Annotated in this window: 51 protein-coding genes (2 of these 51 cut by a window edge); 30 read left to right on the forward strand and 21 right to left on the reverse strand. The window is 60.2% G+C overall.

What is annotated here, in order from left to right:
* The 7 genes from pssA to mrcB form a co-directional block, all read right to left on the reverse strand.
* On the reverse strand, positions 1–777 hold the 5' portion of the coding sequence (gene pssA, locus P7C00_RS27450) for a CDP-diacylglycerol--serine O-phosphatidyltransferase (protein WP_047306129.1). The gene continues 81 nt to the left of window position 1, outside the view; only the first 777 of its 858 coding nucleotides appear in the window; its start codon is at positions 775–777; its stop codon lies beyond the left edge, outside the window.
* A 147-nt stretch (positions 778–924) separates the two neighbouring features.
* Complete coding sequence (gene ilvC / locus P7C00_RS27455) at positions 925–1,941, reverse strand: ketol-acid reductoisomerase (protein WP_404937679.1); 1,017 nt, start codon at positions 1,939–1,941, stop codon at positions 925–927.
* Between the two features lie 45 nt (positions 1,942–1,986).
* Entirely contained in the window at positions 1,987–2,478 is a 492-nt protein-coding gene (gene ilvN, locus P7C00_RS27460; protein ID WP_404937680.1) for an acetolactate synthase small subunit, read from the reverse strand.
* A gap of 2 nt (positions 2,479–2,480) precedes the next feature.
* Positions 2,481–4,205, reverse strand: coding sequence for an acetolactate synthase 3 large subunit (locus P7C00_RS27465; protein WP_123725053.1), 1,725 nt, complete (start codon positions 4,203–4,205; stop codon positions 2,481–2,483).
* A gap of 570 nt (positions 4,206–4,775) precedes the next feature.
* Positions 4,776–5,111 carry a YqcC family protein gene (locus P7C00_RS27470; RefSeq protein ID WP_346636377.1) on the reverse strand — a complete coding sequence of 112 codons (336 nt, stop codon included), beginning with the start codon at positions 5,109–5,111 and terminating at the stop codon, positions 4,776–4,778.
* Positions 5,111–5,842, reverse strand: coding sequence for a tetratricopeptide repeat protein (locus P7C00_RS27475; protein ID WP_346636378.1), 732 nt, complete (start codon positions 5,840–5,842; stop codon positions 5,111–5,113). The genes P7C00_RS27470 and P7C00_RS27475 overlap by 1 nt, the downstream gene beginning before the upstream one ends.
* A 16-nt stretch (positions 5,843–5,858) precedes the next feature.
* Positions 5,859–8,180, reverse strand: a complete 2,322-nt coding sequence (gene mrcB / locus P7C00_RS27480; protein ID WP_346636379.1) for a penicillin-binding protein 1B — start codon at positions 8,178–8,180, stop codon at positions 5,859–5,861.
* A 115-nt stretch (positions 8,181–8,295) separates the two neighbouring features.
* On the opposite strand from mrcB, the gene P7C00_RS27485 reads away from it, so the two are divergent.
* The 4 genes from P7C00_RS27485 (at position 8,296) to P7C00_RS27500 (ending at position 11,611) form a co-directional block, all read left to right on the forward strand.
* The gene (locus P7C00_RS27485; protein ID WP_404937681.1) at positions 8,296–9,852 is read left to right on the forward strand and encodes an AAA family ATPase; all 1,557 of its coding nucleotides are present in this window, start codon (positions 8,296–8,298) and stop codon (positions 9,850–9,852) included.
* A 92-nt stretch (positions 9,853–9,944) separates the two neighbouring features.
* Positions 9,945–10,289 carry a pentapeptide repeat-containing protein gene (locus tag P7C00_RS27490; RefSeq protein ID WP_123725046.1) on the forward strand — a complete coding sequence of 115 codons (345 nt, stop codon included), beginning with the start codon at positions 9,945–9,947 and terminating at the stop codon, positions 10,287–10,289.
* Between the two features lie 229 nt (positions 10,290–10,518).
* Positions 10,519–10,791 carry a TfoX/Sxy family protein gene (locus tag P7C00_RS27495; protein WP_011063495.1) on the forward strand — a complete coding sequence of 91 codons (273 nt, stop codon included), beginning with the start codon at positions 10,519–10,521 and terminating at the stop codon, positions 10,789–10,791.
* Between the two features lie 13 nt (positions 10,792–10,804).
* On the forward strand, positions 10,805–11,611 hold the full coding sequence (locus P7C00_RS27500; protein WP_404937682.1) for a Crp/Fnr family transcriptional regulator: 807 nt from the start codon (positions 10,805–10,807) through the stop codon (positions 11,609–11,611).
* A gap of 227 nt (positions 11,612–11,838) precedes the next feature.
* On the opposite strand, the gene P7C00_RS27505 is transcribed toward P7C00_RS27500, so the two are convergent.
* Genes P7C00_RS27505 through P7C00_RS27520 form a run of 4 tightly spaced genes read right to left on the reverse strand, consistent with a single transcriptional unit; the run spans position 11,839 to position 15,400 of the window.
* Positions 11,839–12,702 (reverse strand): ChaN family lipoprotein, encoded by an 864-nt coding sequence (locus P7C00_RS27505; RefSeq protein ID WP_346636382.1) that lies wholly within the window; start codon positions 12,700–12,702, stop codon positions 11,839–11,841.
* A 21-nt stretch (positions 12,703–12,723) separates the two neighbouring features.
* Positions 12,724–13,491, reverse strand: a complete 768-nt coding sequence (locus P7C00_RS27510) for a heme ABC transporter ATP-binding protein (protein ID WP_346636383.1) — start codon at positions 13,489–13,491, stop codon at positions 12,724–12,726.
* Entirely contained in the window at positions 13,491–14,474 is a 984-nt protein-coding gene (locus P7C00_RS27515) for an iron ABC transporter permease (protein WP_346636398.1), read from the reverse strand. Before P7C00_RS27515 ends, P7C00_RS27510 begins: the two co-directional genes overlap by 1 nt.
* A 50-nt stretch (positions 14,475–14,524) precedes the next feature.
* Positions 14,525–15,400: a hemin ABC transporter substrate-binding protein gene (locus P7C00_RS27520; RefSeq protein WP_404937683.1), complete on the reverse strand. Its 876-nt coding sequence runs from the start codon at positions 15,398–15,400 to the stop codon at positions 14,525–14,527.
* 218 nt (positions 15,401–15,618) lie between these two features.
* Here P7C00_RS27520 and P7C00_RS27525 point away from each other — a divergent pair, with 218 nt between their 5' ends.
* Positions 15,619–15,936 carry a Rieske (2Fe-2S) protein gene (locus P7C00_RS27525; RefSeq protein WP_346636385.1) on the forward strand — a complete coding sequence of 106 codons (318 nt, stop codon included), beginning with the start codon at positions 15,619–15,621 and terminating at the stop codon, positions 15,934–15,936.
* Here P7C00_RS27525 and sfsA read toward each other — a convergent pair.
* Positions 15,933–16,646, reverse strand: a complete 714-nt coding sequence (gene sfsA, locus P7C00_RS27530; protein WP_346636386.1) for a DNA/RNA nuclease SfsA — start codon at positions 16,644–16,646, stop codon at positions 15,933–15,935. The genes P7C00_RS27525 and sfsA overlap by 4 nt on opposite strands.
* Positions 16,646–17,818: a pyridoxal phosphate-dependent aminotransferase gene (locus P7C00_RS27535; RefSeq protein WP_346636387.1), complete on the reverse strand. Its 1,173-nt coding sequence runs from the start codon at positions 17,816–17,818 to the stop codon at positions 16,646–16,648. Before P7C00_RS27535 ends, sfsA begins: the two co-directional genes overlap by 1 nt.
* A 340-nt stretch (positions 17,819–18,158) precedes the next feature.
* On the opposite strand from P7C00_RS27535, the gene dksA reads away from it, so the two are divergent.
* The 15 genes from dksA (at position 18,159) to P7C00_RS27610 (ending at position 39,595) form a co-directional block, all read left to right on the forward strand.
* On the forward strand, positions 18,159–18,599 hold the full coding sequence (gene dksA / locus P7C00_RS27540; protein ID WP_011063504.1) for an RNA polymerase-binding protein DksA: 441 nt from the start codon (positions 18,159–18,161) through the stop codon (positions 18,597–18,599).
* Between the two features lie 138 nt (positions 18,600–18,737).
* On the forward strand, positions 18,738–19,634 hold the full coding sequence (gene gluQRS / locus P7C00_RS27545; RefSeq protein WP_404937684.1) for a tRNA glutamyl-Q(34) synthetase GluQRS: 897 nt from the start codon (positions 18,738–18,740) through the stop codon (positions 19,632–19,634).
* A gap of 77 nt (positions 19,635–19,711) precedes the next feature.
* Positions 19,712–19,888, forward strand: a complete 177-nt coding sequence (locus tag P7C00_RS27550; RefSeq protein WP_003176118.1) for a hypothetical protein — start codon at positions 19,712–19,714, stop codon at positions 19,886–19,888.
* Complete coding sequence (locus P7C00_RS27555) at positions 19,872–22,826, forward strand: ATP-binding protein (protein WP_346636389.1); 2,955 nt, start codon at positions 19,872–19,874, stop codon at positions 22,824–22,826. Before P7C00_RS27550 ends, P7C00_RS27555 begins: the two co-directional genes overlap by 17 nt.
* Before the next feature lie 22 nt (positions 22,827–22,848).
* Entirely contained in the window at positions 22,849–24,276 is a 1,428-nt protein-coding gene (locus tag P7C00_RS27560; protein ID WP_404937685.1) for a sigma-54-dependent transcriptional regulator, read from the forward strand.
* 744 nt (positions 24,277–25,020) lie between these two features.
* Entirely contained in the window at positions 25,021–26,418 is a 1,398-nt protein-coding gene (locus P7C00_RS27565) for a polynucleotide adenylyltransferase PcnB (protein ID WP_346636391.1), read from the forward strand.
* 3 nt (positions 26,419–26,421) lie between these two features.
* A complete protein-coding gene (gene folK / locus P7C00_RS27570; RefSeq protein ID WP_346636392.1) occupies positions 26,422–26,901 on the forward strand; it encodes a 2-amino-4-hydroxy-6-hydroxymethyldihydropteridine diphosphokinase in 480 nt (159 codons plus the stop codon).
* A gap of 395 nt (positions 26,902–27,296) precedes the next feature.
* A complete protein-coding gene (gene panB / locus P7C00_RS27575; protein WP_346636393.1) occupies positions 27,297–28,097 on the forward strand; it encodes a 3-methyl-2-oxobutanoate hydroxymethyltransferase in 801 nt (266 codons plus the stop codon).
* Positions 28,094–28,954: a pantoate--beta-alanine ligase gene (panC, locus tag P7C00_RS27580; RefSeq protein ID WP_404937686.1), complete on the forward strand. Its 861-nt coding sequence runs from the start codon at positions 28,094–28,096 to the stop codon at positions 28,952–28,954. The genes panB and panC overlap by 4 nt, the downstream gene beginning before the upstream one ends.
* 458 nt (positions 28,955–29,412) lie before the next feature.
* Positions 29,413–31,077: a glucose-6-phosphate isomerase gene (gene pgi, locus P7C00_RS27585; RefSeq protein WP_123725031.1), complete on the forward strand. Its 1,665-nt coding sequence runs from the start codon at positions 29,413–29,415 to the stop codon at positions 31,075–31,077.
* A gap of 127 nt (positions 31,078–31,204) precedes the next feature.
* Positions 31,205–33,142: an acetate--CoA ligase gene (acs, locus tag P7C00_RS27590; RefSeq protein WP_404937687.1), complete on the forward strand. Its 1,938-nt coding sequence runs from the start codon at positions 31,205–31,207 to the stop codon at positions 33,140–33,142.
* Between the two features lie 51 nt (positions 33,143–33,193).
* Positions 33,194–34,060, forward strand: coding sequence for an oxygenase MpaB family protein (locus P7C00_RS27595; RefSeq protein ID WP_346636397.1), 867 nt, complete (start codon positions 33,194–33,196; stop codon positions 34,058–34,060).
* Positions 34,061–34,219: 159 nt separating this feature from the next.
* On the forward strand, positions 34,220–35,398 hold the full coding sequence (locus tag P7C00_RS27600; protein WP_404937688.1) for an acetyl-CoA C-acetyltransferase: 1,179 nt from the start codon (positions 34,220–34,222) through the stop codon (positions 35,396–35,398).
* Positions 35,399–35,554: 156 nt separating this feature from the next.
* A complete protein-coding gene (locus P7C00_RS27605; protein WP_404937689.1) occupies positions 35,555–36,571 on the forward strand; it encodes a class I SAM-dependent rRNA methyltransferase in 1,017 nt (338 codons plus the stop codon).
* Between the two features lie 105 nt (positions 36,572–36,676).
* A complete protein-coding gene (locus tag P7C00_RS27610) occupies positions 36,677–39,595 on the forward strand; it encodes a DUF748 domain-containing protein (protein WP_404937690.1) in 2,919 nt (972 codons plus the stop codon).
* Between the two features lie 187 nt (positions 39,596–39,782).
* Here P7C00_RS27610 and P7C00_RS27615 read toward each other — a convergent pair whose 3' ends face one another.
* Together P7C00_RS27615 and P7C00_RS27620 are read right to left on the reverse strand one after the other, a co-directional pair.
* A complete protein-coding gene (locus P7C00_RS27615) occupies positions 39,783–40,139 on the reverse strand; it encodes a BON domain-containing protein (RefSeq protein WP_346636016.1) in 357 nt (118 codons plus the stop codon).
* 239 nt (positions 40,140–40,378) lie between these two features.
* Positions 40,379–40,795, reverse strand: a complete 417-nt coding sequence (locus tag P7C00_RS27620) for a pilin (protein ID WP_346636015.1) — start codon at positions 40,793–40,795, stop codon at positions 40,379–40,381.
* A gap of 225 nt (positions 40,796–41,020) precedes the next feature.
* Here P7C00_RS27620 and P7C00_RS27625 point away from each other — a divergent pair, with 225 nt between their 5' ends.
* From P7C00_RS27625 to yacG, 4 genes are read left to right on the forward strand one after another with little or no spacing between them, the layout of a single operon-like run.
* Complete coding sequence (locus P7C00_RS27625; RefSeq protein WP_404937691.1) at positions 41,021–42,238, forward strand: type II secretion system F family protein; 1,218 nt, start codon at positions 41,021–41,023, stop codon at positions 42,236–42,238.
* Positions 42,239–42,240: 2 nt separating this feature from the next.
* Positions 42,241–43,113 (forward strand): prepilin peptidase, encoded by an 873-nt coding sequence (locus P7C00_RS27630; RefSeq protein ID WP_404937692.1) that lies wholly within the window; start codon positions 42,241–42,243, stop codon positions 43,111–43,113.
* Positions 43,110–43,733, forward strand: a complete 624-nt coding sequence (gene coaE, locus P7C00_RS27635) for a dephospho-CoA kinase (protein ID WP_346636012.1) — start codon at positions 43,110–43,112, stop codon at positions 43,731–43,733. The genes P7C00_RS27630 and coaE overlap by 4 nt, the downstream gene beginning before the upstream one ends.
* Positions 43,730–43,933, forward strand: coding sequence for a DNA gyrase inhibitor YacG (gene yacG / locus P7C00_RS27640; protein WP_404937693.1), 204 nt, complete (start codon positions 43,730–43,732; stop codon positions 43,931–43,933). The genes coaE and yacG overlap by 4 nt, the downstream gene beginning before the upstream one ends.
* A 19-nt stretch (positions 43,934–43,952) precedes the next feature.
* Here the strand turns inward: yacG and P7C00_RS27645 are convergent, their stop codons facing one another.
* The 3 genes from P7C00_RS27645 to P7C00_RS27655 all read right to left on the reverse strand — a co-directional run bounded on the left by P7C00_RS27645 (position 43,953) and on the right by P7C00_RS27655 (position 45,385).
* The gene (locus tag P7C00_RS27645) at positions 43,953–44,168 is read right to left on the reverse strand and encodes a hypothetical protein (protein WP_346636011.1); all 216 of its coding nucleotides are present in this window, start codon (positions 44,166–44,168) and stop codon (positions 43,953–43,955) included.
* A gap of 63 nt (positions 44,169–44,231) precedes the next feature.
* Positions 44,232–44,921 (reverse strand): energy-coupling factor ABC transporter permease, encoded by a 690-nt coding sequence (locus P7C00_RS27650; protein WP_346636010.1) that lies wholly within the window; start codon positions 44,919–44,921, stop codon positions 44,232–44,234.
* Positions 44,918–45,385, reverse strand: coding sequence for an FAD/FMN-containing dehydrogenase (locus tag P7C00_RS27655; RefSeq protein ID WP_346636009.1), 468 nt, complete (start codon positions 45,383–45,385; stop codon positions 44,918–44,920). The genes P7C00_RS27650 and P7C00_RS27655 overlap by 4 nt, the downstream gene beginning before the upstream one ends.
* A gap of 145 nt (positions 45,386–45,530) precedes the next feature.
* On the opposite strand from P7C00_RS27655, the gene P7C00_RS27660 reads away from it, so the two are divergent.
* From P7C00_RS27660 to P7C00_RS27670, 3 genes are all read left to right on the forward strand, one after another.
* Positions 45,531–46,160, forward strand: a complete 630-nt coding sequence (locus tag P7C00_RS27660; protein ID WP_123724495.1) for a DUF1780 domain-containing protein — start codon at positions 45,531–45,533, stop codon at positions 46,158–46,160.
* A 189-nt stretch (positions 46,161–46,349) separates the two neighbouring features.
* Positions 46,350–46,523, forward strand: coding sequence for a DUF3094 family protein (locus tag P7C00_RS27665; RefSeq protein WP_043274580.1), 174 nt, complete (start codon positions 46,350–46,352; stop codon positions 46,521–46,523).
* 60 nt (positions 46,524–46,583) lie between these two features.
* The gene (locus P7C00_RS27670; protein ID WP_102865469.1) at positions 46,584–47,882 is read left to right on the forward strand and encodes an NAD(P)/FAD-dependent oxidoreductase; all 1,299 of its coding nucleotides are present in this window, start codon (positions 46,584–46,586) and stop codon (positions 47,880–47,882) included.
* 50 nt (positions 47,883–47,932) lie between these two features.
* On the opposite strand, the gene P7C00_RS27675 is transcribed toward P7C00_RS27670, so the two are convergent.
* Both P7C00_RS27675 and P7C00_RS27680 read right to left on the reverse strand, forming a co-directional pair.
* Complete coding sequence (locus P7C00_RS27675) at positions 47,933–48,835, reverse strand: proline iminopeptidase-family hydrolase (protein ID WP_346636008.1); 903 nt, start codon at positions 48,833–48,835, stop codon at positions 47,933–47,935.
* A 93-nt stretch (positions 48,836–48,928) separates the two neighbouring features.
* Complete coding sequence (locus tag P7C00_RS27680) at positions 48,929–49,687, reverse strand: LuxR family transcriptional regulator (RefSeq protein ID WP_346636007.1); 759 nt, start codon at positions 49,685–49,687, stop codon at positions 48,929–48,931.
* A gap of 298 nt (positions 49,688–49,985) precedes the next feature.
* On the opposite strand from P7C00_RS27680, the gene P7C00_RS27685 reads away from it, so the two are divergent.
* On the forward strand, positions 49,986–51,197 hold the full coding sequence (locus P7C00_RS27685) for a M24 family metallopeptidase (RefSeq protein WP_404937694.1): 1,212 nt from the start codon (positions 49,986–49,988) through the stop codon (positions 51,195–51,197).
* A gap of 323 nt (positions 51,198–51,520) precedes the next feature.
* On the opposite strand, the gene P7C00_RS27690 is transcribed toward P7C00_RS27685, so the two are convergent.
* The gene (locus P7C00_RS27690; RefSeq protein WP_346636005.1) at positions 51,521–52,150 is read right to left on the reverse strand and encodes a response regulator transcription factor; all 630 of its coding nucleotides are present in this window, start codon (positions 52,148–52,150) and stop codon (positions 51,521–51,523) included.
* 330 nt (positions 52,151–52,480) lie between these two features.
* On the opposite strand from P7C00_RS27690, the gene P7C00_RS27695 reads away from it, so the two are divergent.
* Both P7C00_RS27695 and P7C00_RS27700 read left to right on the forward strand, forming a co-directional pair.
* Positions 52,481–53,656, forward strand: coding sequence for an EAL domain-containing response regulator (locus P7C00_RS27695; RefSeq protein WP_346636004.1), 1,176 nt, complete (start codon positions 52,481–52,483; stop codon positions 53,654–53,656).
* Between the two features lie 122 nt (positions 53,657–53,778).
* On the forward strand, positions 53,779–57,088 hold the 5' portion of the coding sequence (locus P7C00_RS27700; protein WP_404937695.1) for a transporter substrate-binding domain-containing protein. 338 nt of this gene lie beyond the right edge of the window; 3,310 of the gene's 3,648 nt are visible here — the first part of the coding sequence; it begins with the start codon at positions 53,779–53,781; its stop codon lies beyond the right edge, outside the window.

Raw genomic sequence — 57,088 nt, forward strand, 5'->3', positions numbered from 1 at the left:
CAAAATACGCGGCGGATCACTGAACACCACAGCAAACACCAGCACCACTGCCAGAATAGCTACAAAAGGCACCCGCCCCTTCAGATCCAGGTCCTTGAAGCTGTTGTACTTGATGTTGCTGACCATCAGCATGCCCGCCGCCGCGACCATCAACGCCACCAGGAACGACATCTTCGATCCCTGAATGCCGTAATCGCTGAAAGCCCAGACAATCCCGGCCACAACACCCGCAGCTGCCGGGCTCGCCAGACCGATGAAGTAACGCTTGTCGGCAGTACCCACTTGAGTGTTGAAGCGCGCCAGACGCAATGCCGCGCCCGCTACATAGATGAAGGCGACCATCCAACCGACCTTGCCCATGTCACCCAAGGCCCAGCCAAAAGCCAGCAATGCAGGAGCAACACCGAAGGCAACCATATCGGACAGCGAGTCGTACTCGGCACCGAAAGCACTCTGGGTGTTGGTCATACGGGCAACACGCCCATCCAGACCATCAAGCACCATGGCCACGAAAATCGCGATCGCGGCAAAGGCAAAGTACTTGCTCGCCCCCGCTGTGTCCCCGGCACTCAGTGCACTCTGGGCACTCATGGAACTGATGATGGAATAGAACCCCGCGAACAGGTTCGCAGTGGTGAACAGATTCGGCAGAAGATAGATACCACGATGCCGGACTTTACGGCCTTCAGCGTCATGCCCTTCTTCGACATGCTCATCGATCGGTAGCAGGCTTTCGGCGTCAGAGGCCTGGTTTGGCTCTTCGGGACGTTCGCTCATGGACATTACCTTGCAACGGTGTGAAAAGTTTCGACAGGTGCCCCAGGGCCGCGATTCGGCCACAAAGGATCCAGCTTTATACCAGAACCTACCCGTCCAAACGAAAAAACGCGGCCTAGGCCGCGTTTTCTCTGACAAGACTCGAACTTAGTTCTTGGCTTTGTCGACGATTTTGTTGGCACCGATCCACGGCATCATCGAGCGCAGTTGCTCACCGATGATTTCGATACCGTGAGCGGCGTTGTTACGACGCTTGGCGGTCATCGATGGGTAGCCTGTAGCACCTTCGCTGATGAACATCTTGGCGTAGTCGCCGTCCTGGATGCGCTTCAGAGCGTTGCGCATGGCCTGACGGGATTCGGCGTTGATGACTTCTGGACCGGTCACGTACTCGCCGTATTCGGCGTTGTTGGAGATCGAGTAGTTCATGTTGGCGATACCGCCTTCGTACATGAGGTCAACGATCAACTTCAGTTCGTGCAGGCATTCGAAGTAGGCCATTTCCGGCGCGTAGCCAGCTTCAACCAAGGTTTCGAAACCGGCTTTGACCAGCTCAACGGTACCGCCACACAGAACAGCCTGCTCGCCGAACAGGTCGGTTTCAGTCTCGTCCTTGAAGGTGGTTTCGATGATGCCGGTACGGCCGCCGCCCACACCAGCTGCGTAGGACAAGGCGACGTTCTTGGCGTTGCCGGAAGCGTCCTGATAGATAGCGATCAGATCAGGGATACCGCCGCCCTTGACGAACTCGGAACGCACGGTGTGGCCTGGAGCCTTCGGCGCGATCATGATCACGTCGAGGTCGGCACGTGGAACTACCTGGTTGTAGTGGATCGCGAAGCCGTGGGAAAAGGCCAGGGTGGCGCCCTTCTTGATGTTCGGCTCGATTTCGTTCTTGTACAGCTGGGACTGGAACTCGTCCGGGGTCAGGATCATGACCAGATCGGCGCCGGCTACGGCTGCGGCAACATCGGTTACCTTCAGGCCGTGAGCTTCAGCTTTGGCAACAGTGGCCGAGCCTTTACGCAGGCCGACAGTCACATCAACACCGGAGTCTTTCAGGTTGCAAGCTTGAGCGTGGCCCTGGGAACCGTAACCGATGATGGCAACTTTCTTGCCCTGAATGATCGACAGGTCGCAGTCTTTATCGTAGAAAACTTTCATGAATTTCCCCTATATCAGGCCGTTCCGGCCATTCGCTAATTTGAGTTAGATGCTCAGTACTTTGTCGCCACGGGCAATCCCGGTGACACCACTGCGTACGGTTTCCAGAATCGACGCGGTGCCGATCGATTGAATGAAGCTGTCGAGCTTGTCGCTGGTACCGGTCAGTTGAACGGTATACACGCTAGCGCTGACATCAACGATCTGCCCACGGTAAATATCGGTGGTGCGCTTGACCTCGGCGCGCTGGGCACCGGTAGCCTTGACCTTGACCAACATCAGCTCGCGCTCGATGTGAGAACTTTCCGACAGGTCCACCAGCTTCACCACCTCGATCAACTTGTTCAGGTTCTTGGTGATCTGCTCGATGATCTCATCATGGCCGACCGTGGTCAGAGTCAGACGCGACAGAGTCGGGTCTTCTGTCGGCGCCACGGTCAGGCTTTCAATGTTGTAGTTACGTTGCGAGAACAGGCCTACAACACGGGACAGAGCGCCCGGTTCGTTTTCCAGAAGCAAGGAGATAATGTGCCGCATGATTAAGTACGCTCCGTCTTGCTCAGCCACATATCGCGCATGGAGCCGTCTTTGATCTGCATCGGATAGACGTGCTCGCTGGTGTCGACCTGGATATCGAGGAATACCAGGCGATCCTTCATGGCGAACGCTTCTTCCATCTTCGGCTTCAGATCCTTCAGATCCGTGATACGCATGCCCACGTGCCCATAGGCCTCAACCAGCTTGACGAAGTCAGGCAGCGACTCCATGTAGGAGTGCGAGTGACGGCTGCCGTAACTCATGTCCTGCCATTGGCGCACCATACCCAGTACACCGTTGTTCAGGTTGATGATCTTGACCGGCAAGTCGTACTGCAGGCAGGTGGACAACTCCTGGATATTCATCTGGATACTGCCCTCGCCGGTGACGCAGGCGACATCATTATCCGGAAAGCTCAACTTGACGCCCATGGCCGCCGGGAAACCAAAGCCCATGGTGCCCAGGCCACCGGAGTTGATCCAGCGATTGGGCTTGTTGAACTTGTAATACTGCGCCGCAAACATCTGGTGCTGCCCCACGTCGGAGGTGACAAAGGCATCGCCCTTGGTCACTTCGCACAGGGTTTCAATCACGGTCTGTGGCTTGATGATGCTGCCGTCGCCCTTGTCGTAAGGGAACAGGCCGCGATCACCACGCCATTCATCGATCTGCTTCCACCAGCTGGCGACCGTATCCTTATTCGGGGTCTCGCCAATTTCCTTGAGGGCCGCGACCATTTCGGTCAGGACGCTCTCCACAGGACCCACGATGGGCACATCGGCCTTGATGGTCTTGGAGATGGAGGCCGGATCGATATCCACATGGATGATCTTGGCGTTAGGGCAGAACTTCGGTGCGCCGTTGATAACCCGGTCATCGAAGCGCGCGCCAACGGCAAGAATCACATCAGCGTGGTGCATGGTCAGGTTGGCCGTATAGCTGCCGTGCATGCCGAGCATGCCGACGAACTGTCGGTCAGTACCCGGATAGGCACCCAGGCCCATCAAGGTATTGGTCACTGGCAGATTGAGCATCTTGGCCAGCTCGGTGAGCGGTGCGGAGCCACCACCAAGGATCACGCCGCCGCCTGCATAAAGCACAGGACGCTTGGCCGCCAGGAGCATTTCTGCCGCCTTGCGGATTTGCCCGGAGTGACCACGAACAGCTGGGCTGTAGGAGCGCAGCTTGGCTTTTTTGGGAAAAACGTATTCGAACTTTTCAGCCGGGTTGGTCATGTCTTTCGGAATATCGACCACCACCGGACCGGGACGACCGGACTGCGCCAGGTAGAAGGCCTTCTTCATGACTTCCGGGATTTCCGAAGCGTGTTTGATCATGAAGCTGTGCTTCACGATCGGCCGGGAGATACCGATCATGTCGGTTTCCTGGAACGCGTCGGTACCGACCATGGTGCTAGGCACCTGACCGGAAATGATCACCATTGGAATCGAGTCCATATAGGCGGTGGCAATACCGGTAATGGCATTGGTCGCGCCCGGCCCGGAAGTCACCAGTACCACGCCGGCTTTGCCGGTGGCACGGGCATAGCCGTCAGCCATATGGGTCGCCGCTTGTTCGTGACGAACCAGGATGTGGGTCACTTCCGGTTCTTTGAACAGGGCATCGTAAACATGAAGGAGAGCACCACCCGGGTACCCGTAGATATATTTGACGCCTTCGTCACGCAAGAAGCGGACGAGCATCTCACCGCCAGATAAAAGCTCCACGTTGTTCACCTCTAAAACGCCAGAATACCGCCCTCAAAAGGGAGCGGGTCTTAATAGGTTTACTTCTCAGCAGAGCATGAGCGACGGTGGTCGCCGACTACGTCAGCACTGACTGAGCAAGTATTGGGAGCGCCCCAAAGTGTTGCGGGGTTTTCCCACCCAGCGCGAGGTAACGCGTTGCGGGTGTAGCACTTCGGCGCGGATGTGCGCCTCATGATCTGCTGAGTGGGTCTGCTTCTGGCAGTCCCTCTACAGCGGACTTTGGATTCTTCTGTTTCGTCCTCTTCAAGTCAAGTCGTCTATGTAGTTAATTCGAACTAAGCGCATGAGAACGCAAGAAAAAACCTCAAAACGACAACTGCCTGCGCTTCAATTGCGCATTCTTCGACAAGCAACTCAGAAATGCGAACCTTGACTTTCGCCACTGACCTATTGACTGGCACTCGCCCAGGGTGCCGAGCAGCACAGCAAGAGAAGATATAGAAAGGGAAACGCCTACTGAGGCATCAACAGACTGGAGCGCGCAGTGCGCCGGAGAAGAGCTGCCAGGCACACCTGGCAGCATCGAATTCAGCGGGTAGCCGCTATGAGCTGATCAAACTCTTTGAGCAGAACTCGCAGCTGAAGATCGCGGCCCTGCATGAGTCGGGTGGAAAACACCATCTCGGCCATTTCCTGGATACCGGAAGCGTTGGGCAAGGGCAGATCCTGCTCCAGGATCATCTTCATGCGCGGCAGGAAGATCCATTGCAGCCACTGCTCGAATTCCAAGGTGTCCACCGCGAAGGGCTGGGTGCTGGCAAGCGCCTCGGCACTGGGGGCAACCTCGCCCCACAAGCCCTGCCCACGCAACTCGCGCTCGATCAGCAACAACTGCTCGGCGATCTTGGGAAACCGTACATCCATCACAGTGAAACCCGAGCTTTCTGCCGAGCCTGGGCAGCACCAGCAGCATCGCCTTGCTTCTCACGCGCCTGGGCGATCAACTCCCACAAGCTCGCCTGAAGATCCGGACGGCCATTGGCAAAGCTCAAACCGCGACGGGCAAACTGTTCGGCTTGCGGCGCATCACCCTGGGCCATGCGCACCTGGGCCAAACGGTAGAGCACTTGCGGCTCGCGCGGCGCCACACGCTGAGCACGCTCAAGACTGGAGGACGCACCATTCAAGTCGCCACTGGATTGCTGTTGCTGGGCAGTCGTCAGCAACGCCAGTACCGGCCCGTCAAGTTGCTCATCAGCCGACAAGCCACCGGCACGAGCCGACGGAATACCACTCGGAGTCGAAGGCATGTTGTAGCTGCCCTGGCTGATCGGCGCCGACTGATAATTCGAACCGTCCACCGGCCCCGGGGTAATAGGCCCTGGAGTAATAGGAGAGCTGCTGATCGGCGCAGAGGCCGTTGCCCCGCCACCGGGAACCATCACCACCACCCCGGAATCTTCCGGAATCGCCTGAGCCTGTGCCTGGGCCGGACGCTTGATAGTCGTCTGGCGAAAGCCTCCGGAGGCGGAAATCCGCTCACTGTTGGACACGGCCGTACCGGAGTCCACGACGGGAATGGAGCCGCGCTGCACACTGGCGCAACCGTTGAGCAAAGCCAGAGCTGTAATAGCTGGAACCCACCACTTGTTCACGTCAAACCCTCATCGCTTAGTTCATCCAGCCCTTGACCCAATCCATCACATCGCTACCTGCCGGGGTTTCACCACCGCAGGAGGCGCCGGGAGGCGGTTCGCTGCCGCGAATATACGGCATCTGTACAGCACCCGGACAGTTGGCATCGGAGCCTTGCCCGGTACGCGAATCGACCCAGGCCTGAACCACGTTGTCCGGCTGCGGCATATCCAGCGGTAGCGGATCGGCCTTGCGCATGAAACTGGTCCACACCTGCAAGGCACCCGTGGCGCCGGTAAACGGTGTCTTGCCGTTATCATCACGACCCAGCCAGACCACCGCCAGCAGGTCCTGGCTGAAACCGGCGAACCAGCTATCACGGGAGTCGTTACTGGTGCCGGTCTTGCCCGCCAGCGCCAAGGTCTTGGGCAGTACGTTGTAAACCGAACTACCCGTACCTTCGCGCATCACGCGCTGCATCGCACTCTGGATCAGGTAGATAGACCCGGCATCGAATCGCTGCTGAATCTGGAACGGATAACGCTTGAGCGGTTCGCCTTCGGCAGTCAGTACACTGCGAATCCCGCGCATTGGCGTATTGAAACCGCCATTGGCCAGGGTCTGGTACATGGTTGCCACTTCGATCGGACTCATGCCACCGGCTCCCAGCAACATCGAGGGAAACGCAGGGAACTCTCGGGTAACGCCCAGGCGCCCCAGGGTCTTCAGGACGTTGGGTACGCCCACTTCCAGGCCAAGCCGCGCGGTGGACAAGTTGTAGGAATGGGCCAGGCCCTGGTACAGGAAAACGGTGCCATGGGAGCGACGGTCGTAGTTCTGCGGCTTCCATACCTGGCCGTCAGCGCCCTTCACCGAGAAGGCCTCATCGGAAAGCCAACTGGTCAGGGTGTACTGGCTGGGCTTTTCCAGAGCCGTCAGATAGACCGCCGGCTTGATCAGCGAGCCGATCGGACGTACCGCGTCCAATGCCCGATTGAAGCCGGCGAAACTGGCTTGACGACTGCCGATCATGGCTTGGACTTCACCGGTTTCCGGATTGGTCACCACCATGGCTGCCTCAACGTCTTCCGAACCCTTGCGTCCAGCCAGGCGCTTGAAGGTATCGTTGACCGAAGCCTCAGCCTTCATCTGCAGGATAGGGTCAAAACTGGTGAAGATTCGCAGCCCTTCTTCAGTCAAGTCTTCGTCCCGATAGTCTTCTCGCAACTGGCGCTTCACCAGATCGAGGAAACCAGGGAACGAGCTGTCCGCCAGGCTACCGCGCTTGGTCACGCCCAACGGCATTTTCTTCGCGGCTTCAACCTGCTCGGCAGTGGCTACGCCCTGCTGCTCAAGCAGATCGAGCACCAGGTTGCGCCGCTCCAGAGCACGCTCCGGATAGCGTCGCGGATTGTAATAGGAAGGACCTTTGACCATCCCCACCAGCAGCGCGACCTGATGCAATTTGAGTTCGGACAGAGGCTGGCTGAAGAAAAACTGGCTGGCCAAACCGAAACCGTGCACTGCTCGCTGGCCATCCTGGCCGACAAAGACCTCGTTGAGGTAAGCCTCGAGAATCTCGCGCTTGTCGTAATGCAGCTCCAGCAGCAGCGCCATCATCGCTTCATTGAGTTTGCGCGACAGGCTGCGTTCATTGGTCAGGAAGAAGTTCTTCACCAACTGCTGGGTCAGGGTACTGCCGCCCTGGCGCATCTGGCCCGACGAAGTGTTGACCCAGATCGCCCGGGCAATCGACTTGGGCGACACCCCGAAGTGCGAATAGAAGTCACGGTCTTCCACCGCCACCAGAGTTTCCAGCAGATAGGGTGGAACCTGATCGATCTTGATCAGGATCCGGTCCTCCAGGTTTTTCGGATACAGGCCACCGATCAGCAGCGGCTCCAGCCGCACGACCGCCAGCTTGGCGCCCTTGCTGCCGGACAGCTCCGCCACATAGTCACCGGAGAAACGCACGCGAACCGGCTGCGCCTGCTCCAATCCCTCATAGAACTGGAAACCACGGGTATTCAAGTCGACAGTGTTACCGCTGACCGCTGCAGCGCCGGGGCCGTTGGCGACGCTTTCGCGACGATAGCCCAGGGCATCGAGCTCCGTCAGGAAGTCATCCTTGCTGAGCTTTTGTCCGACGAACAGCTCCAGCGGCCGGGCATAGACCTTGGCCGGGATGGTCCAGCGCTTGCCGGAGAATTTTTCCTGGACCACAGCATCGAGGTAAACCGCAAAGCCGGCGAGCACCACCAAGCCGACCAGACTGAGCTTGAGCGCCCAGCCCAGCCAGGGGCGCAGGCCACCAGAGGGAGTTTTTTTAGCGGAACGAGGGGATCGGGTACGAGTCATGGCGGCGGATTATACGCACTTTATTCATCCTCAACATGCGCCACCCGAGGTTTGCGTTACCCCTCCCAGCGGCCATAATGACGCCCTCGATTTTCCCGACTCTGAAGGATCGCCTGTGAGCCAGTCACTGATCGCCGCCCTGCAAAACCCCGCTTTGTATCCTCATCCCGTAGAAGGGTTTCAGGTCATCGAAACCCACATCTCCTGGGTACTGCTCACCGGCCCCTTTGCTTATAAAGTGAAGAAGCCGGTGAACTTTGGTTTCCTCGATTTCACCAGCCTGGATGCCCGAGCGCATTTCTGCGGTGAAGAGCTGCGCCTGAACCAGCGTCTGACCCAGGACCTGTACCTGGAAGTCCTGCCGATCACCGGTAGCGCCGAAGCCCCAGAACTGGGCGGCAGCGGCCCGGTCATCGAATACGCGCTGAAAATGCGCCAGTTCCCCCAGAGCCAGTTGCTCAGTACCTTGCAAGCCAACAGCGAGCTGACCACCGCGCACATCGACGAGATGGCCAAGCAGATCGCCCAGTTCCACCTCAGCGCCCCCAAGGTCCCGGCCGCCCATGAAGCCGGTACGCCGGAAAGCGTAATGGCGCCAGTACGCCAGAATTTCGAACAGATCCGTCCGTTCCTCAGCGATAAGACCGACCTGCAGCAGCTCGAAGCCCTGCAGGCCTGGGCCGAGGCTAGCTTCGAACGCCTCAAGCCACTGCTGGCCCAACGCAAGAGCGAAGGATTCATCCGTGAATGCCATGGTGATATCCACCTGGGCAACGCCACCCTTATCGACGGCAAGGTGGTGATTTTCGACTGCATCGAATTCAACGAGCCGTTCCGTTTCACCGACGTCTATGCCGACACCGGCTTCCTCGCCATGGACCTGGAGGATCGCGGCCTGAAAAGCCTGGCGCGGCGCTTCATCAGCCAGTACCTGGAACTGACCGGTGACTATCAGGGCCTGGAACTGCTGAACTTCTACAAAGCCTACCGTGCTCTGGTACGCGCCAAAGTCAGCCTGTTCAGCATGCCTGCCGACGCCACTCCGGTGCAGCGTGCCACCACGCTGCGCCAATACCGCAACTACGCCAATCTGGCGGAAAGCTACAGCACCATTCCATCACGCTTCCTGGCAATCACCTCGGGTATCTCGGCCGTTGGCAAAAGCCGCGTAGCCATGCGTCTGGTAGAAGCACTGGGTGCCGTTCGCCTGCGCTCAGATGTGGAACGCAAGCGTCTGTTCGGCGAGCAACAAGTGCAGAACGACCCTCACGCCGGCATCTACAGCAGCGACGCCAGCAGCGCCACCTACACCCGCCTGCATGAAATCGCCGAAACCATCCTGCGCGCTGGTTTCCCGGTGGTGATCGACGCTACCTACCTCAAGCGCGCCCAACGGGATGCCGCGGCCAAGGTGGCCGAAGCCACTGGCACCCCTTGCCTGATCATCGACTGCAACGCCCCTGAAGCGGTGGTCGCCAGCTGGCTGGCTCAACGTCAAGCCGATCAGAACGATCCTTCCGATGCCACTCTGGAAGTGATCGCCACGCAGCAAGCCACGCGCGAAGCCTTGACCGACGAAGAGCTGCTACGCAGCAAGCGTATCGAAACCAACGAAAGCGGTAGCCTGGATGCCCTGGTTGCCAACATTCGTCAGCGCCTCCCGGGCCTGTAAGCAATAATTTCAGCCGTGAAGTGCAAAGACTTCACGGCTGAAAAATAGTGGCACTATACTGGCGTCATAAATCCAACACTGGTGACGTCGCCATGAGCCAACCGAAACTTCTGGATACTCCGCTTTACGCCCTGCTGCATAAGGACGACATCGTCGGGTTCAACCGCGAACGTCCAAAGGATCAACCCATCGACATGCGTGGCGGTGACTTCCGCGGCCTCGACCTGCGGGAATTGAACGCCCAAGGGGTCGACTTCACCGACGCCTATTTCCGCTCCGCCGACTTGCGCGGCCTGGACTTGCGAAACTCCTCCATGGAAGGCGCCAGCCTGGCCCATGCGCAAATCTCTGGCGCTTACTTCCCGGTGGAACTGACTGCCGACGAGATTCTCATGTCGGTCAACTTCGGTACCCGCCTGCGCTACAACACCCGCTGAAAGCCCCTGCGCTGCTCTGTTCGGCGCCCAGCTGCGCGCCGGACTATGGTTTCCCCGCCTGTCTTCCCCCCTTCCCCACGAGGTCTGAGCGCACCTGGCTGCCTCGCCTTTATGCCCCTGCCTTAGAAGCATTTGCGCCAAACCCGACCAAAGAACAGCGCGTTTGCTACTGAGCGCTACACTCCTTTGAGGCTGCCCACTCACCATTCGGCCATCGCCAGGAGGCTTAATGAATGATGAACTGCAACATTTGAAGAACCTTGGCAAGACATCCGCACAATGGCTGCATGCAGTGGGCATCCATAGTGCTTCGGACTTGCGCCGCCTGGGCGCGGTAGACGCATATCGGGCGGTGCGCACCCGCGGCTTTCGCGCCTCTAAAGTCCTGCTATATGCCATCGAAGGAGCCTTGATGGACATGCACTGGAACGACCTTCCCGCCGAACGCAAAGAGGCGTTGAACAAACAGCTGGACGCCATTTCCTCTCGTCACAAAAACTGACTGGCAGAACCTTATGTACCTGATGGGGGAGCAACCGGCCTACGCCGATGCCTTGATCAATCGTCTGCAAAGTATCCCGACGCAACTGCTGGCGGGGCTTTCACCCAGTGGTTCTGCCCTGGAACTTGAAGCGGTGGCGGACCTGTCCAGCGTACTGCCCGGTCACCAACTGTTCCTGCTGGACAGCGGCGTGATCCAGGCCAGTGTTGAAGAGCGGCCACTTTTTTACCTGCATGAAGGTGATCTGGTGGGGTTGCGTCGGGGTGTCGAGCATCCGCAGTGGCAGTTGAGCTGCGACACACCGCTGATATTGACCCCCTATTTGCGGACCGACGTATTCCGGCATATCTACGCCGACGAGCTGCGCTCGGAACTGTTGCTGCAATACCTGATTGGCCAGACCGCCCTGCTCTCTGATGCGGTCGCTCGCTTGAAACCTCCAGAATTACGCAGCAGCAACGGCTTCAAACGGGTGAATACCGGCGAAGTGCTGATTGCCCAGGGGGATGAGGCGGATCATGTGTTCGTGATTCTCGAAGGGCACGCCCAGGCCTTTGTCGATGGCCACAAGGTTGGCGATGTACCCAAGGACGAGATTTTTGGCGCCATGGCGGTCTTCACCGGAGAGAAGCGCAGCGCCAGTGTGATCGCCAGCGAGCCGAGCACGATCATGCTGATTCCCAAGGAGCAGTTCCTCAGCCTGACCCAGAGCAACCCGCGCATCGCCCATAGCCTGATCGAGAGCATGGCGCGGCGCATCGACCTGCTGAACAAGGAAGTGACCCGTCTTATGGCCTTGAGCAGCCCGAGCCAGGGCTGAACGAGCAGAGGATCCAAACAAGCGTTTAGCGAAATATGCGAAAACTGAAAAAGCCTTGTTGACTTCGAAATGAGAATCGTTATGATTATCACAACTGGTCGCGAGATCAGTCGATAACCTGGAAGACCAGTGGTTCGGACTCTCAGATTATCTCCTCATCAGGCTAATCACGGTTATTTGACCCGGCTCTTGCCGGGTCTTTTTTTGCCTGTGAAAAAGTGAGCCATTCAAGGTTTCAATTGTGCACAGTAATCCTTGGGTGGCTGGGGCGGCGTATACCAGACGTAATCGGCCGATGCCGGGGAAACCTCACTACCCTGCTCTGCCAGAATCAGCACCACAACTTCCTGCCCTTGATCCAGATCAGCCATGTGCAAGGGCACCCCAAGGTCTCGGCGCCCATGAAAAGACCCAGCAAACAGCAAGGCTGGAGTCGGTGCCGCCAGCAGCCGTTCGGCCATGCGCCGATCCCGCTGTTGCTGCACCGCCAGCATGGACGGCACCTGACTTTCGGGCAGTAAACCGCAATGGGACTCGCGAATTTGCGCAGACAAGAGCTGAGTCACCGGGCGCGCATTGCTCCGCGCCCCGGACAGCACAGGCGCCTGCGCATATATCCTGCGCACGTCCTGAGTATCCAGATTGGCTGCCAACAATGGATAGGGCTGCTTCAGCGCATAACCCACCAGCAGACCGTAGAGACTCCAGTCCCAACCCGGTTGCCAGGCCAGCGCAGCGGGTAGGCCGTCAGGCAAGCGCCGCCCCTCCAGGGACCGCTTGACCCCATCGACTTTTGCCTGCTGATCCGGATTGAGCATTTCCAGCAACAGACTGCCCTGTTGCCGCTCCGCGGCCATAGAGCGCAAGAGCCAGAGCTGTAAAGCGTGATGGTCGGCGTTGTCATGCTGCTCGCCGACAATCAGCCTGGGCGCCTGTGCCAGGCGCTCAACCAGCTCGCCAGGGCTCAGCGCCTCACCATTGTGCAGATCAATAATGCTGCCTGGCCCCTGCGCCACCGGCGGCGGTAACGTTCCGGGCATGCTGTGACAGGCCGCCAGCAACAGGGCCAGCAGTAACGGGAGTGCACGCATCAGGTCTCTCCGTGTGTCAGGTCAACGGGCAATGATCAACGGATGCCCGCGTTCAGGGTGCAGCTGCACCAGAACCTCCAGGCCGAACACCGCTTGCAACGGCTCGGGACGCAGCACTTCGGCCGGCGTACCCAATGAATGCGGGCGTCCGCCTTCAAGCAGCAACAGCCGATCACAGTAGCGTGCCGCCAGATTCAGGTCATGGAGGATAATCAGTACCGCCGCGCCGCGATCGGCAAACTCCCGGATGGCCTGCAAGGTGACGTGCTGGTGCAACGGATCGAGGGCAGACGTGGGCTCATCCAGCAACAGGTTGTGTCCACTCTGCCCCGGCCATAACTGCGCCAGAACCCGCGCCAGATGCACCCGTTGCCGCTCCCCACCCGACAACGCCAGGTAGCTGCGCCCCCACAGATGCGCCACATCGACCGCCTCCAGCGCAGCGCCAACGATCTGCGCATCACGCACGCGACCGCTCTGATGGGGCAAGCGCCCAAGCCCCACCACTTCCTCGACCCGAAAAGCGAAATCCAGACTCGACGCCTGAGGCAACACCGCCAGCCTTTGCGCTCGCAATGTACCCTGCCATTGCGCCAACTCTTGCCCATCCAACGACACTCGGCCCTGATGGGCCGCCAACTCTCCACTCATGGCTCCGAGCAGGCTGCTTTTGCCGGCACCATTGGGACCTAGCACCCCCAATACCTGGCCCGGCAATAATTGCAGGTCCACACCGGCCAGGACATCTTTGCCACCACGGCGGACATGCAGGTTCTCGACTCGCAGCATCAGGCGCGCCCTCGCAACAACAGGTACAGAAAGAACGGCGCGCCGATAAAGGCGGTGACGATACCGATGGGCAATTCGGCTGGTGCCAGCGCCAGACGCGCCACCAGATCAGCCAACAGCAATAAGCTGGCCCCCGCCAGGATCGATGCCGGGAGCAAGGTGCGATGATCCGGCCCCGACAGCAGGCGCACCAGATGAGGCACGACCAACCCGACAAAACCTATCATCCCTGCTGCAGCCACGGCGGCTCCCACACCCAGGGCCGTACAGAACACCAGTTCGCGCTTGAGCCTTTCGACATCGACCCCCAGGTGCTTGGCCTCGGACTCGCCCAGCAGCAGCGCATTCAAGGCCTTGGCCCGACGAGGCAGCCAAAGAGCCACCGCCGCCGTTACCAGCAACAGCGGCCACAGCCGCTGGTAACTGGCACCGTTCAGGCTGCCCAGGTTCCAGAAGGTCAAGGTTCGCAAGGTGGCGTCATCCGCCAGGTAGGTGAACAAGCCCACGGCCGAGCCGGCCAGGGCCGTCAAGGCTATTCCCGCCAGCAACATGGTCGCCACATGAGTCTGGCCGTTGCGCCGACCAAGTCGATAGACCAGCGCTGTCACTCCCAGGCCACCCAGAAAGGCACAGAGTGAGAGCAGATAAGGACCAATAGCTTCCGGCACACCGCCGAACATCGAGCCACCGACAATGGCGATCGCTGCTCCCAACGCCGCCCCACTGGACACCCCCACCAGCCCCGGGTCCGCCAGGGGATTGCGAAACAGTCCCTGCATGGCCACGCCGGACAGCGCCAACACGCCCCCCACTGCAAGGCCAAGCAAGGTCCGCGGCAGGCGGATCTGCCCGAGGATCAACTCCGCCTGCTCCAGCCCCTGTCCATCGATCGGCACCCCAAGCAACCGCAGGGCGGCGCGCAAGGTATCGAACAGAGGCAGACTGACCGGCCCCAGGGCCAGTGACAACCAGATGGCCAGGATGCACAGGGCTCCCAGCCCGAGAAACAGCGTTCTAGGTTTGACCAGACGACTCATTGGACCAACTTGGCCTGGGGATAGAAAGCTGCCGCCAGGCGCTTCAGGCTATCCGGCAGCCGCGGCCCCAGCCCCCCCACCAGCAAGGTCGGGTCAAGCTCGACCACTCGCCCGGCCTTGACCGCCGCGGTAGACGCCAGCACCGGGTTTTCCTTGAACAGCGCAGCCCGGGCCGCGTCGCCGCTCAGACTGCGATCGGAGAACACCAGGACCTGCGGACTCAAGCCTGCCAAGGACTCCACCGAAAACGGCTTGTAACCCGTATGGGTCGCCAGGTTGTGCCCACCGGCCTGCTGCAGGAGCCAGTCCGCCGCAGTGTCCTTACCGGCAATCAGCGGCTTGCCGCCAGCATGACCCAGCAGCAGCAACACTCCCGGCGACGCCTGGGTCTTCTGTGCCTCACTGACCCAGGCTCGTTGCTGTTCAAGCTGCTTTTGATAGCCCTGAAACAGCTCTCCGGCTTGCGCCTCACGGCCCAGTAGTTGTCCCAGATGCCGCAAAGTGTGCTGCAAGGTAGGAAGATCGGCCTGGGCAGAAAACAGCTCGACCTTGACCCCGGCACTACGAATCTGTGACAGCACCGGCGGCGGGCCCATTTCTTCTGTGCCCACCAGGATCTGCGGCCGCAGGCTCAGGATGCCTTCCGCCGATAGCTGCCGCTGATAACCAATGCTGGGCAGCGCCTTGAGTGATGCCGGATGCTGGCTGGTGGTATCGACCCCCACCAGTTTCGACTCAGCGCCCAGAACCGTTACCCACTCGGACAAAGCCCCACCAGCACTGACCCAACGCTGCGGCAACTCATCGGCGGTGGCCCACTGGCTCACCAGCAATCCGGCACAGAACGCAATGGCGCTGGCACTCAGGCGCATAAGTACATTTCCTTTATAGACGTAGGGCCCGCGAAGCAGCTGTCCATGTGACATGCCAGGCAGAGCAGGCATCGAAATGAGCAAGCGCCCCGTGTCGGGCGAGACGGCCATTTGATAATTGTTTTCATTTAGCAGTCAAGCGTCGACATGTTTCATCCTGCCGCCACGGGAAAACTGTGACAGCCTTAGCGCAGAGCCTTCGGACCAAGAGGATAGACATGAAATTTCTTTGCGCCGGGAGCGATCTTCCCGAGGCCAGTAGCCGGGGTTTCCAGCTTGCGGGGTTGAAACTCTTTGCTGTGCGCCGCGAGGGGCAGGCTTACGTATATGCCAATCACTGCCCACACCGTGGAGTGCCCCTGGAATGGCAACCTGATCAGTTCCTCGATCCCAGCGCCAGCCTGATCCAGTGCGCCACCCATGGCGCACTGTTTCTGATCGAAAGTGGCGAATGTGTGGCAGGGCCATGCGCCGGGCAGTTCCTGAGGGCCATCGACTGTGAGGAAGACAGCCAGGGTATCTGGGTCGCTCTTTAACCCTGCAGCAGCACCTCAAGACGCCGGTCGATACAAACTTCCTGTGCAGTCAGGCGAACGCCATAAGCCAGCACCTCGACGCCGGCCGCCACCGCTTCCCGTAGGGCTGCGGCATACCCCGGATCGATCTCCTCTGCCGGACGCACTGCGTCTATACCCGAGAGATTGACGCAATACAGCTGAACCGCACGTACCCCCTCCCGAGCCAGGCTTGCCAGCTCACGCAAGTGCTTGGCACCGCGCTGGGTCACCGCATCGGGGAAGGCCGCCACCGCGCAGCCATCGAAACCCAGAGTGACACTCTTGACCTCGACATAGGCCGGACCGTCCGGGTAATCCAGGCGAAAATCGATGCGACTGTTCTCCTGTCCATAAGGCACCTCGCGCTTCAGCCCGGTGAAGCCGTTCAATTCCTTGATCAGCCCCGCCCTCAACGCCTCTTCAACCAGGCCGTTGGCCCGCCCGGTATTGACGCAGGCCAGTCGCCCTTGAGGGGTTTCACTGATTTCCCAGGTGCCCGGCAGCTTGCGCTTGGGGTCGTTGGAACGGCTGAACCACACCTGCCCGCCTTCGACCATGCAATTGAACATCGAGCCGGTATTGGGACAGTGAATCGTCATCTGTTCCCCCGCAGCGGTTTCGATGTCTGCCAGGAAACGCTTGTAGCGACGCAGCAGACGCCCTTCTTCCAAGGGAGGATCGAAGCGCATCAGCCTTGCCAGCTCTGCAGGCCACGGGAGATACGCTCCACCGCTTCCTGCAGGCGCTCCAGGCTCTGGGTGTAGGCGAAACGCACATGGTGTCCCGCCTGGTGACGACCGAAATCCAGGCCGGGAGTGAAGGCCACATGCTCGGTCTCCAGGAAGTGCCGGCAGAAAGCAAAGGCATCACCACCAAAAGCGCTGATATCGGCGTACAGATAGAAGGCCCCTTCAGGCTCCACGGCTATACCAAAACCCAACTCGCGCAAGGCCGGGAGCAGGAAATCCCGGCGACGCCCGAATTCGGCACGACGCTCCTCCAGCATGCTGATGGTTTGCGGTTCGAAACAGGCCAGAGCGGCGTACTGGGCCATACTCGGCGCACTGATGTAGAGATTCTGCGCCAGTTTCTCCAGCTCACCCACAGCCGCAGGCGGCGCCACCAGCCACCCCAGGCGCCAGCCAGTCATGCCGAAATACTTGGAAAAACTATTCAGGACAAAAGCGCTGTCATCCACTTCCAGCACGCTGGCGGCATCAGTGCCATAGGTCAGGCCGTGGTAGATCTCGTCCACCACCAGATGCCCGTTGCGAGCCTTGATAGCAGCGGACAGGCCCGCCAGCTCATCACGACTGAGCACAGTCCCGGTAGGGTTCGCCGGAGAAGCGACCAAGGCGCCGACGCTGTCCTGATCCCAGTAACGCTCCACCAGGTCAGGAGTCAGTTGATAACGCACATCCGGCCCTACCGGCACCAACTGCGCCGCGCCTTCAACCAGACGCAGGAAATGCCGGTTGCACGGATAGCCCGGGTCAGCCAGCAGCCAGTGCTTGCCCGGGTCCACCAGCAGGCTGCTGGTCAGCAGCAACGCGCCGGAGCCTCCGGGAGTGATCATGATCCGCTCGGGGTCGATATCCAGGCCATAACGCTGCTGGTAGAAACCAGAGATTGCCCCACGCAGCTCCGGGATACCTCGCGCTGCGGTGTAACGGGTCTTGCCGGCGCTCAACGCCGCCTGCCCGGCCTTGATGATCGGCTCGGCGGTGGTGAAGTCCGGCTCGCCGATCTCCAGGTGAATCACATCATGTCCGGCGGCCTGCAACTCATTGGCGCGGGCCAGCAGGGCCATGACATGGAAAGGTTCGATAGCGCGACTGCGCGCACTGTAGGGCAGAGCCATTAGCCTTCCTTCATTCGAGGGGGGAGCAAAAGTCCGATTCTACCCATCCAGTGAAGCCCGGGAGAACCCAGCGACATCCGTGCGGTCTGTTGCCTTGTGCCAACTGGTGCAAACAGAAACCGCAGATTTGACTAAAATCAATGATTGAACAGACCGATCTGCAAGCCATGTCATCCTTTTCCAGTATCTACGGACTTAGGCAGGACATAGGCTCGACAACCGGGAGTAGCGCGCTCTGGTTTGATCTGGTAAGTTCGCCCGCTTGCAGCCGCAGGGCCGGCAAGTGTCGGAGATGGAGCAATCCTGCGCAATGGATTACAAGAGTAGAGGCGGTCCATTCATGCCCACCCAAGCAAAGCAACAGATTCAATCGATCAGCGGTTTTGAACCTTATGTTGAAACTGCGGGCGAAGAGTACATGGGCAAGCCCATGCGTGAGCACTTCACCAAGATCCTGAACAAGTGGAAACAGGACTTGATGCAGGAAGTCGACCGCACTGTTGATCACATGAAAGATGAAGCGGCCAACTTCCCTGATCCGGCCGACCGTGCCAGCCAGGAAGAGGAGTTCAGCCTTGAACTGCGCGCCCGTGATCGTGAGCGCAAGTTGATCAAGAAGATCGACAAGACCCTGCAACTGATCGAAGACGAAGAATACGGCTGGTGTGAATCCTGTGGCGTCGAGATCGGCATCCGCCGCCTGGAAGCCCGCCCAACCGCCGATATGTGCGTTGATTGCAAGACCCTGGCGGAAATCAAGGAAAAGCAAGTCGGCAAGTAATAGTCGGCCTGAACCTGAAACGGAGCGTATACACGCTCCGTTTTCGTTTCCGCCTTCCCTGTAGAAGCGAGCTCGCTCACGAAAGCGATCCCCCGACCCTGTCATCACTCCGGGGCCAGACCCGATAGCATCCTGCCCATGACTGCCTCCACATCTGCTTCATACATCGGGCGCTTCGCCCCCACCCCCAGCGGCAACCTGCATTTCGGCTCACTGGTCGCGGCTCTTGCCTCCTATCTGGACGCCCGAGCCGTCGGCGGCCGCTGGCTGCTGCGCATGGAAGACCTCGACCCGCCCCGGGAAGAGCCGGGGGCCCAGGCAGCGATTCTCAAGGCCCTGGAAAGCTACGGCTTCGAATGGGACGGCGAAATGGTTCGCCAAAGCGATCGCCACGATGCTTACGCAGCAGTCATTGACCGGCTGTTCCATCAAGGCCTGGCCTATGCCTGCACCTGCTCTCGCAAACAACTGGAGCCCTACCACGGCATCTACCCGGGGCTGTGCCGCAACCTTGGTCACGCCCAGGAAGACGCGGCAATCCGCCTGCGGGTGCCGGAGCTCGAGTACCGCTTCAACGACAGGGTCCAGGGCGAGTATCGCCAGCACTTGGGCCGGGAAGTCGGAGACTTCGTGATCCGACGCCGTGACGGCCTCTATGCTTATCAATTGGCTGTGGTGCTCGATGACGCTTGGCAGGGCATCACCGATATCGTGCGCGGCGCCGACCTGCTGGACTCCACTCCCCGCCAGCTGTACCTGCAGGAACTGTTGGGACTATCCCAACCACGCTACCTCCATGTACCGCTGATTACTCAGCCGGACGGACAAAAACTGGGCAAGTCCTACCGTTCGCCACCACTGGCCGAGGAGCAGGCGCCGCCCTTGCTGCTGCGGGCGCTGCGGGCCCTGGGCCAGAAACCGCCTGTCGAAGTCACCCATGCGAGCGTGGCTCAGATCATGAAGTGGGGCATCGTCCACTGGGATGCCGAGTTGATTCCACGCACACTGAGCGTGCCGGAAGCCCAATTGAGCTGACGCCCCTTGCAGCTTGGCGCCCATCCGTTACCATCGCCGCACGTTTTCGGGCACGCACACAATAAAGAGAGGCCGAGATGTACATCTATCGCTTGGTCCTACTCCTGGTAGTGGGGATCTATCTATTCTCCCCCGCCATCATGGATTGGTGGATCGATGCTACTGGCGCCTGGTATCGCCCGTATCTGCTCTGGCTGATTCTGATCGTCGTGACCTTCATCCTGCAGAGCCAAAAAGATGCCGATGAGCTTTAGCCTGACCCAGATGATCCTGATCAGCGCCGCCTACTTGCTGGTGCTGTTCGGGGTGGCCTGGATCAGTGAGCGCGGCATGATTCCGCGCTCGATCATTCGCCACCCGCTGACCTACACCCTGTCGCTGGGAGTCTATGCCAGCGCCTGGGCCTTCTACGGCACGGTGGGCCTGGCCTATCAATACGGCTACGGGTTCCTCTCCAGCTACCTGGGGGTTTCCGGGGCCTTCCTGCTGGCGCCGGTGCTGCTGTATCCGATCCTGAAGATCACCCGCACCTATCAACTGTCGTCCCTGGCGGACCTGTTCGCCTTCCGTTTCCGCAGCACCTGGGCCGGTGCCCTGACCACCATTTTCATGCTGGTGGGAGTCCTGCCCCTGCTGGCCCTGCAGATCCAGGCAGTGGCCGATTCCATCGGCATCCTCACCCATGAACCGGTGCAACATCGAGTAGCGCTGAGCTTCTGCGCGCTGATCACCCTGTTCACGATTTTCTTCGGTTCGCGGCACATCGCTACCCGGGAGAAACACGAAGGCCTGGTGTTCGCCATTGCCTTCGAATCGGTGATCAAGCTGATCGCCATCGGCGGCGTCGGCCTGTATGCGCTGTACGGGGTCTTCGATGGTCCGCAACAGCTGGAGCTCTGGCTGCTGCAGAACCAGACTGCCCTCGCCGCGCTGCACACTCCACTGCAAGAGGGTCCGTGGCGCACCCTGCTGCTGGTGTTCTTCGCTTCAGCGATCGTCATGCCGCACATGTATCACATGACCTTTACCGAAAACCTCAACCCCCGAGCCCTGGTCAGCGCCAGCTGGGGGCTGCCGCTGTTCCTGCTGCTGATGAGCCTGGCGGTGCCGCTGATTCTCTGGGCCGGACTCAAGCTCGGCGCCACCACCAACCCGGAATACTTCACCCTGGGCATTGGTATCGCGGCCAACAGCCCAGCCCTGGCGCTACTGGCCTATGTCGGCGGGCTCTCGGCCGCCAGTGGCCTGATCATCGTCACCACTCTGGCCTTGTCGGGGATGGCCCTGAACCACTTGGTGCTGCCGCTTTACCAGCCGCCCGCAGAAGGCAATATCTATCGCTGGCTGAAGTGGACTCGTCGCGCCCTGATCGTCGCCATCATCATGGCCGGCTACGCCTTTTACCTGTTGCTGGGGGCCGAACAGGACCTGGCCAACCTGGGAATCGTCGCCTTCGTCGCTACCCTGCAATTTCTTCCCGGCGTGCTCTCGGTGTTGTACTGGCCGACCGCCAACCGTCGTGGCTTCATCGCCGGGCTGCTGGCAGGGATTCTGGTCTGGCTGGTGACCATGCTGCTGCCTCTGATCGGCAACCTGCAGGGCTTCTACATCCCGCTGCTGAACATGATCTACGTCCTCGACGACACTAGCTGGCACATGGCAGCCATCGCCTCGCTGGCAGCCAACGTTCTGATGTTCACCCTGATTTCGCTGTTCACCAACGCCAGCACCGAAGAAGCCAGTGCTGCCGAAGCCTGCGCGGTGGACAACGTGCGTCGCCCGCAGCGCCGGGAACTGCACGCTGCCTCACCCCAGGAGTTCGCCACTCAACTGGCCAAGCCGCTGGGCGCCAAGGCTGCGCAAAAGGAGGTGGAACAAGCCTTGCGCGACCTGTATCTGCCTTTCGACGAACGCCGCCCCTATGCCTTGCGGCGTCTGCGTGACCGTATCGAGGCCAACCTGTCCGGCCTGATGGGGCCGAGTGTCGCCCAGGACATGGTGGAAACCTTCCTGCCATACAAGGCCGGCGGAGAAAACTATGTCACCGAAGACATCCATTTCATCGAAAGCCGCCTCGAGGACTACCACTCACGCCTGACCGGCCTGGCCGCCGAGCTCGATGCCCTGCGCCGCTACCACCGACAAACCCTGCAGGAACTGCCCATGGGCGTCTGCTCCCTGGCCAAGGATCAGGAGATCCTCATGTGGAACAAGGCCATGGAGGAACTGACCGGTATTCCCGCCCAGCATGTGGTGGGGTCACGCCTGAGTACCATCACCAATCCATGGAAAGACCTGCTGCAGGGCTTTATCAACCTGCCGGACGAGCACTTGCACAAGCAGCATCTGGCCCTCGACGGCCAGACTCGCTGGCTGAACCTGCACAAAGCGGCCATCGACGAGCCGTTGGCACCGGGTAACAGCGGCCTGGTGTTACTGGTGGAAGACCTGACCGAAACCCAGACCCTGGAAGACAAGCTGGTGCACTCTGAACGTCTGGCCAGTATCGGACGCCTCGCTGCCGGGGTGGCTCACGAGATCGGCAATCCGATCACCGGCATCGCCTGTCTGGCGCAGAACCTGCGGGAAGAGCGTGAAGAAGACGGTGAACTGACGGAAATCAGTGAGCAGATCCTCGAACAGACCAAGCGCATTTCGCGCATCGTCCAGTCACTGATGAGCTTTGCCCACGCCGGTAGCCATCAGCACAACGACGAAGCCGTATGCCTGGCTGAAGTTGCCCAGGATGCCATTGGTCTCCTGGCCTTGAACCGGCGCAATTTCGAAGTGCAGTTCTTCAATCTGTGTGATCCCGACCACTGGGTCGATGGTGATCCGCAGCGGCTGGCCCAAGTGCTGATCAACCTGCTGTCCAACGCCCGCGACGCTTCTCCTCCCGGCAGCGCTGTACGCGTCAAGAGCGAGGCTTTCGAGCACACGGTCGATCTGATCGTGGAAGACGAAGGCAGCGGTATTCCCAAGAACATCATGGATCGATTGTTCGAACCGTTTTTCACCACCAAGGACCCTGGGGAAGGCACCGGACTGGGCCTTGCGCTGGTCTATTCCATCGTTGAAGAGCATTATGGACAAATCACCATCGACAGCCCGGCCGATCCACAAAGCCAACGCGGTACCCGTATTCGGGTGACTTTACCGCGTCATGTCGAAGCGACGTCCGCTGTGAACTGAGACCGTCGAGAGAATTGAATCAATGCCGCATATTCTGATCGTCGAAGACGAAACCATTATCCGCTCCGCCCTTCGCCGCCTGCTGGAACGTAACCAGTACCAGGTCAGCGAAGCCGGCTCGGTGCAGGAAGCCCAGGAACGCTTCAGCATTCCCACATTCGACCTGATTGTCAGTGACCTGCGCCTGCCTGGCGCCCCGGGTACCGAACTGATCAAGCTCGGCCAGGGCACTCCGGTGCTGATCATGACCAGCTACGCCAGCCTGCGCTCGGCTGTGGACTCGATGAAAATGGGGGCGGTGGACTACATCGCCAAACCTTTCGACCACGATGAAATGCTCCAGGCCGTGGCACGGATTCTCCGCGACCGACAAAGTGCCGAGAACGCACCGGCAGATCGCCCAGCAGCCAGGACGGGAACGGTTGCGGACAAGGCCGGCGCCAGCAACAACAACGGCGAAATCGGCATCATCGGCTCCTGCCCGCCCATGCAGGATATGTACAGCAAGATCCGCAAAGTAGCGCCAACAGATTCAAATGTCCTGATCCAGGGCGAGTCCGGTACCGGTAAGGAACTGGTGGCCCGGGCCCTGCACAATCTGTCCAAGCGCGCCAAGGCCCCGATGATCTCGGTGAACTGCGCGGCCATTCCGGAAACCCTGATCGAGTCCGAATTGTTCGGCCATGAGAAAGGTGCTTTCACCGGCGCCAGCGCCGGTCGTGCGGGCCTGGTGGAAGCAGCGGACGGCGGAACACTATTCCTCGACGAAATCGGTGAACTGCCTCTGGAGGCCCAGGCGCGTCTGCTGCGGGTTCTGCAGGAAGGTGAGATCCGGCGCGTGGGGTCTGTGCAGTCGCAAAAAGTCGATGTCCGCCTGATTGCAGCGACTCACCGCGACTTGAAGAGCCTCTCCAAGATCGGCCAGTTCCGTGAGGACCTTTATTACCGCTTGCACGTGATCGCCCTGAAACTGCCAGCCTTGCGCGAACGCGGCGCCGACGTCATTGAAATCGCCAATGCCTTCCTCGCCCGCCAGAGTGCACGCATCGGTCGTTCGGACCTGAAGTTCGCCGCCGATGCCGAACAGGCTATTCGCCATTATTCCTGGCCAGGAAACGTGCGCGAGCTGGAGAACGCGGTAGAACGCGCAGTAATCCTGTGCGAAAGCCCGGAAATCTCCGCTGACCTGCTAGGGATCGATATCGAGCTGAGCGACCTCGAGGACGATGACTTCGTCGGCCTGCCACCGCAACAGGGCAACACCAGCCACGAGCCCACCGAGGACCTGTCTCTGGAAGACTACTTCCAGCACTTCGTCCTCGAACATCAGGACCACATGACCGAGACCGAGTTGGCACGCAAACTGGGTGTCAGCCGCAAATGCCTTTGGGAACGCCGCCAACGCCTGGGCATCCCGCGGCGCAAAAGCGGGGTAGCCAGCGAAAGCTGAACCCGTGCTGACCAGAGTGCGGGTAACGCTCGACTTTGTGAAAAAAACTGTTACCTGTGTAATTGGACGTAACAAAAGCCGGGGCTAAAGGTAACGAAGCCCCGGTTTTTTTTGGCCTGAAAAACACCGCCTGGTACGCCTAACCCCTTGTTTTATTGGGGATCGCAAAAGTTGGCACGGCACCTGCTATATGTTTGGTACAAGAACAATAACAAGCAATGCACAAGACAATAAAAATAAGACGAATCGACTCACGCATAATAAAAACAACACGGCGGAGGCGCAGCTAACTGATTCTTTTGGAGAGGCGTTGTATTTGGGGCTTGCCCCACAACCAGGCCGAGAACAACAAAAACTGCCCTAAGGCAGAGCCTGAACTGGTTGGATCGAAAGGTCATTGCAACTCAGCGATCAAAGCAATCCGTTTGCTCTTGGCTCCCGATTGGGAGGGTCACTCTGGGTAATCCAAGTGACAAGGGCGTTTAACAAAAACAAGAAGCCCGAAACCAATAATAAAAACAGAGCACGCAACTATTCTGGGGGAGCTTCGGCTCCCCTTGTGGTTTCCAGAGTTCGCATTTTTCCTCATAAAACCCACGCCAGCCCCGCTAGATCGCACCTTTGCGCAGACCTGCACAAGTCGCGGCAGCTTCCTACACCATCCTTCGACTAAATGCTAGAATCCCCGCCCATCATGCGGTCATTCTTCGTTTTGGCCGAACATTCCTTCAAACAGTGCATCCCATGCTGAAGAAGCTGTTCCAGTCATTCCGTTCTCCCTTGCGTCGTACGCAACATAAACGCAGCACCCCTGAAGTGCTCAATAGCAGCCAGCATTCGCTGCAACGTGCCCAGTTCAGCCGGTATGCGGTAAATATCGTCGAACGCCTGCAGAACGCCGGCTACCAGGCTTATCTGGTAGGCGGCTGCGTGCGCGACATGCTGCTCAATATCACCCCCAAGGATTTCGACGTCGCCACCAGCGCCACACCGGAGCAGGTCAAGGCCGAGTTTCGTAACGCACGGATCATTGGCCGGCGTTTCAAACTGGTGCATATCCACTTCGGTCGCGAAATCATCGAGGTTGCGACTTTCCGCGCCAACCACCCGCAGAACGACGACGAGGAAGACAGCAATCAATCCTCCCGTAATGAAAGCGGACGAATCCTGCGGGATAACGTCTATGGCACCCTGGAAGAAGACGCGCAACGCCGCGACTTCACCATCAATGCCCTGTACTACGATCCGGTCAGCGAACGCATCCTCGATTACGCCAATGGCGTACACGACATTCGCAACAATTTGATCCGCCTCATCGGCGACCCTCGGCAGCGTTACCAGGAAGACCCGGTGCGGATGCTGCGGGCCGTCCGATTCGCGGCGAAACTCAACTTCGGTATCGAAAAACACACCGCAACGCCAATCCGCGAACTGGCCCCCATGCTGCGAGAGATCCCTTCCGCACGCCTGTTCGAAGAAGTGCTCAAGCTGTTCCTCTCCGGCTACGCAGCCGACACCTTCGAAATGCTGGTGGACCTGCAACTCTTCGATCCGTTGTTCCCGGCCAGCGCCGAAGCCCTGGAATACAACCCGACCTACACCCATACGCTGATCAGCGAAGCCTTGATCAACACCGACTTGCGGATCAAGCAGAACAAGCCTGTGACGCCGGCCTTCCTTTTCGCTGCCCTGCTCTGGCCAGCCCTGCCCGCCCGGGTCCTGCGCCTGCAGGAACGCGGCATGCCGCCAATCCCGGCCATGCAGGAAGCTGCCCACGAACTGATCGCCGAACAGTGCCAGCGCATCGCCATTCCCAAGCGCTTCACCATGCCGATCCGCGAGATCTGGGACATGCAGGAGCGACTGCCACGGCGCAGCGGCAAGCGCGCCGACCAGTTGCTGGACAACCCACGCTTCCGTGCCGGCTACGACTTCCTGCTGCTGCGTGAAAGCGCAGGCGAGCAGACCGACGGCCTGGGTGAATGGTGGACCGACTACCAGGACGCCAATGACTCCGAACGCCGCGACATGATCCGCGATCTGAGCGGCAAGGAAGACGCCAGCGGCGCGCCACGCAAGCGTCGGCGCAGCAGCGGTGCCAAACGCAAGCGTGCAGGCGGCTCCAGCGCTTCAGGCGAGTAATGGATGGAACGTATCTACATTGGCATGGGCAGCAATCTGGCTGCCCCTGAAGAACAACTGCGCAGCGCACTCGAGGCCTTGGCGCAGTTGCCCGCAAGCCACTTCCATGGCGTGTCGGCCTTCTATCAAAGCGACTCCCTGCTTCCCGGCCAACCACGCTACACCAATGCCGTGGCGGCATTGGATAGTGATCTGGAACCCTTGGCACTGCTTGATGCACTGCAGGCCATCGAAAACCAGCAAGGCCGAGAGCGCAATGAACGCTGGGGCCCCCGCACCCTGGACCTGGACATCCTCCTGTTCGGCGACCGCCTGATCGACGAGCCGCGCCTCAAAGTCCCTCATTACCATATGCAGGCCCGCCCCTTTGTCCTCTACCCCCTGGCGGAACTGGCCCCTGCCGAATTGAGACTGGCCGACGGACGCACCCTGCAGGAACTGCTCGTTGCCTGTCCATTTGTCGGCCTGGAACGTCTGAAATAACCGCTGAAACGCATCAGTAACGGCGGTAACACTCCCGACGTAACAAGGCGGTAACACATCTAATTGACTTCCCGAGTCCTCATCACGACTATAGGCGTCCCGTTGCCGCCATCCCGGCGTTAAAGGGCGCAATTCAAGCGAGGCTTGTTCGCGGCGACCCCAGGAAACGCTAGGCCAAGGCGCTTGTACAACGGCGGTGGCACCCGCTGGTGCACAGCCTCTTCTGGGCACAGAATAATGCGTCCAGCGCCACCAGCGCGAATCCCGGTACTGCTTTCAAACCGCTTGGAACCAGGCTGTATAAGCACGACAAAAGACCGTGCGCCTGAATAACGAAGAATCACGCGCGTTACTCGCAGTAGTTTCCAAAGCGCCTGAAATGAGGACCCCTTTTCATGCCAGACATCACTCTGACTACCCTGCAAAGCCTCAAGCAGAAAGGTGAGAAGATCACCATGCTGACCTGCTATGACGCCACCTTCGCCCACACCTGCTGTGAAGCCGGCGTCGAAGTCCTGCTGGTAGGCGACTCCCTGGGCATGGTCTTGCAAGGGCACGACAGCACACTGCCCGTGAGCAACGCCGATATGGCCTACCACGTCGCGGCGGTCAAGCGCGGCAACAACGGTGCATTGATCCTCGCCGACCTGCCCTTCATGTCCTATGCCACCACCGAACAGGCCCTGAGCAGCTCGGCCCAGCTGATGCAGGCCGGCGCGCACATGGTCAAGATCGAAGGTGCCGCCTGGCTGGCCGAATCGGTTCGCCAGTTGAACGAACGCGGCGTCCCGGTCTGCGTACACATGGGGCTGACCCCACAAACAGTGAATGTCCTGGGCGGCTACAAGGTCCAGGGGCGTAACGAGAGCCAGGCGCGGCAGATGCGTGCCGATGCCATTGCCCTGGAGCAGGCCGGTGCCGCCATGTTGCTGCTCGAGTGCGTCCCCAGTGAGCTGGCGGCGGAAATCACTCAGGCCGTGAAGATCCCGGTAATCGGCATCGGTGCCGGCAGCGCCACCGACGGCCAGGTTCTGGTGATCCACGACATGCTGGGCCTGTCCCTGAGCGGTCGCTCGCCCAAGTTCGTGAAGAACTTCATGGCCGGCAAAGACAGCATCCAGGCGGCGTTGAGCGCCTATGTCGAAGCAGTCAAGGCCGTTACCTTCCCAGGCGCCGAACACGGGTTCTCTGCATGAATACAGTTAAAACCGTGCGCGAATTGCGCGCTGCGGTCGCCCGCGCCCGCAGCGAAGGCAAGCGGATTGGCTTCGTGCCCACCATGGGCAACCTGCACAGCGGTCACGCCGCCCTGGTGGCCAAGGCCGCCCAACGAGTGGACTTCGTGGTTGCCAGCATCTTCGTCAACCCGCTGCAGTTTGGCGCCGGCGAAGACCTGGACAAATATCCGCGCACCCTGGCCGCCGACCAGGAAAAACTGCTCGAAGCCGGCTGCCAGCTGCTGTTCGCGCCCAGTGTCGAAGAGATGTACCCCGACGGCATGGCCGGTCAGACTCGGGTCAGCGTGCCACAGCTGTCCGAAGGCCTGTGCGGCGCCAGCCGTCCCGGGCATTTCGAAGGCGTGGCCACGGTGGTCAGCAAGCTGTTCAACATGGTCCAGCCTGACCTAGCGGTCTTCGGTCAGAAGGACTATCAGCAGTTGGCGGTCATTCGTGCCCTGGTACATGACCTGAACATGCCGATCCAGATCATCGGCGAGCCAACGGTGCGAGCCGCCGACGGCCTGGCCCTGTCCTCGCGCAATGGCTACCTGAGTGCAGAACAACGTGCCATCGCCCCAGTGCTATACCGCAGCCTGAGCCAGATCGCCCAGGCCATTAGGGACGGCGAGCGTGACTATCCGACGCTACTGGCCGAGCACCAGCAGCAGCTCGAAGCGGCCGGCCTGCGCCGGGATTACCTGGAAATTCGTCATGGGCAGAACCTGCGTCCCGCCACTGCCGAAGACCGCGACCTGGTGATTCTGGTGGCGGCTTATCTGGGCGCGACACGCTTGATCGACAACCTGCATCTGGACCTTGATACGCCGGCATGAACGCCTGATTGCCCGAATGCCAACCTTCGGGCAAACTGCCGCCGGCTGGGGCCTGCAGCTAATACTGCAGGTCCTGTTCGAGGATCCGACCCAGGAATTTCCCATGCGTGCCATCTTGCCGATCGGCTCAGTTTCAAACCTCGCAGACTGTAGATGTCCCCGGCAACGAGCTGAACCATAACGCCATGGGGTCCCCGTTGAGGTCACCCGAGTCCAACCCCGTTTATTCCCGCTGAAAGCCCCCCATGCAGCCCTGATTGGCCCCGCCAGTACAAAATAGTACCGGCCACAAGTCGGACAAAGCCAAGACAGAACAGCACGCTGGGGTTACTGTTATCGCCCTGGGAGATTAATCGAATCAGCACAGGGCTGAACGAACGAGGTCCTTGAGACCGCGCAGGACGTTCCGGGCTTCTCAGTGTCCAAAAGGCAGTTCAAGCAAAAGGAAAACCGCAGCGATGGCGTACTACCGCACTCCTCACGACGTTACCGCTCTGCCCGCCTGGCAAGCGTTGAAAGAACACCGCCAAGCCATGCAGGATTTCAGCATGCGCGAAGCCTTCAATGCCGATCCTCAGCGCTTCAGCCAATTTACCCTGAGCAGCTGCGGACTCTTTCTCGACTACTCGAAGAACCTGATCACCAGCCAGACCCGCGAACTGCTGGTGAATCTGGCCAAGGAAGTCGGTCTGGCCGATGCCATCAAGTCCATGGTTACCGGTGAGCTGGTCAACGCCTCCGAAGGCCGCCCGGCACTGCACACTGCGCTGCGCCGCCCAGTGGGCGACAAGCTGTCGGTCAATGGCGTCAACGTGATGCCCGAAGTACACAAGGTACTGAACCAGATCACCGAACTGGTAGGACGCATCCACGACGGCCTGTGGCGCGGCTACACCGAGAAGCCCATCACTGACGTGGTCAACATCGGTATCGGCGGCTCCTTCCTCGGCCCTGAACTGGTATCCGAAGCGCTGTTGTCCTACGCCCAGAAAGGCGTGCGCTGCCACTACCTGGCCAACATCGACGGCAGCGAGTTCCATGAGCTTTCGGCGAAGATTCGTGCAGAAACCACACTGTTCATTGTCTCTTCGAAGTCCTTCAACACCCTCGAAACCCTGAAGAACGCCCAGGCGGCGCGGGCCTGGTACCTGGCCCAGGGCGGCTCCGAAGCCGAGTTGCATCGCCACTTCATCGCCGTGTCGAGCAACAATGCGGCGGCAGTGGCCTTCGGTATTCGTGAAGAGAACATCTTCCCGATGTGGGACTGGGTTGGCGGTCGCTACTCGCTGTGGTCCGCCATCGGCCTGCCGATCGCCCTGGCCATCGGCATGTCCAACTTCAAGGAACTGCTGTCCGGTGCCTACACCATGGACCAGCACTTCCAGAGTGCACCGTTCGAACAGAACATGCCGGTACTGCTGGCCCTACTGGGTGTGTGGTACGGCAACTTCTGGGGCGCGCAAAGCCACGCGATCCTGCCGTACGACCACTACCTGCGCAACATCACCAAGCACTTGCAGCAATTGGACATGGAATCCAACGGCAAGAGTGTGCGCCAGGACGGTACTCCGGTAGCGACCGATACCGGCCCGGTGATCTGGGGCGGCGTAGGCTGCAACGGTCAGCACGCCTATCACCAGTTGCTGCACCAGGGCACCCAGCTGATTCCGGCCGACTTCATCGTGCCGATCGTCAGCTTCAACCCGGTGGCCGACCACCACCAGTGGCTGTACGCTAACTGCCTGTCCCAGAGCCAGGCGCTGATGCTGGGCAAGACCCGCGCCGAAGCCGAGAGCGAGCTGCGGGACAAAGGCCTGAGCGAAGCCGAAGTGGCGAAACTTGCGCCGCACAAGGTGATTCCCGGCAACCGTCCGAGCAACACCCTGGTGGTGGAGCGCATCAGCCCGCGGCGCCTGGGCGCCCTGGTAGCCCTGTACGAACACAAGGTCTTCGTGCAAAGCGTGGTCTGGGGTATCAACGCCTTCGACCAATGGGGCGTGGAACTGGGCAAAGAGCTGGGCAAGGGCGTCTACAACCGCCTGGTCGGCAGCGACGAGACCCTGGCTGACGACGCATCGACCCAAGGCTTGATCAACTACTTCCGCGGCCGTCACCGCGGCTGATCAACCTTCTCTCCTCCGGGAGCCGGTGCGCCGGCTCCCGTCTGGGCCCCGGCCCTCCCCCCTTGAACCTTCCTGACACTTGTGCGCACCCTTATGACTTGTCGCAAAACAAGAATAAGGAACCGTCATGTTCGATATCAGCACTTTTCCGAAAGCCGATGCCGTCCGCCGGGCGGCGCAAATGAGTCAGGACGACTACCACCACCTCTACCGCCAATCCATTGAGCAACCAGATGTGTTCTGGGCCGAGCAGGCCAAGCGTTTCCTGCACTGGAGCAGCCCCTGGGACAGCGTGCACAGCCACGATATTCGCACCGGTGAAGCCAGCTGGTTCCGCGGAGGCCAGCTCAACGTCAGCTACAACTGCATCGATCGTCATCTGGAAAAGCGCGGTGATCAGGCCGCGATCATCTGGGAGGGCGACAATCCTGCCGACTCCCGTTCCATCACCTACAAAGAACTTCACGGGCATGTCTGCCGCCTGGCCAACGTGCTGAAAAGCCGTGGCGTGAAAAAAGGCGACCGGGTGTGTATCTACATGCCGATGATTCCCGAAGTGGCCTACGCCATGCTCGCCTGCACCCGGATCGGTGCCGTGCATTCGGTGGTGTTCGGCGGCTTCTCCCCGGAGGCCCTGCGCGACCGGATTCTCAACGCCGACTGCCGCACCCTGATCACCGCCGACGAAGGCGTGCGCGGTGGCAAACAGATTCCCCTCAAGAGCAACGTCGACCAGGCCCTGCTCAGTTGCCCGGACGTCAGCAGCGTGGTGGTGGTCGAGCGCACCGGCAACCCCGTGAACTGGGTAGAGGGCCGCGACATTTCCTACCAGCAGGCCGTGGCCGCGGCCAGCGACCTGTGCGCCCCCGAGCCGATGGACGCCGAAGACCCACTGTTCATCCTCTACACCTCCGGCAGCACCGGCAAACCCAAAGGCGTACTGCACACTACTGGCGGTTATCTGCTGCAGGCCGCCATGACCTTCAAGTACGTGCTGGACTACCGCGACGGCGAGGTCTTCTGGTGCACCGCCGACGTCGGCTGGGTCACCGGCCACAGCTACATCCTCTACGGTCCCCTGGCCAACGGCGCCACCACGCTGATCTTCGAAGGCGTGCCCAACTACCCCAGCACCTCGCGTTTCTGGGAGGTGGTGGATAAGCATCAGGTGAACATCTTCTACACCGCCCCCACCGCCCTGCGGGCCCTGATGCGCGAAGGCAACGACCCGGTACAACGCACCTCCCGCAGCAGCCTGCGTCTCTTGGGCAGTGTTGGCGAGCCGATCAACCCGGAAGCCTGGGAGTGGTATTTCAATGTAGTGGGCGAGCAACGCTGCCCAATCGTCGATACGTGGTGGCAGACCGAAACCGGCGGCATCATGCTCAGCCCCCTGGTCAGCGCCCAGCAGATCAAACCCGGCTGCGCCTCAACCCCGATGTTCGGCGTACAACCCGTGCTACTGGACGACCAGGGCAAGGAAATTCAAGGTACCGGCAGCGGCATCCTGGCCATCAAGGCCAGTTGGCCGGCGCAGATACGCAGCGTCTACGGCGATCCCAAGCGCATGGTCGAAACCTACTTCGCGCCCTATCCCGGCTACTACTTCACCGGTGACGGCGCGCGTCGGGACGAGGACGGCAGCTATTGGATCACCGGGCGCATCGATGATGTGATCAACGTCTCCGGGCACCGCATCGGCACTGCCGAAGTGGAAAGCGCGCTGGTGCTCCACGACGGCATCGCCGAAGCGGCGGTGGTGGGCTACCCCCATGACCTCAAGGGCCAGGGGATCTATGCCTTTGTCACGCCGATGCAAGGCATCGAACCCGACGAGGAACTGAAAAAGGAACTGCTGGCCCTGGTCAGCCGTGAAATCGGCAGCTTTGCCAAACCGGAGCTGATCCAGTGGGCTGCGGCCCTGCCGAAAACTCGCTCGGGCAAGATCATGCGGCGTATCCTGCGCAAGATCGCCTGCAACGAACTGGATACCTTGGGGGACACTTCGACCCTGGCGGACCCCAGTGTGGTGGACGGGCTGATCGCCAAGCGCCTGAACGCTTGAAACCGGCGCGGCCATGGCCGCGCCTTTTTTCACTACCCGCACCGAGCTGTCATGGAATTCATTCGCAGCCGTATCGAAAGCCAGGTCATGAGCTTGTCAGGCCTCTCCCTGGGGCAACTCGACCTGGAGCATCCCAAGGGCGACCCCGGCCTGTTCGGGCCGGGCTCGATCAGTTGGCAGGTACATGCCGACTTCAGCAGCATGCTGATCGGTGGCATCAGTGCCTTGCTGATGCAAGCCCTGCACCCCCTGGCTCTGGCCGGGGTCTGGGACCACTCGAACTTTCGCCAGGACATGATCGGCCGCCTGCGCCGCACCGGACAGTTCATTTCCGGCACCACCTTCGGCTCCCGTCAGGACGCCGAGTGGCTGATCGACAAAGTACGCACTATTCACCTGCATATAGTGGGCACCGCCCCTGATGGCCGTCGTTATGCCGCCAGCGATCCGGAACTGTTGACCTGGGTGCATGTGGCGGAAGTCAGCAGTTTTCTCGCCGCTCACCTGCGCTACCTCAACCCTCGTCTGTCAGGGGCGGACCAGGACCGCTACTACGACGAGATTGCTCTGATCGCCGAACGTCTCGGCGCCCGGGATGTACCCCGCTCGCGGCGGGCGGTGGCCGACTACCTGCAGGCTATGCGTCCCCAACTGCTGTGCGACGAGCGCAGTCGGGAGGTTCTGCGTCTGCTACAGGCGGCTCCCGCCCCCAGTCGCCTGGCCAAGCCCTTTGGCTCATTGATGATGCAGGCCGGTATCGACCTGCTGCCGGACTGGGCCAGCGCCATGCTCGACGTCAATCAGAACCCGCTGCAACGTCAGCTGATTCGAGCCAGCGTCAAACGCAGTACACCGATGCTGCGCTGGGCGGTGCGGGACAGTTCAGTGCATCGGGCGAAACGACGCATGGGTCTGTAGAAGCCGACCGCTCATGCACAACACGACCGGCCGGTTCGCGATTGGCCGGTCTCCCGGGTTGTGTGCAACCATGATTTTCCGCACTGCAAACGCCTGCGCGGGCCATTTCACGAGCCCCACGCGTCGCAGCTCCCCGCCACCGAACATAAGGATTCGATCATGCAAGACGTCGTCATCGTTGCCGCCACTCGTACCGCCGTAGGCAGTTTCCAGGGCTCCCTGGCGGGCATTCCCGCCGTTGACCTGGGCGCCGCGGTGATCCGCCAACTGCTGGCCCAGACCGGCATCGACCCGGCCCAGGTCGACGAAGTGATCATGGGCCAGGTGCTCACCGCCGGCGCCGGGCAGAACCCCGCCCGCCAGGCCGCGATCAAGGCCGGTCTGCCCCACGCCGTGCCCGCCATGACCCTGAACAAGGTCTGCGGCTCGGGCCTCAAGGCCCTGCACCTGGGCGCCCAGGCCATTCGCTGCGGCGATGCCGAAGTGATCATCGCCGGTGGCCAGGAAAACATGAGCCTGTCCAACTACGTACTGCCCGGCGCCCGCACCGGCCTGCGCATGGGCCACAGCCAACTGGTCGACACCATGATCAGCGACGGCCTGTGGGACGCTTTCAACGACTACCACATGGGCATCACCGCCGAGAACCTGGTGGACAAGTACGGCATCAGCCGTGAAGCCCAGGACGCCTTCGCCGCCGCTTCCCAACAGAAGGCCGCAGCGGCCATCGAGGCCGGGCGCTTTGTCGACGAGATCACCCCGATCCAGATTCCCCAGCGCAAGGGCGAGCCGCTGACCTTCGCCACCGACGAGCAGCCACGCCCCGGCACCACCGCCCAAGCCCTGGCCAAACTCAAGCCCGCGTTCAAGAAAGACGGCACTGTCACCGCCGGCAACGCCTCGGCGCTGAACGACGGCGCTGCCGCGGTGATGCTGATGAGCGCCAGCAAGGCCCGGGCCCTGGGCCTGCCGGTCCTGGCCAGAATCGCCGCCTACGCCAACGCCGGGGTTGACCCGGCGATCATGGGCATCGGCCCGGTCTCCGCCACCCGTCGCTGCCTGGACAAGGCCGGCTGGACCCTGGACCAACTGGACCTGATCGAAGCCAATGAAGCCTTCGCCGCACAATCCCTGTCCGTGGCCAAGGAGCTGGAATGGGACGCGAGCAAGGTCAACGTCAACGGTGGCGCCATTGCCATCGGCCACCCGATCGGCGCGTCGGGCTGCCGGGTGCTGGTGACCCTGCTGCATGAAATGCTCAAGCGCGATGCCAAGAAAGGTCTGGCGACCCTGTGCATCGGCGGCGGTCAGGGCGTGGCATTGGCCATCGAGCGCTAACCGGCGCGGACCACCCCCGCAACAACCGCCCCCTGTAGGAGCTGGCTTGCCAGCGAAGGCACCCGTGAGGCCGCTTTCGCCAGCAAGCTGGCTCCTACAACTGGCGGGACGCTGGTAAACTGCGGCGCCTTATTCCTCTTCTACAAGGCGCCCTGCATGTCTTCCTTGAATCAGGCGCTGCGCGCCGCCCTCGATCACCGTCAAGACCTGCTCGCCGAACTGCACCAGCAAGGTACCGACTGCTATCGCCTGTTCCACGGCAGCCAGGAAGGTGCCGGTGGCCTGACCGTCGACCGTTATGGGCCGCAACTGCTGGTACAGAGCTTTCACCAGACGCTGGAACGCGATGCCCTGCTGCAACTGCACGAGACCATCAATCAACAGCTGAACCTGTCGACCCTGCTGGTCTACAACGATCGCTCCCGAGGCAACTCGCGTATCGACCGTGAAGACTCGGTGTACCGCGCCGAGGACAGCGCCCTGGCGGATCTGGTCGGCCACGAATGGGGACTGAATTATCGAGTCCGTGGCCGTCATGCCGGGCAAGACCCGTTGCTGTTTCTCGACCTGCGCAACGCTCGCGGCTGGGTCAAGCAGCACAGTGCCGGGAAAAGCGTGCTCAATCTTTTTGCCTATACCTGTGGCGTCGGCCTCAGCGCTGCAGCCGGAGGCGCCCGGGAGGTCTGCAACCTGGACTTCGCCGAAGGCAATCTGGCGGTAGGTCGGGAAAACGGCCAACTCAACCCGCAGCTACCCGGCATGCAGTTCGTGCAGTCGGACTACTTCCCAGCGATCCGCCAACTGGCGGGCCTGCCCATCAGTCAGCGACGCGGACAGAAGCTCCCCAGCTACCCACGTTTTGAACAACGCCAATACGATCTGGTCCTGCTGGACCCTCCTGCTTGGGCCAAGAGTGCCTTCGGCACCGTCGACCTGCTGCGTGATTACCAGAGCCTGCTGAAGCCGGCACTGCTGGCCACCGCCGAAGAGGGTGTGCTGATCTGCTGTAACAACCTGGCTAAGGTGTCGTTGCAGGACTGGCGAGAGCAAGTGTTGCGCTGTGCCGAGAAAGCCGGGCGGCCTGTGCGCGATTGCCAGGTCCTTCCCCCTGCTGCGGACTTCCCTTCCCAGGACGGACAACCGCCGCTGAAAACACTGATCCTGCAACTTTGATCAAGGGCAAAAAATCTGAACAATCCTGAAGACTGTGATGGTTTCGGAACCGTAAACGCGTGCCATACTCCAAGGCACTTCCGATTCAGATAGATGAAGCCTCGCATGACCAAAGGATTGATTCGCGCTCTCTGCGCCTTGTTGACCGCTCTCGCCCTTTACAGTCTGCTGGGCTTTCTGATTTTGCCGGGCATTGCCTTGCGGGTGGCCAACCAGCAACTGGCCAACTACGCCACGACTCCGGCTCATATTCAGCGTATCGAACTCAACCCCTTCAGCCTGGAACTGACCCTCTGGGGCCTGAGCATCGGCGAACCGGGCAAGGAGCAAATTGCCTTCGAGCGCCTTTACGCCAATCTGCAATTGGACAGTCTGTGGAAACGCGCCCTGCATCTGGCGGACGTCGAACTGGACCAGCCCAAGACCGAGATCCTCTTCGACAAGGAAGGCAAGCTCAACCTCCTGGCCCTGTTCAAGCTGCCTGCCAGCGAACCGACCCCGAGCGATCCCGACGCCAAGCCGTTTCCCGTTCGCATTGAACGCATCAAGCTGGCGGGCGGCTATCTGCACTTCAAGGACCTGCGCCCCAGCGAGCCCATCGAGTTTCTCTACAACAAACTCGACTTTGAATTGAAGAACCTCAGCACCCTGCCGGATGACAGCGCCGACATGACCCTGGTGGCCACCGGCCCGGAAGGCGGACAGATCGACTGGAGCGGCAACTTCAGCGTGACCCCGCTGACTTCCGAAGGCACCTTGAAAGTCACCGACGGCAAGATGAAAGCCTGGTGGCCCTATGTACGTGATGCCGTACCGCTGGTGCTGGAAGACGGCGTGGTAAACCTCAGCACCCACTATAAATTCAGCCTGACCAAGGAAACCGAACTGCTGCTGGACAATACCTCCATCAGCATTGCTCCATTTGCCATCAAGGCCCCGGACGGTCGCCCCCTGGCGCGTCTGGAGCGCCTGGATATCAGCGAAGCAACGGTGGACCTGGCCAAGCAGCACGTAATAGTCGGCAAGATCCGCAGCCAGAAGCTGGAGACCTGGGCCGCCCTTGAAGCCGATGGCCAACTGGACTGGCAAAAGCTCTTCGCCAGCCAACCCGCCAAGCCGGCCGCCAAGCCTCAGCCAGCCACAGCCGACACCCCCAAGGATCCCGCAGCCCCCGGCAAGCCCTGGCAGGTTCTGCTCAAGGACGTGGAGCTGCGCAACTATCAGGTGCACCTGGCCGACCGCCAGGCCAAACCGGCCGTGGCCCTGGATGTGGGCCCGCTGAACCTGGACCTGAAGAACTTCGACAGCCTCAACCAGTCGCCTTTCACCCTAAAGCTCGATACCGGCCTGGGTAAACAAGGCAAGGTCAGCGCCACCGGCGAGGTCAACCTCAACCCCATCACCGCCAAACTCAAGGTGCAGACCAAAGACATCGACCTGCGGGTCGCCCAGTCCTACATCAGCCCGTTCATTCGCCTGGAACTGCGTAGCGGCATGCTCGGCAGTGACCTGGCGGTGGACCTGAAGAAAGTCGAGCCGCTGACTTTCAGCATCACCGGCCGGGCCGAAGTGGATCAGTTGCACACCCTGGACACCCTCAAGACCCGCGACTTCGTAAAGTGGAAACAAGTGGTGGTGGAGGGCCTGAACTATCAGCACGGTGACAGCCTGACCATCAGCCGAGTCAACCTGATGCAGCCTTATGCGCGCTTCATCATCAACGATGACCGCACCACCAATATCGACGACTTGCTGATTCCACAACCCGCAGGTGGCAGCAGCAAATCCTCGGGCAAGCCCGCCCCAAGCTCCAGCAAGCCACTGGGTATTCACATTGGTGAAATCGCCATCAACGATGGTTCGGCCAACTTCGCCGACCTGAGCCTGACACCGAACTTCGCCACCGCAGTCCAGCAACTCAACGGGCATATCGGCACCATCGACAGCCGCCAGGCCAAGCCGGCGGAAGTGGACGTCAAGGGCAAGGTCGACCGTTATGCTCCAGTGACCATCAAGGGCAGCGTCAACCCCTTCGATCCAATGGCCGCACTGGATATCGCCACCAGCTTCAAGCGAGTGGAGCTGACCACCCTGACGCCCTATTCCGGCAAGTTCGCCGGTTTCCGTATTCGCAAGGGCCGACTCAACCTCGACTTGCACTACATGATCACCAAGGGCCAGCTCAAGGCCGAGAACAAACTGGTGGTCGAACAACTGCAACTGGGTGAAAAGGTCGACAGCCCGGACGCCGTGGACCTGCCGATCCGCCTGGCCGTGGCCCTGCTGAAAGACACCGACGGCAAGATTTCCATCGAGTTGCCGATTTCCGGCGACCTCAACAACCCGCAGTTCAGCGTAATGCCAATCGTCTGGCAGACCCTGCGCAATCTGGTGCTGCGAGCAGCCCAGGCACCCTTCAAGTTCATTGGCGGCCTGGTCACTGGCGGCGGTTCCGAAGACCTGAGCAATGTGTCCTTCGCCCCGGGCTCCAGCGAGTTGAGCAAGGAGTCCGAGTCGGCCCTCACCACCCTGGCCAAGGCCCTCAAGGAGCGTCCGACCCTGCGCCTGGAGATCGAAGGCACTAGCGCCCAGAGCAGCGACGGTCCACTGATCGCCGAACAGCGTCTGGAGCGTGAATACCAGTACAACTACTACAAGATCCTGCAACGGCGCGGCGACAAGGTTCCAGCCCAGGCATCCTTGCTGCAGGTTCCCGAGGGCGAGAAATCGCCATTGCTCGAAGGCATCTACCGCACCCGCCTGAAACAGCAACCTCCAGCCGAATGGGCCCAGCTCAGCCGCGACGAGCGCAGTGCCAAACTGCGTGAGGGGCTGATCAAGTTCTGGAGCGGCAGCGACGTGTTGCTGCGCCAACTGGGCCAGGAACGGGCCAGCAGTATCAAGGACTTCCTGGTGGACAAGGGCCAGTTGGCCGATGACCGGGTCTACTTCATTGATGCCAACCTCGGCCAGGCCGAAAGCGACGGCAAGGTGGTCACCCCGCTGCACCTGGACAGCGAGTAAGGCCCGCGCCGCCTTGAGCGGCGCTACTTTACCCCCGCCCAATAGAACAGGCCCCGACACAATGTGCCGGGGCCTGTAATGATCACATCCTTGTGATCTTCCGCATGAACCCTTGAAAGAAGCGGCAGACGTATCACTTGGCTCGTCTACCGCACCCTCTCCCTGTCCAGGCGAGAAGCTTGGGGTCTTACTCGGCTTTCAGGCCGTCGGCAGAGACCGCTTTAACGCCTTTGATTTTCTTGGTGATTGCCACTGCAGTGGCTTTCTGCGACTCAGTAATGGCCACGGTGGACGACAGCGATACGACGCCCTTGTTGGTTTCAACCTTGATGTCGGTGCCAGGAATGCCTTTCTCGGTTACCAGATCGCTTTTCACTTTGGTGGTGATCCAGGTATCGGAGGTGGCCTCTTTGGCCTTGGTCACTTCACCGGCAGCCACAACCATAGGCGACTGGGTGCTTTGAGTGGTCTGCGCAAATGCTGCGTTGGCCATGGTCAGGGTCAGAGCGGTAGCAGTTGCAGCAGCAATAGCGAACTTCTTCATACGAGTAACTCCTGTTCTTTTAGAAAGCCTGCGCCGTGTCCTGGCAACAGGGTTATGAGGGATATTGCAGGTGCTGTGCCAAGTCTAGACACTATAAAATATTCATAAAAAACAATGACTTATAATGAAGCCGAAAAATCGACATCATGCAAAATGCATGACCGCCCAACAATCTGCATGCAAGTTGCGGCTTTTTCGATGCGGTCCATCAAGCCCGCTCCACAGCAGCCTGCCGAGACTTAGGCGTCGTCCGTAACGCAACCCTTGGGCGCATAGTCGGCCTCCACTGTGGTGGTGCACGTCCATCCGGAAGCTGGCGAACGGCTCAGTACCAGCGTCTTGTTCAACACCGGGCCCGGAGCATTGAGGAGGGTGCAGCCAATACTGCCTTCACCGGTGGCTGCCGTGCCCTCGGCATTCATTCGGCAGTTCGACGTCAGGGGCGTGCCACCGGCCAGGGCCAGAGTCGGATCGGTCCCCTGGTTGAGCAGGTCCTCGACATTGACCTTCAGCGCCGACGCCTCGGCCAGCGCGGCAATCATCTTGGCCCGCACCTGGTACTTGGCATACAGCGGCATCGCCACTGTGACGAGAATGCCAATGATGGCTACCACCACCAGCAATTCGATCAGGGTAAAAGCGGATTGATGTTTCATGGGCTGCCTCCTGGCAAGAATGCACCTTGGATAATCAGCAAGGCTTGAAGCATGCCCTGTGCCAGGGTCGCCCCCACGGAATTCAAGGGCTGCAGCGGTGATAGCCCATGGCCTTGAGCGCAAGGAGTCGCACAAACTGACAAATTCCGTCATCTCGTGACCCTATGCGGCAGGTGCCCGGCAGCTAGGCTTCAGGAAGCTCACCCCTGCATCAAGGATCGAACCATGACGGTAAAATCACCCGTTGCCAGCGTCTATCTGTGGCAAGGCACCGACGGCCAGGGCCACAAGATGGCCGGCGAGTTGAGCGCTGCAAACCCGGCGCTGATCCGAGCCCAATTGCGCAGGCAGGGCATCACTCCAACTCGGGTACGCCGCAAACCCAGGGTCTGGTTGCGACTGGGTCAGCGGGTCAAGGCCCGGGAGATCGCCCTGTTCACCCGGCAACTGGCAACCCTGATGCAGGCCGGCGTGCCCCTGCTGCAAGCCTTGGAAATCATTGCCGAGAGTTTCGTCCAGCCGTTGATGCGCCAACTGCTGGCCAGCCTCAAGCGCGACATCGAGGCCGGCTCCAGCCTGGCCACGGCGCTGCGCCGGCATCCGCGCCACTTTGACGAGCTGTACTGCAATCTGGTGGATGCCGGTGAACAGGCCGGAGCCCTGGATACCCTGTTGGAAAGGGTCGCCACCTACAGGGAAAAAAGCGAGAACCTCAAGGCCCGGGTAAAAAAGGCCATGGTCTACCCCCTGGCGGTGATCGGCGTAGCCATCCTGGTCAGCAGCATTCTATTGCTCAAGGTGGTTCCCCAATTCCAGAGCCTGTTCGCCGGGTTCAATGCCCAATTGCCGCTACTGACCCAATGGGTCATCGCCCTTTCCCACGTCATCCAGAGCCACGGCGGCTGGTTGCTCAGTGCCGGCCTGCTGATGGGGGGCGGGATCAGGCAGGCCTATCGGCGCTCGGCGCGCCTGCGGGACGCTGTGGATCAGGGACTGCTGCGCCTGCCCTTGGCCGGCCCCCTGCTGCACAAGTCCGCAGTGGCCCGCTACGCCCGCACACTCGCCACCACCTTCGCGGCTGGCGTGCCCCTGGTTCAGGCCCTGGATTCAGTGGCCGGAGCCAGTGGCAACAAGGTCTACAGGCAAGCGGTGGAGCGCATCCGCCAACAGGTGGCCAGTGGCATGCAACTGAACTTTGCCATGCGCGCCAGCGGCGTCTTCCCTACTATGGCGATCCAGATGACCGCCATCGGTGAAGAATCCGGAATGCTGGATCATCTGCTGGAAAAAGTCGCAGCGCATTATGAGGTCGAGGTGGACCACTTGGTCGACAGCCTGACCAGCCTCATGGAGCCGTTGATCATGGTCCTCCTGGGCAGTATCGTCGGCGCCCTGGTGGTAGCCATGTACCTGCCCATCTTTCAACTCGGTACAGCGATCTGAACATGTCCTTGACTGAAGTCATGACCCTTTACCCCATGGCCTTCGTGACTGCCGCCCTGGTGCTGGGGCTACTCGTGGGCAGCTTTCTGAACGTGCTGGTGTGGCGTCTGCCGAAGATGCTTGAACGCGACTGGCGGGCTCAGGCCCACGAAGTGCTGGGACTGGCCCCCGAGCCTGTGACGGCGCCCTACAACCTGCTGCTGCCCCACTCCCAGTGCCCCCATTGCGCACAACCGATCCGGCCCTGGGAGAACATCCCCCTGCTCAGCTATCTGTGGCTGCGGGGCCGTTGTGCTCACTGCAGGACCGCCATCAGCCCGCGCTACCCGCTGACCGAACTGGCTTGCGGGCTGATCTCGGCGTTCGTCGCCTGGCACTTCGGTTTCGGCTGGCCCGCGGGCCTGCTGCTGATCCTCAGCTGGGGGCTGCTGGCCATGAGCCTGATCGACGCCGATCACCAACTGCTGCCGGACGTGCTGGTGTTGCCACTGCTGTGGTTGGGACTGATCGCCAACAGCTTCGGGCTGCTGGCGAGCCTGGAGGATGCCTTGTGGGGCGCAGTGCTCGGCTATCTGTGCCTGTGGTCGGTGTTCTGGCTGTTCAAACTGCTGACCGGCAAGGACGGCATGGGCCACGGCGACTTCAAGCTGTTGGCGATGCTTGGCGCCTGGGGCGGCTGGCAGATCCTGCCGCTGACCTTGCTCCTGTCTTCCCTGGTGGGAGCGATTCTCGGCACTGTCCTGTTGCGCCTGAACCGGGCCAAAACTTCGACGCCCATCCCCTTCGGCCCCTTTCTGGCCATTGCCGGCTGGATTGCCTTGCTCTGGAGTGGTCAAATAACCGACTTCTATTTGCAGTTTGTCGGTTTCCAATGACTCGCTCCGTAAACACACCCTGGACCCTCGGCCTCACCGGCGGCATCGGCAGCGGCAAAAGCGCTGCCGCCCAGCACTTCATCGACCTGGGAGTGCATGTGATCGATGCCGATCACGCTGCTCGCTGGGTGGTGGAGCCCGGGCGCCCGGCCCTGGAACAGATTGCCCGGCACTTTGGTGACGGCGTGCTGCAGGCCGATGGCCAACTGGATCGTGCGGCCCTGCGCAAGCTGATCTTCGAAGTCCCCGAACAGCGACGCTGGCTGGAGGCGCTATTGCACCCGCTGATTGCCGAGGAGATCGTCAGCCATCTGGCCCGTGCCGAATCGCCCTATGCGATTCTGGTGTCGCCACTGCTGATCGAGTCAGGCCAGTCACGGATGACCCAACGGATTCTGGTGATCGATGTGCCGCAACAATTGCAGATCGAACGCACCTTGCAGCGCGACCAGATCAGCGAACAGCAGGTCCAGGCGATTCTTCAGGCCCAAGCCAGCCGCGAGGAGCGCCTGCGTCACGCCGACGATGTGCTGGTCAATGACCGCGATCAGGCCTGGTTGCGCAGTGAGGTCGAACGCCTGCATCACTTTTACCTAACTTTGCGTGGAGGCCAGTCATGAGCCAACCCCTGACCGTTGAATGCCCAACCTGTGGCGCCCCCGTGGAATGGACCGAGGCCAACACCAACCGGCCGTTCTGTTCCGACCGTTGCAAATTGATCGATCTGGGGGCCTGGGCTGCCGAGGAACACAAGATTCCAGTGAGCCCGGATGCCGAGGACGAACTGTTCTCGGAAGAACTGCCGCCCCGCGCTCACTGAGTGCTCGAACCGACGCCGATCAGGGCCGCATGAAGCTGTAGTCCTGATCGTCATCGAGGTTCTCCGCGAGGAACTGCAACTCGTCAGCCAGATCCTCGATGCTACGTACACTCTTGCTCTGCTGCACCACCGCACTGAGCAGCGCCCGCAGGCTCAACCCCGGTTCAAATCCTTCCTGCTGGGCACTGTGCAGACTGTCGCACACTTCCTGCCGAGCCCACTGATAGACACTCATGACCGCACTCCTGAGATTTTTGCCGAGCATGCAGCGCGGCCCCAGGCTCGGAGTTGATATGGATCAAGGGCGCGGGTCCTCATCCTTCCAGGGCGCAGAGAGGTAGCGGGTGCGATTGAAGGTTTCCAGCCATTCCGGGCAGAACACCACCAGGGCACTGATCACCATGCCGTTGATAAATGCCTCCGGAAAGATGATCAGCCAAAGGTAACCGACAAAATCCTCCAGCCATTCGGGCATGACAAAACGCCCGTCGAGCCACAAGAGCCCCAGGCCGCAAAGCAGGCAGAACAGCGCCGACAGGGCCGCCGCGAAGAACCCGGAGCAGAAGATATAGACGAAGGGGTTGCGCGGCTGGGCCCGTTCCACCAGCCAGGCACAGGCCTCGGTTACCGCCACCGGCAACAGGATCAGCAAAACGCCATTGACCCCCAGCGCCGCCAGGTCCTGCCGCCCCAGGGCCAGCAACCCCAGTTGCGCAATCAGGCCACCGACAATCGCCAGAGGCCAGTCCAGCAGTAAGGTCACCGCCGTCATGCCGATGAAGTGATAGGACACTCCTGTGTCGAAATCCCGGCGCACCAACCACAGCAGAAACAGCGCAAACACTGTTCCGAACAGTAAATGCTGACGGCGACTATCGGTGAACAGCTCGACCCAGGGCGCCCTCAGCACCGCCCAGATCACTACCGCCACATACAGCAGCCAGCCGATGCTCAGGCTTTCCGGTGACAGCAGCGCCGCGCTGATCATGGCCGGACTTTCTCCAGCGCGGCCTGCAGTTGCTCGACGGTAGCGAATTCCTGCCGAGACACCAATTGGCCATCCTGCAGTTGCAGCCACAGGACCTTGTCCTCGGCGGCAGGGTAACGAGAGGCCACACGCCCTTCGCGGTCGAGCATCACCCGGTAGGGATAGTCACGCATGGCCGGCACCGCGAACAGCTTGGCGATCAGCGCTGGCATGCGCTGGATATCCGCGACAAACACCCCGTGACGCGCCTGCAGATAATCCTTGGGCTTGTCCTTGAGCGCCCCGTTCACCACCTTGGCCGCGTCCATACCTCGCGCCACCAGAAGGATCTGCGCCTGGGAATCGAGGCTGTAGGCTTGATCGAACTGATCCAGCAAGGTCCAGGGTGCCAGACGCTCACCGACTTCAAGGGCCTGGGCCCACAAGGGCAACAGGCCCAGCAACAGAATTGACCAGCGCTTCACTGCACACTCCTTATCGAGGGGTAGGACGGCAAACAGTCTACACCGCCCCTTGGCAGCCTCCAGCAGGCACTGCCGGAGACCGGGTGCAGAGGTTTTTCGAGAAGCGTAGTTTTTAAGGTCATATTTGAGCGCTAAGCTTGGGAATATGGATGACTCAGATTTTTTGCGCCTGCTCACCATTCAGGCCGAACAAGCCAACGCGTTTCTGTCCAATGCCCGCAAATGGGAGCGTGAGCGTTGGGTCTGCCAGCGCCTGCTGCAAGGCCTGAATATTCCCTATCGCAACGACGAATTCAGCGCCGCTGGGCAGGAGCCGCCGGATGTGCTGTTTCGCGATGCCAGCTTCGAGGTGTTCTTCGTCCTTGATGAAGGCCGCCGACTCAATGATGAATGGCGCGACGAGCTGCAACGCCGGCGCAGCGCATTTTCCCTGAGCCAACTGGTACGGCGCGAAGCCAAGCCCAAGCGCATCCCGGCCAACGAACTGTTGCTGCGCCTGGCGCCGACCCTGCGCAAAAAGGCCCACAACTACAAGGAGCGGGGGATGGACCTGGGGGAACTGGACATCATTGCCTTCGCCGCCCTCAAGCGCGAAGTGCTGGACCTGAACAGCCACTTCCCACCGCCCACCGAATACCTGCGCCAGGGCTGGCGGTCGCTGTCGCTGGTGGGACCGACCTTCGCCCGGGTGCTGTTCGCCCACCCGGATGCGCCGGAGTTTCTGCGCAGCAACCTGGGCCGCAGTATCGTTTTCGACGTCGGCATCAGTTTGTAAAGTCCGTCAATCCGCCTCCCGTGGGCATGGCGCAATATCCCGAGCAATGGTAAAAAAGCGCTCTTGCCTGCCAACGCCGGGACCTCGTCATCGAGCCCCCACGCGGCAGCGGCTATGCTCGGTAAATGCTCGATTGCATCGCGCTGTAACATTCCCCTGTGTTGCGACGTCTACCTGACGAGGCCCTTTATGAGCAGCCGCCTGAACCCCGACGACCAACGCCATGTCGAAGAATACCTGCAACTGCCCCAGCACCGAGTCGAGCGCCGGCCCTTTCGGCCGTGGATGCTCCTTGTGGTGGTGGTCGTGGTGACGGTCGCCCTGGGCCTGTTGAGCCGTTTTATCAGTTACCTGACGCTATGAGCTGCATCGCGCTCGCTCGGTTGACTGCACCGATTTCTTTTAGCCTTGCGAGATATCCCCATGACTCATCGTATTGTCATCGTTGGCGGCGGCGCCGGCGGCCTGGAGTTGGCGACCCGCCTGGGTAAGACTCTGGGCAAGCGCGGCACCGCCAGTGTGATGCTGGTGGACGCCAACCTGACCCATATCTGGAAACCCCTGCTGCATGAAGTGGCCGCCGGCTCACTGAACTCCTCTGAAGACGAACTCAACTACGTTGCCCAAGCAAAATGGAACCACTTCGAGTTCCAGCTGGGCCGTATGAGCGGGCTCGATCGTCAACAGAAAAAGATCCAACTGGCTGCCACCTATGACGAGGAAGGCACAGAACTGTTGCCGGCCCGTGAATTGGGCTACGACACCTTGGTGATCGCCGTGGGCAGTACCACCAACGACTTCGGCACCCAGGGTGCCGCCCAGCATTGCCTGTTCCTCGACACCCGCAAGCAGGCCGAGCGCTTTCACCAGCAACTGCTCAATCACTACCTGCGAGCCCACGCCGGGCAGACAGATGCCGTGGAACAGATCAGCGTAGCCATCGTCGGCGCCGGTGCCACCGGTGTGGAGTTGGCGGCGGAACTGCACAACGCCGCCCATGAGCTGGCCGCCTACGGTCTGGACCGGATCCTCCCAGAAAACATGCACATCACCCTGATCGAAGCTGGGCCACGGGTGCTGCCGGCCCTGCCCGAGCGCATCAGCGGGCCGGTGCACAAGACCCTGGAGAAACTCGGGGTCAAAGTACTGACCAACGCGTCAGTCAGTGAAGTCACCGCCGACAGTCTGATCACCGCTGATGGCCAAACCATTCCCGCCAGCCTCAAGGTGTGGGCAGCAGGCATTCGCGCGCCGGGTTTCCTCAAGGACATCGACGGCCTGGAAACCAACCGCATCAACCAGCTCCAGGTACTGCCAACCCTGCAGACCACCCGTGACGAGAACATCTTCGCCTTCGGCGACTGCGCCGCCTGCCCGCAACCGGGCAGCGACCGTAATGTGCCGCCACGGGCCCAGGCTGCGCACCAGCAAGCCTCATTGCTGGCCAAGTCGCTGAAACTGCGCATCGAAGGCAAGGATCTGCCGACCTACAAGTACACCGACTACGGCTCGCTGATCTCCCTCTCGCGCTTCTCGGCGGTGGGCAACCTGATGGGCAATCTCACCGGCAGTGTGATGCTCGAAGGCTGGCTGGCGAGGATGTTCTACATCTCGCTCTACCGCATGCACCAGATGGCCCTGTACGGGGTGTTCCGCACGGCGATGCTGATGCTCGGCAGCCGGATTGGACGAGGCACCGACCCACGCTTGAAGTTGCACTAAGCGCTTGAACGTACGCCCCGCTACGCAAGGTAGCGGGGCGCATGGGCGGGCTAGAGGCACTCATCCAGAAAGCTCACCACCGTTCCCATACAGGCAACCCGCTCCTCGATATGAGGCATGTGGCTGGAGTTCTCGAACAGTGCCCAGCGGATGTCCGGAACGTTCTCCAGATAGGGCTTGACCACTGCTGGAGTCGCTTCGTCGTAACGTCCTGAGATCAGCAGACTCGGCACCTTGATCCGTGGCAGGCGCTCGACAATGCTCCAGTCCTGCAGGTTGCTCAGTAGAGGGAAGTTCTCAGCCCGCTGCGGCGCACCTTCCATCGCGGTAGCGCAACATCCCCTGGAAAAGATTCGCACCACCTCTTCCGGCCAAGGCCGAAGCCGGCAAACGTGCCGCTCAAAATATACTTGCGAGGCCTGCACATATTCGGCGCTATGGAGGGTTCCAGCCTGTTCGTGGCCAATCAGCGTCTGCAAGACCCCCTCTGGCAAAGCCTCACGCAAACCCAGGGTTTCAGCCTGCCAGGTCCGCATGTCGGCCGGAGCATTGGCAATGATCAGGGCACGCAGGCCCGCTGGGGCCAACGCGGCATGCTCGCTGGCCAGAGCCCCACCCCAGGAATGCCCGAGCAAGGCGTAATCCTCACTGATGCGCAGGTGATCCAGAAGATTGTTCAGCTCCTCCAGATACAACTCGACGCTCCAGAATGAAGAGGGCTTGCCCTCCAGGTGAGTGGAGAATCCACTGCCGAGGTGATCGAACTGAACGATTGCCCGGCCACTGGCAGCCACATCCCTGAAGGCATCCACAGTGTCATAAGTGCAGCCCGGGCCACCGTGCAGTATCACCAGGGGCGTCAGACCATTCCGCAGATCCCCCGTCACCCGATACCAGGTCTGCCAGGAGCCAAAGGAGGCATAACCTTCCTGTGGTGGTTTACTTGCTTTCATTGCGCATCACTCCCTGATGACGATCACCCTGTGTCTTTCAATCTTCGGCCTGCACCCAGCATCAGCGATAAGACAGGGCCACTTGTGCTCGCTTCAGTTTTCCAACAAACGATAGTGAACTGCTCGAACCACGGCCTGAACCCGATTCTTGGCGCCCAACTTGTGCATCGCCGAGGTCAGATGCAGGTTGATGGTGGCCACGGAACGCTGCAGGCGCTCAGCAATTTCGCCGGAGGTCATGCCCTCGGCCGCCCATTTCAGGCACTCGCGCTCACGCCTGGTCAGTTGAACCGGATAGCTGCGAATACTTTTACTGAGCTGCGGATAGAGGTGTTCCTGCAGCGCATGAGAAAGAAGTGTGAAATCCCTCAGGACCTGTTGCAGGTCATGCAAGGCCACCTGGGTACTGCCCGAGCGCAAACCGGTCAGGCTGGCGAAACCACCCCCAGGCAAGTGGATGGGAACGGTCATGCCATGGGACATCTGATGATGCTGCAGGTAACTCGATACCGGCGCGTGCTGCTGACCCATGGCCTGGCGCAAGACGGTTTCCGCCTCGGGCCTGTAGGACCAGATAAAGGGAGAGGTGCTGTCCAGAGCCACCTGCTGGACCGGGTCGATATGGTAATACCCCTCGTCGCACCAGAGCTCCAGCCAGTCCTTTGGGGTATTGCAGACCATTGCACTGGGAATGATCAGCTCGCCTTGCTGATCAAAGGGCACCGGACTGTAGTCGTAAACCAGGGCATCGAACCCCAGCGCCGAGGCCATGTCCATGGTCCCCGCCATTCGCTCATGCAATGAGTTTCCTGGCAAAAGACGTGTGTTAACTTCCGCGAGCCTGCTTTGCATCCGTTCAGTTTCCTTACTGTCTGATCCTTAACAGCAGGGCCTAGAATGCCACGCTCGATAGGAACCGGCCAGGCAAAACCTATAAGAACTACCAGGTTGTGCTACCCGCCGTCGACGTGCTCTTCATGAGCGAGGCCCATGTTGCACCCTCACCCAGCCCCTTTGAAAAGCAGCGCTGGCGACCACCTCAAGGTCGGTACCACGCATGCCTGCACCGCCCCTATCTGTTGCAATGCCACTTCATGGCCCACCCGAGTGTGGCGCCGCGCATCGCTCATTGCAGACAAGGACCCGTGCCATGCAGATGCCCAAGACCCTTCAGATCCGCAACGGTGAAAAAGTCCCTTCAACCTTCTCCGCGCAGGAGTACGCCCAGCGCCTGAGCACGCTGCGAGCCTATATGGCCCGACAGGATATCGACGCGGCGCTGTTCACCTCGTATCACAACATCAACTACTACGCCGACTTCCTGTATTGCTCTTTCGGCCGCCAGTACGCCCTGGTAGTGACCCGGGAGCGCACGGTGCTGATCAGCGCCAATATCGACGGAGGGCAGCCTGGGCGTCGCGCAGTCTGTGATGCTCAGGTGGTCTACACCGACTGGCAACGGGGCAATTTCTTCGTTGCGGTCAAACAGGCCTTGCCCCAGGCAACACGGCTGGGCCTGGAGTTCGACCAGCTCACCCTGCCCAGCCACCAAGCCTTCGTCGAGCTATATCCCCGGGCACAACTACTGGATATCGCCGCGCAGTGCATGACCATGCGCATGCTCAAGTCAGCAGAAGAACAGGCGCTGATCCGCCAGGGCGCACGCATCGCCGACATCGGTGGGGCCGCCGCCATCGACGCCCTGCAGGATCAGGTGCCGGAGTACGATGTGGCCCTGCACGCCACACAGGCCATGGTTCGGGAAATCGCCAGGACCTTTCCCGCAGCCGAATTGATGGACACCTGGACCTGGTTTCAATCAGGGATCAATACCGACGGCGCACACAATCCGCTGACCTCGAGGCGAATCAGGCCGGGAGAGATCCTCAGCCTCAACTGCTTCCCGATGATCGCCGGTTACTACACCGCGCTGGAGCGCACACTGTTCCTTGGCCATTGCCCCGACGCTCATCTGCGGGTTTGGGAAATCAACCTCAAGGTGCATGAGGCCGGATTGCGGTTGATCAAACCCGGCGTCCGCTGCAGCGACATTGCCCGAGAGTTGAACGAAATCTACCTGGAACACGACCTGCTGCAATACCGAACCTTCGGCTACGGCCACTCGTTCGGCATCCTCAATCACTACTACGGACGCGAGACCGGGCTGGAGTTTCGTGAGGACGTGGACACAGTGCTGGAGCCCGGCATGGTGGTGTCCATGGAGCCGATGATCAGGTTGCCCGAAGGCAGGCCAGGTGCCGGTGGCTATCGGGAGCACGACATTCTGATCGTCAGTTCCCTGGGCGCGGAAAACATCACCCGGCTACCCTATGGACCACAGCACAACATCATCGACCGCTGAAGCGACGATCAGAACCGCCCGGCTCGGATATTCAATGCTCTCTTGATGACTCTGCATCTGCAAAGCAAAAAAACCGTGAAGAGTGCAGCGATTACCGCTGAAATCCAACAAGAAAAATCTTAAGCAACAAGAGCTTTCAGGGCTTATCCAGGATGGGCCCTGAAACCCAATCAAAACATATGCCGTCCATTTCACTTAGGTGCCTGCCCTGGCACTTTTCAAGTCATGCAGAAAGAACAAAATCAGCATGCCCCCATGGTTCAGTTGCGATACAGACACAACTAAGTGAAACCAGACATTACAAGTAGCCGACCCTGTTCACTTCACGGAATCAACGCATTGCGCTTGGCAAACTCCGCCAGGCTTACTTGCGACCCCAACCCCAGCTTCTGCAACAGTCGGGTCTTGTAGGTGCTGACTGTCTTGTTGCTCAAGAACAGTTTTTCTCCAATGGCCTTGTTGGAATAACCCTGTGCCAGGTACTGCAACACAATCATTTCCCGATCGGTCAGCTGGCCTATCTGCTCGGCCTCGGACTGCTGCTCCGCTGCGGGAATGGAAACGTCCAAAGCCAGGGACGGATAAAAGGTGTAACCGGCCAACACTGCATTCAGAGCCACTACCAGATTGCCCAAGTCCTCCTCCTTGTTGACAAAGCCCCGAGCACCAAGCTGAATGCAGCGTCGGCAGAAGCTCTCAATCGACTGCGAGGTCAGCACCAGCACTTCAGTAGGCAGGCCCAGTGCCTTGATGCGCGCAAGCACCTTAAGGCCATCCAGTTTGGGAATACCGATATCAAGGATCACCACATCCGGCCCATGCTCGCGCACCAGCTCCAGCGCATCCAATCCATTGTCTGTTTCGGCCACCACCCGCATGTTGTTCTTTTCCAGCAAAACCTTAACGGCGAGCCGAACAACGGGATGATCGTCAACTATCAATACGCTGTGCATATTGTCACTTCACCTTAAAAACCCGGCCTTCGGGTGAGCCGGACCGCCCGGAAAATATACGTAACCGCACCTCAATCAGCTGCAACTTACGTATCTGTATAAAACGCTGATGTCATATAGGTATTGCGTGTGTAATACCTTGATGCCCCCCAGAAAATTCAGATTCCTGGCAAATAACCAACGATACAAGGGGTTAATGACTTCTCCTTAAGGAATCAGACGGTCTGATTTTTCAATAGGAAATTTCCTACTGTACATGGGGATTTGCCTCATGGCCGCGACTCAAGAGCCTTAAGCACTATGACCGTCAAATAATGACATGAGCCGGCAATGCGACATTTAAATGTTCTGGTTCTGGAAGATGAACCGCTGCAACGCCTGGTTACCGTCACGGCATTGAAAAAAGTGATGCCCGGGCAGGTGCATGAGGCGGCCAGTGGCAGTGAGGCACTCGCGCTGCTGGAGCAGTGCGAAAGGATGGACATTGCCATCTGTGACTTGAAAATGCCCGGAATGGACGGCTTGGCATTTCTGCGCCATGCCAGCCAAAGCGCAAAGCTGCACTCGGTGATCCTGTGCAGCCAGATCGATCCGGTTCTGCGACACACCACCGTCTCGATGATCAAGCGCCTGGGCTTGAACTTCCTCGGTGATCTGGGCAAGCCCTTCAATCTGGAGCGTCTGACCACCTTGCTGACGCGTTATCAGAACCAGCGCCACAGTCTGGTCACAACGCTGAAAAAGTCCGAACTCCCCACCCTGACGGACGTGATTCGCGGCCTGGACAACGGCGAATTCGAACCCTACTACCAACCCAAGGTGACACTCGACAACGCGTCTCTGCAGGGTGCGGAAGCGCTGGCTCGCTGGAATCATCCACAGTTGGGAGTACTGCCGCCTTCACACTTCCTGCACATCATGGAACACCACTGCTTGCTGGACCGCCTGTTCTGGCAGCTGTTCGACCAGGGCCTGGCCCTGCGCCGCAAACTGGCGCAAAAAGGCATCCCCCTGGGTTTCTCGTTCAATCTGCATCCATCACAGCTGGCGTCCCAGACTCTGACCGAATCCATCGCCTCACTGCTCACGCTGTTTCAGGTTCCACCCAGCAGCATCACCTTTGAAATCACCGAAACCAGCCTGATCAGCGCCCCCGCCAGTAGCCTGGAGAACCTGGTACGCCTGCGGGTGATGGGCTGCGGCCTGGCCATGGACGATTTCGGTGCGGGCTACTCCTCCCTGGATCGCCTGTGCGAGCTGCCCTTCAGCCAGATCAAGCTTGACGGCACTTTCGTGCGCAAGATGGGGCATCAACCCAGACGCAGCGCCGTCATCAGCTATACGGTGGCGCTCGCCCGCTCATTGGGCATGTCGTTGATTATCGAAGGAGTGGAAACCCGCGAGCAGCAGGATCGCCTACTGGAGCTGGGATGCGAAGTAGCCCAGGGTTTTCTGTTCGCACGGCCGATGCCGGAAAGTCATTTCATTGCCTACTGCACCCGTTAGTCCCTTGTGACAACAGATCAAAGTGGCGACCCGTCGCACAGGTTCCTGTACCGTCCGCCCCGCGCTCATTGCGTTGTTACTCATTGATAGAGTCATCTGGCCCCCTACTATCTGAAGCGATCATGCATTCACGACTTTTCTGGCTTTTTATCTGCTTGGCGATATTGAGTGCTCAACCGGCAGCGGCCCAGCCTCCGACGTTGCCCAATACGCTGTACAGCACGGTACGCCTCGATCACCACGACCTCGCCCTTGAGGATGAAGACTGGCGCTGGCTGCGCCACAAGTCGGAACTGAAAGTCGGCGCCGTGACTACAGAACCGCCCCCCTTCAACGTCAGCTACAACGACAATCACTACGAGGGCATTACCGCTGACGTCAGCGCTTTGATTGGGCAGATGCTCGGGGTTCGCATCAAGATCGTACCCTTCGCCACCCGGGCCGAGGCCATGCAGGCGTTGCAGACTGACAACATCGACCTGCTGGGCAGCTTCAGCTCCGAGCCGCCTGCCGACGCCATCAGGTTCAGCCGACCTTTCGCCGAGGGTCGTTTGGCGCTGTTCAAACGCAATGATGAGTCACGCAAATCGCCCTCCAATCTGGCCGGATTACGAGTTTCTGTGGCCCAGGAACACAGCGCGCAACTGCAGTCACGCTTTCCCTTGGCCCGCTTGATGGTCTATCCCACCCATGACGAGGCCATAGCCGCAGCCGCCTTTGGTCATACCGACATGTACGTGGACGATGTCCTCAGCGCCTACTTCCGTATCAATCGTTCCTACTACGGCTTTCTCAAGTTCGAGCGCTTCGCCGACTTTTCCCGAGGCGGCTACAGCTATGCGCTGCAAGAGGATAACCAGCGCCTGCTGCGGATTCTCAACCAGAGCATCGACGCTATCGGTAAGGAAAAGCTCCTCAGCCTGAGTCGACGCTGGGTAGGTAGCGGCTTCATTCCGTCGGACGAAAAGGTGGCACTGACGCCTGAAGAGTCGCGCTGGATCGCCCGTAATCCGGTGATACGCCTGGTGATCAATGACGACCTGGCGCCCATTGCCTTCTTCGACGCTAACGGCATTTTCTCGGGCGTCACCGCTGAACTGCTGGAAGTAATATCACAGCGCACCGGGCTGTACTTCCAAGTCACCGCTCGCAACGGCGGCTACCCGGAACAGATTGAAGCCTTGCGCAAATCAGAGGCCGACCTGGCCATCATGACCGCCAGTACACAACGTGAGGACAACCTGCGCTTTACCCGTCCCTTTCTGACCAGCCCCTTCGTCCTCGTGACCCAGACCGACAAAGAAGGCAAGGCACAACGGCCAGGGGACCTGACAGACAAGCGCCTGGCCATCCCTAGCGGGCACGTGACACTGCAACATGTGCGCAAGCTCTACCCGAAAGCCGAAGTGATCGAAGTTGGTACCTCGCTGGACGCCATGAACATGGTCTATGCCGGCGGCGCCGATGCCGCAGTGGTGTCATTACCGGCCTCGCGTTACTACATTGTCCGCCTGTTCCAGAATCGCCTGGCGGTTGCCGACCTGATTCACACCAGCCAGGCAACCGCCAGCTTTGCCCTGCGACGAAGCGATTCGGAACTGCAGTCCATCCTCGACAAGGCACTGATCAGCCTCCCGACGGACGACTTGAACGCCATCGCCAACCACTGGCGATCGCCACCGGGCATGAGCAGCGAAACCTGGCGCGACTATGCGTTGATGATCGCCGAGATCATTGCCGGCGCTTCGTTGCTGCTTCTACTGTCGCTGCTCTGGGTCGTCTATCTGCGCCGCAGGGTCAAGGCCGAGAAAACCCTCAATGAACAATTGCGCTTTATCGAGACCCTGGCAGAAAACATGCCTCCGGCCCTCTATATCCGGGACATCGAAGGCAACATGCTGTCCTGCAACCGCAGCTATCTGCAGAGCGTCGGGCTGACTGCCGAAGAAGTCTTGAACAAGACCGTGCAGCAACTGCCCAATGAGCACTTTTCAGCAGAGCCCGACCTGCACCAGAACTACCTGCAAGCGATCAACGACGGCAAGACCATTACCTCCGTGTATGCCGTGCAATTGCAGGGAAAGGACGTCTGGATCGAGCACTGGATTCAGCCATTCCAGGACGCCAACGGTGTCACTAAGGGCGTGATCTGTGGCTGGTTGGACATTACCAAGCACCGTCATCTGGTCCAGGAGCTCAAGGAGGCGAAGAATCTCGCCGACGAGGCCAGCCGGGCCAAGACCACCTTCCTGGCCACCATGAGCCATGAAATACGCACGCCGATGAACGCCATCATCGGCATTCTGGAACTGGCGCTCAAACGCGCCGACAGCGATCGGATCGAGCGCTCCAGCATTGAAATCGCTTACAGCTCGGCCAAAAGCCTGCTGGAGCTCATCGGCGATATCCTCGACATCGCCCGCATCGAGTCCGGACGCCTGAGCCTCTCGCCAAAACGCGCCAACCTGCGCGAACTGGTGGAGTCGGTGGCCCGGGTATTCGAGGGACTCGCCCGGCAGAAATGCCTGAGCCTGATCCTCGAGATCGACTCCAGCATCAACGGCGACGTGCTGGTGGACGGGATGCGCTTCAAGCAGATCCTGTCCAATCTGGTGAGCAATGCCATCAAGTTCACCGAAGCCGGCTTTATCAAGGTGACCATCTCCGGCGATCTGGTGGAAAACTCTTTGCTACGGGTCAGGCTCAGTGTCGAAGACTCGGGAATTGGTATTTCTCCCTGCAGCCAGCAGCATCTGTTCCAACCGTTCGCCCAAGTAGAGCGCAATGTGCAGAACATCGAGGGCACAGGCCTGGGCCTGGTGATTTGCCGTTCCCTGTGCGAAATGATGGGTGGACAGGTGTCGATGAGCAGCGCCCTGGGCCATGGCACCCGGGTGGATGTGGAGCTGCGCCTGCAAGCACTGGAGCGCGTGGCCACCTCTGAGCGTCCGCCTCAGGTCAGGAAGCGCCACATGTACCGTTTGCAGATTCTGGTGGTGGACGATCATCCGGTGAACCGCCAGGTCCTGCAGCAACAACTGTGCTTTCTCGGACATGACGTGTTCGAGGCGGAGAACGGCCTGGAAGCACTGCATCTCTGGCGTGAGCAGGCCTTTGACGTGATCATCACCGACTGTCACATGCCGATCATGAATGGCGCCCAGATGACCCGGGCAATTCGCCAGGAGGAACGGGACAACGCCTGCGAGCCAATGATGATCATCGGCCTGACCGCCGACGCCCAGCAGGAGGAAGTGGAGCGTTGCATCCAGGCGGGAATGAATGATTGCCTGATCAAACCCATCAGCCTGGACGAGCTGGAAGAACGTCTGCTGTCCATGGGACAGGCCGATGAGGGGGAACGCGAGAACCAACAGCCCCCGAAGCCAGCCAGCGCCCGCTCTCCCCGGGTATTCGACCTGGAGTCCTTGC

The sequence above is a fragment of the Pseudomonas sp. JDS08PS003 genome (assembly GCF_045013505.1).
GTDB classification, from domain to species: Bacteria; Pseudomonadota; Gammaproteobacteria; order Pseudomonadales; family Pseudomonadaceae; genus Aquipseudomonas; species Aquipseudomonas protegens_B.

What these genes read in the sequence shown, in the direction of transcription:
- ilvC (WP_404937679.1), bottom strand. Translation starts at nt 1,941, where the DNA reads ATGAAAGTTTTCTACGATAAAGACTGCGACCTGTCGATCATTCAGGGC.
- ilvN (WP_404937680.1), bottom strand. Translation starts at nt 2,478, where the DNA reads ATGCGGCACATTATCTCCTTGCTTCTGGAAAACGAACCGGGCGCTCTG.
- P7C00_RS27470 (WP_346636377.1), bottom strand. Translation starts at nt 5,111, where the DNA reads ATGGATGTACGGTTTCCCAAGATCGCCGAGCAGTTGTTGCTGATCGAG.
- mrcB (WP_346636379.1), bottom strand. Translation starts at nt 8,180, where the DNA reads ATGACTCGTACCCGATCCCCTCGTTCCGCTAAAAAAACTCCCTCTGGT.
- P7C00_RS27490 (WP_123725046.1), top strand. Translation starts at nt 9,945, where the DNA reads ATGAGCCAACCGAAACTTCTGGATACTCCGCTTTACGCCCTGCTGCAT.
- P7C00_RS27495 (WP_011063495.1), top strand. Translation starts at nt 10,519, where the DNA reads ATGAATGATGAACTGCAACATTTGAAGAACCTTGGCAAGACATCCGCA.
- P7C00_RS27500 (WP_404937682.1), top strand. Translation starts at nt 10,805, where the DNA reads ATGTACCTGATGGGGGAGCAACCGGCCTACGCCGATGCCTTGATCAAT.
- P7C00_RS27505 (WP_346636382.1), bottom strand. Translation starts at nt 12,702, where the DNA reads ATGCGTGCACTCCCGTTACTGCTGGCCCTGTTGCTGGCGGCCTGTCAC.
- P7C00_RS27510 (WP_346636383.1), bottom strand. Translation starts at nt 13,491, where the DNA reads ATGCTGCGAGTCGAGAACCTGCATGTCCGCCGTGGTGGCAAAGATGTC.
- P7C00_RS27520 (WP_404937683.1), bottom strand. Translation starts at nt 15,400, where the DNA reads ATGCGCCTGAGTGCCAGCGCCATTGCGTTCTGTGCCGGATTGCTGGTG.
- P7C00_RS27525 (WP_346636385.1), top strand. Translation starts at nt 15,619, where the DNA reads ATGAAATTTCTTTGCGCCGGGAGCGATCTTCCCGAGGCCAGTAGCCGG.
- sfsA (WP_346636386.1), bottom strand. Translation starts at nt 16,646, where the DNA reads ATGCGCTTCGATCCTCCCTTGGAAGAAGGGCGTCTGCTGCGTCGCTAC.
- P7C00_RS27535 (WP_346636387.1), bottom strand. Translation starts at nt 17,818, where the DNA reads ATGGCTCTGCCCTACAGTGCGCGCAGTCGCGCTATCGAACCTTTCCAT.
- dksA (WP_011063504.1), top strand. Translation starts at nt 18,159, where the DNA reads ATGCCCACCCAAGCAAAGCAACAGATTCAATCGATCAGCGGTTTTGAA.
- gluQRS (WP_404937684.1), top strand. Translation starts at nt 18,738, where the DNA reads ATGACTGCCTCCACATCTGCTTCATACATCGGGCGCTTCGCCCCCACC.
- P7C00_RS27550 (WP_003176118.1), top strand. Translation starts at nt 19,712, where the DNA reads ATGTACATCTATCGCTTGGTCCTACTCCTGGTAGTGGGGATCTATCTA.
- P7C00_RS27555 (WP_346636389.1), top strand. Translation starts at nt 19,872, where the DNA reads ATGCCGATGAGCTTTAGCCTGACCCAGATGATCCTGATCAGCGCCGCC.
- P7C00_RS27560 (WP_404937685.1), top strand. Translation starts at nt 22,849, where the DNA reads ATGCCGCATATTCTGATCGTCGAAGACGAAACCATTATCCGCTCCGCC.
- P7C00_RS27565 (WP_346636391.1), top strand. Translation starts at nt 25,021, where the DNA reads ATGCTGAAGAAGCTGTTCCAGTCATTCCGTTCTCCCTTGCGTCGTACG.
- folK (WP_346636392.1), top strand. Translation starts at nt 26,422, where the DNA reads ATGGAACGTATCTACATTGGCATGGGCAGCAATCTGGCTGCCCCTGAA.
- panB (WP_346636393.1), top strand. Translation starts at nt 27,297, where the DNA reads ATGCCAGACATCACTCTGACTACCCTGCAAAGCCTCAAGCAGAAAGGT.
- panC (WP_404937686.1), top strand. Translation starts at nt 28,094, where the DNA reads ATGAATACAGTTAAAACCGTGCGCGAATTGCGCGCTGCGGTCGCCCGC.
- pgi (WP_123725031.1), top strand. Translation starts at nt 29,413, where the DNA reads ATGGCGTACTACCGCACTCCTCACGACGTTACCGCTCTGCCCGCCTGG.
- acs (WP_404937687.1), top strand. Translation starts at nt 31,205, where the DNA reads ATGTTCGATATCAGCACTTTTCCGAAAGCCGATGCCGTCCGCCGGGCG.
- P7C00_RS27595 (WP_346636397.1), top strand. Translation starts at nt 33,194, where the DNA reads ATGGAATTCATTCGCAGCCGTATCGAAAGCCAGGTCATGAGCTTGTCA.
- P7C00_RS27600 (WP_404937688.1), top strand. Translation starts at nt 34,220, where the DNA reads ATGCAAGACGTCGTCATCGTTGCCGCCACTCGTACCGCCGTAGGCAGT.
- P7C00_RS27605 (WP_404937689.1), top strand. Translation starts at nt 35,555, where the DNA reads ATGTCTTCCTTGAATCAGGCGCTGCGCGCCGCCCTCGATCACCGTCAA.
- P7C00_RS27610 (WP_404937690.1), top strand. Translation starts at nt 36,677, where the DNA reads ATGACCAAAGGATTGATTCGCGCTCTCTGCGCCTTGTTGACCGCTCTC.
- P7C00_RS27615 (WP_346636016.1), bottom strand. Translation starts at nt 40,139, where the DNA reads ATGAAGAAGTTCGCTATTGCTGCTGCAACTGCTACCGCTCTGACCCTG.
- P7C00_RS27620 (WP_346636015.1), bottom strand. Translation starts at nt 40,795, where the DNA reads ATGAAACATCAATCCGCTTTTACCCTGATCGAATTGCTGGTGGTGGTA.
- P7C00_RS27625 (WP_404937691.1), top strand. Translation starts at nt 41,021, where the DNA reads ATGACGGTAAAATCACCCGTTGCCAGCGTCTATCTGTGGCAAGGCACC.
- P7C00_RS27630 (WP_404937692.1), top strand. Translation starts at nt 42,241, where the DNA reads ATGTCCTTGACTGAAGTCATGACCCTTTACCCCATGGCCTTCGTGACT.
- coaE (WP_346636012.1), top strand. Translation starts at nt 43,110, where the DNA reads ATGACTCGCTCCGTAAACACACCCTGGACCCTCGGCCTCACCGGCGGC.
- yacG (WP_404937693.1), top strand. Translation starts at nt 43,730, where the DNA reads ATGAGCCAACCCCTGACCGTTGAATGCCCAACCTGTGGCGCCCCCGTG.
- P7C00_RS27645 (WP_346636011.1), bottom strand. Translation starts at nt 44,168, where the DNA reads ATGAGTGTCTATCAGTGGGCTCGGCAGGAAGTGTGCGACAGTCTGCAC.
- P7C00_RS27650 (WP_346636010.1), bottom strand. Translation starts at nt 44,921, where the DNA reads ATGATCAGCGCGGCGCTGCTGTCACCGGAAAGCCTGAGCATCGGCTGG.
- P7C00_RS27660 (WP_123724495.1), top strand. Translation starts at nt 45,531, where the DNA reads ATGGATGACTCAGATTTTTTGCGCCTGCTCACCATTCAGGCCGAACAA.
- P7C00_RS27665 (WP_043274580.1), top strand. Translation starts at nt 46,350, where the DNA reads ATGAGCAGCCGCCTGAACCCCGACGACCAACGCCATGTCGAAGAATAC.
- P7C00_RS27670 (WP_102865469.1), top strand. Translation starts at nt 46,584, where the DNA reads ATGACTCATCGTATTGTCATCGTTGGCGGCGGCGCCGGCGGCCTGGAG.
- P7C00_RS27675 (WP_346636008.1), bottom strand. Translation starts at nt 48,835, where the DNA reads ATGAAAGCAAGTAAACCACCACAGGAAGGTTATGCCTCCTTTGGCTCC.
- P7C00_RS27680 (WP_346636007.1), bottom strand. Translation starts at nt 49,687, where the DNA reads ATGCAAAGCAGGCTCGCGGAAGTTAACACACGTCTTTTGCCAGGAAAC.
- P7C00_RS27685 (WP_404937694.1), top strand. Translation starts at nt 49,986, where the DNA reads ATGCAGATGCCCAAGACCCTTCAGATCCGCAACGGTGAAAAAGTCCCT.
- P7C00_RS27690 (WP_346636005.1), bottom strand. Translation starts at nt 52,150, where the DNA reads ATGCACAGCGTATTGATAGTTGACGATCATCCCGTTGTTCGGCTCGCC.
- P7C00_RS27695 (WP_346636004.1), top strand. Translation starts at nt 52,481, where the DNA reads ATGCGACATTTAAATGTTCTGGTTCTGGAAGATGAACCGCTGCAACGC.